The sequence below is a fragment of the Rhizobium zaerense genome, from assembly GCF_051810725.1.
Lineage (GTDB): Bacteria > Pseudomonadota > Alphaproteobacteria > Rhizobiales > Rhizobiaceae > Rhizobium > Rhizobium leguminosarum_I.
This window is the reverse complement of record NZ_CM132690.1, coordinates 1,186,061-1,243,731: the sequence shown is the minus strand read 5'-3', so window position 1 is coordinate 1,243,731 and position 57,671 is coordinate 1,186,061. Positions and strand designations below refer to the sequence as shown.

The 57,671-nt window shown below is 61.9% G+C and carries 40 protein-coding genes and 4 pseudogenes (2 of these 44 running past the window's edge); 23 read left to right on the top strand and 21 right to left on the bottom strand.

Annotated elements, in window-relative coordinates:
* A protein-coding gene (locus tag ACS4RR_RS05925) for a hypothetical protein (protein ID WP_162116967.1) crosses the window boundary here: on the bottom strand, positions 1 to 230 show its 5' portion. 16 nt of this gene lie to the left of the window's left edge; only the first 230 of its 246 coding nucleotides appear in the window; it begins with the start codon at positions 228 to 230; the stop codon falls past the left edge of the window.
* Between the two features lie 354 nt (positions 231 to 584).
* Here ACS4RR_RS05925 and ACS4RR_RS05920 point away from each other — a divergent pair, with 354 nt between their 5' ends.
* Complete coding sequence (locus ACS4RR_RS05920) at positions 585 to 1,676, top strand: DUF475 domain-containing protein (RefSeq protein WP_260109430.1); 1,092 nt, start codon at positions 585 to 587, stop codon at positions 1,674 to 1,676.
* A 104-nt stretch (positions 1,677 to 1,780) separates the two neighbouring features.
* Here the strand turns inward: ACS4RR_RS05920 and ACS4RR_RS05915 are convergent, their stop codons facing one another.
* The 7 genes and pseudogenes from ACS4RR_RS05915 to ACS4RR_RS05885 form a co-directional block, all read right to left on the bottom strand.
* A complete protein-coding gene (locus ACS4RR_RS05915) occupies positions 1,781 to 1,951 on the bottom strand; it encodes a hypothetical protein (RefSeq protein ID WP_017967876.1) in 171 nt (56 codons plus the stop codon).
* A 223-nt stretch (positions 1,952 to 2,174) separates the two neighbouring features.
* Positions 2,175 to 3,692 carry a tripartite tricarboxylate transporter permease gene (locus ACS4RR_RS05910; RefSeq protein ID WP_003552756.1) on the bottom strand — a complete coding sequence of 506 codons (1,518 nt, stop codon included), beginning with the start codon at positions 3,690 to 3,692 and terminating at the stop codon, positions 2,175 to 2,177.
* Positions 3,693 to 3,780: 88 nt separating this feature from the next.
* A complete protein-coding gene (locus ACS4RR_RS05905; protein WP_017967878.1) occupies positions 3,781 to 4,272 on the bottom strand; it encodes a tripartite tricarboxylate transporter TctB family protein in 492 nt (163 codons plus the stop codon).
* A complete protein-coding gene (locus ACS4RR_RS05900; protein ID WP_003552759.1) occupies positions 4,269 to 5,213 on the bottom strand; it encodes a Bug family tripartite tricarboxylate transporter substrate binding protein in 945 nt (314 codons plus the stop codon). The genes ACS4RR_RS05905 and ACS4RR_RS05900 overlap by 4 nt, the downstream gene beginning before the upstream one ends.
* Before the next feature lie 253 nt (positions 5,214 to 5,466).
* Positions 5,467 to 6,512: pseudogene (locus ACS4RR_RS05895) on the bottom strand (ABC transporter substrate-binding protein).
* Between the two features lie 89 nt (positions 6,513 to 6,601).
* On the bottom strand, positions 6,602 to 7,114 hold the full coding sequence (locus tag ACS4RR_RS05890; protein ID WP_003552765.1) for a GNAT family N-acetyltransferase: 513 nt from the start codon (positions 7,112 to 7,114) through the stop codon (positions 6,602 to 6,604).
* 70 nt (positions 7,115 to 7,184) lie between these two features.
* A complete protein-coding gene (locus ACS4RR_RS05885) occupies positions 7,185 to 8,054 on the bottom strand; it encodes an ornithine carbamoyltransferase (RefSeq protein ID WP_003552767.1) in 870 nt (289 codons plus the stop codon).
* A gap of 435 nt (positions 8,055 to 8,489) precedes the next feature.
* Here ACS4RR_RS05885 and ACS4RR_RS05880 point away from each other — a divergent pair, with 435 nt between their 5' ends.
* The 14 genes from ACS4RR_RS05880 (at position 8,490) to ACS4RR_RS05815 (ending at position 32,592) form a co-directional block, all read left to right on the top strand.
* Positions 8,490 to 10,358, top strand: a complete 1,869-nt coding sequence (locus ACS4RR_RS05880) for a TPR end-of-group domain-containing protein (protein ID WP_003552769.1) — start codon at positions 8,490 to 8,492, stop codon at positions 10,356 to 10,358.
* Positions 10,359 to 10,556: 198 nt separating this feature from the next.
* Entirely contained in the window at positions 10,557 to 11,234 is a 678-nt protein-coding gene (locus tag ACS4RR_RS05875; protein WP_003552771.1) for a response regulator, read from the top strand.
* A complete protein-coding gene (locus tag ACS4RR_RS05870) occupies positions 11,231 to 12,613 on the top strand; it encodes a sensor histidine kinase (RefSeq protein WP_162116958.1) in 1,383 nt (460 codons plus the stop codon). The genes ACS4RR_RS05875 and ACS4RR_RS05870 overlap by 4 nt, the downstream gene beginning before the upstream one ends.
* 103 nt (positions 12,614 to 12,716) lie before the next feature.
* Positions 12,717 to 16,043, top strand: a complete 3,327-nt coding sequence (locus ACS4RR_RS05865) for a transglutaminase family protein (protein WP_456189811.1) — start codon at positions 12,717 to 12,719, stop codon at positions 16,041 to 16,043.
* A 27-nt stretch (positions 16,044 to 16,070) separates the two neighbouring features.
* Positions 16,071 to 18,488 (top strand): circularly permuted type 2 ATP-grasp protein, encoded by a 2,418-nt coding sequence (locus tag ACS4RR_RS05860; protein WP_017967886.1) that lies wholly within the window; start codon positions 16,071 to 16,073, stop codon positions 18,486 to 18,488.
* Complete coding sequence (locus ACS4RR_RS05855; protein WP_222294168.1) at positions 18,485 to 19,372, top strand: transglutaminase family protein; 888 nt, start codon at positions 18,485 to 18,487, stop codon at positions 19,370 to 19,372. The genes ACS4RR_RS05860 and ACS4RR_RS05855 overlap by 4 nt, the downstream gene beginning before the upstream one ends.
* A 117-nt stretch (positions 19,373 to 19,489) precedes the next feature.
* Positions 19,490 to 20,713 carry a VWA domain-containing protein gene (locus ACS4RR_RS05850; RefSeq protein ID WP_456190127.1) on the top strand — a complete coding sequence of 408 codons (1,224 nt, stop codon included), beginning with the start codon at positions 19,490 to 19,492 and terminating at the stop codon, positions 20,711 to 20,713.
* 275 nt (positions 20,714 to 20,988) lie between these two features.
* The gene (locus tag ACS4RR_RS05845) at positions 20,989 to 23,451 is read left to right on the top strand and encodes a glycogen/starch/alpha-glucan phosphorylase (RefSeq protein WP_260297128.1); all 2,463 of its coding nucleotides are present in this window, start codon (positions 20,989 to 20,991) and stop codon (positions 23,449 to 23,451) included.
* Entirely contained in the window at positions 23,448 to 25,655 is a 2,208-nt protein-coding gene (gene glgB / locus ACS4RR_RS05840) for a 1,4-alpha-glucan branching protein GlgB (RefSeq protein ID WP_260297129.1), read from the top strand. The genes ACS4RR_RS05845 and glgB overlap by 4 nt, the downstream gene beginning before the upstream one ends.
* Before the next feature lie 19 nt (positions 25,656 to 25,674).
* Positions 25,675 to 26,937, top strand: a complete 1,263-nt coding sequence (gene glgC, locus ACS4RR_RS05835; RefSeq protein WP_017967891.1) for a glucose-1-phosphate adenylyltransferase — start codon at positions 25,675 to 25,677, stop codon at positions 26,935 to 26,937.
* Positions 26,938 to 26,940: 3 nt separating this feature from the next.
* On the top strand, positions 26,941 to 28,383 hold the full coding sequence (gene glgA, locus ACS4RR_RS05830; RefSeq protein WP_260297130.1) for a glycogen synthase GlgA: 1,443 nt from the start codon (positions 26,941 to 26,943) through the stop codon (positions 28,381 to 28,383).
* 6 nt (positions 28,384 to 28,389) lie between these two features.
* Positions 28,390 to 30,021 carry an alpha-D-glucose phosphate-specific phosphoglucomutase gene (locus ACS4RR_RS05825; protein ID WP_260297131.1) on the top strand — a complete coding sequence of 544 codons (1,632 nt, stop codon included), beginning with the start codon at positions 28,390 to 28,392 and terminating at the stop codon, positions 30,019 to 30,021.
* A 12-nt stretch (positions 30,022 to 30,033) separates the two neighbouring features.
* A complete protein-coding gene (glgX, locus tag ACS4RR_RS05820) occupies positions 30,034 to 32,013 on the top strand; it encodes a glycogen debranching protein GlgX (protein WP_260297132.1) in 1,980 nt (659 codons plus the stop codon).
* Positions 32,014 to 32,103: 90 nt separating this feature from the next.
* The gene (locus tag ACS4RR_RS05815) at positions 32,104 to 32,592 is read left to right on the top strand and encodes a MaoC family dehydratase (RefSeq protein ID WP_164564032.1); all 489 of its coding nucleotides are present in this window, start codon (positions 32,104 to 32,106) and stop codon (positions 32,590 to 32,592) included.
* A 15-nt stretch (positions 32,593 to 32,607) separates the two neighbouring features.
* Here ACS4RR_RS05815 and ACS4RR_RS05810 read toward each other — a convergent pair.
* The 5 genes and pseudogenes from ACS4RR_RS05810 to ACS4RR_RS05790 form a co-directional block, all read right to left on the bottom strand.
* A pseudogene (locus ACS4RR_RS05810) lies at positions 32,608 to 32,996 on the bottom strand (VOC family protein).
* 44 nt (positions 32,997 to 33,040) lie between these two features.
* Positions 33,041 to 33,589 carry a sarcosine oxidase subunit gamma gene (locus ACS4RR_RS05805; RefSeq protein WP_170277067.1) on the bottom strand — a complete coding sequence of 183 codons (549 nt, stop codon included), beginning with the start codon at positions 33,587 to 33,589 and terminating at the stop codon, positions 33,041 to 33,043.
* A complete protein-coding gene (locus tag ACS4RR_RS05800) occupies positions 33,582 to 36,575 on the bottom strand; it encodes a sarcosine oxidase subunit alpha (RefSeq protein WP_260297135.1) in 2,994 nt (997 codons plus the stop codon). The genes ACS4RR_RS05805 and ACS4RR_RS05800 overlap by 8 nt, the downstream gene beginning before the upstream one ends.
* Entirely contained in the window at positions 36,572 to 36,913 is a 342-nt protein-coding gene (locus tag ACS4RR_RS05795; protein ID WP_017967899.1) for a sarcosine oxidase subunit delta, read from the bottom strand. Before ACS4RR_RS05795 ends, ACS4RR_RS05800 begins: the two co-directional genes overlap by 4 nt.
* 109 nt (positions 36,914 to 37,022) lie before the next feature.
* Complete coding sequence (locus tag ACS4RR_RS05790) at positions 37,023 to 38,276, bottom strand: sarcosine oxidase subunit beta family protein (RefSeq protein WP_018072777.1); 1,254 nt, start codon at positions 38,274 to 38,276, stop codon at positions 37,023 to 37,025.
* 253 nt (positions 38,277 to 38,529) lie between these two features.
* Between ACS4RR_RS05790 and ACS4RR_RS05785 the strand changes: the two are divergent.
* A pseudogene (locus ACS4RR_RS05785) lies at positions 38,530 to 39,517 on the top strand (FecR family protein).
* Between the two features lie 5 nt (positions 39,518 to 39,522).
* Here the strand turns inward: ACS4RR_RS05785 and ACS4RR_RS05780 are convergent.
* The gene (locus tag ACS4RR_RS05780) at positions 39,523 to 41,694 is read right to left on the bottom strand and encodes a CHASE2 domain-containing protein (RefSeq protein WP_260109441.1); all 2,172 of its coding nucleotides are present in this window, start codon (positions 41,692 to 41,694) and stop codon (positions 39,523 to 39,525) included.
* A 286-nt stretch (positions 41,695 to 41,980) separates the two neighbouring features.
* Here ACS4RR_RS05780 and ACS4RR_RS05775 point away from each other — a divergent pair, with 286 nt between their 5' ends.
* From ACS4RR_RS05775 to ACS4RR_RS05755, 5 genes are all read left to right on the top strand, one after another.
* Positions 41,981 to 43,582 carry an adenylate/guanylate cyclase domain-containing protein gene (locus ACS4RR_RS05775; protein ID WP_260297137.1) on the top strand — a complete coding sequence of 534 codons (1,602 nt, stop codon included), beginning with the start codon at positions 41,981 to 41,983 and terminating at the stop codon, positions 43,580 to 43,582.
* Between the two features lie 177 nt (positions 43,583 to 43,759).
* Positions 43,760 to 43,975, top strand: a complete 216-nt coding sequence (gene rpsU, locus ACS4RR_RS05770) for a 30S ribosomal protein S21 (RefSeq protein ID WP_003542939.1) — start codon at positions 43,760 to 43,762, stop codon at positions 43,973 to 43,975.
* A 135-nt stretch (positions 43,976 to 44,110) separates the two neighbouring features.
* Positions 44,111 to 44,980: a tetratricopeptide repeat protein gene (locus ACS4RR_RS05765; protein ID WP_260056750.1), complete on the top strand. Its 870-nt coding sequence runs from the start codon at positions 44,111 to 44,113 to the stop codon at positions 44,978 to 44,980.
* Positions 44,981 to 45,428: 448 nt separating this feature from the next.
* Positions 45,429 to 47,084: a sensor histidine kinase gene (locus tag ACS4RR_RS05760; RefSeq protein ID WP_170259843.1), complete on the top strand. Its 1,656-nt coding sequence runs from the start codon at positions 45,429 to 45,431 to the stop codon at positions 47,082 to 47,084.
* Positions 47,085 to 47,144: 60 nt separating this feature from the next.
* A complete protein-coding gene (locus ACS4RR_RS05755) occupies positions 47,145 to 47,627 on the top strand; it encodes a DUF992 domain-containing protein (protein WP_170257557.1) in 483 nt (160 codons plus the stop codon).
* Positions 47,628 to 47,693: 66 nt separating this feature from the next.
* On the opposite strand, the gene ACS4RR_RS05750 is transcribed toward ACS4RR_RS05755, so the two are convergent.
* The 6 genes and pseudogenes from ACS4RR_RS05750 to ACS4RR_RS05725 form a co-directional block, all read right to left on the bottom strand.
* Positions 47,694 to 49,088: an NAD(P)(+) transhydrogenase (Re/Si-specific) subunit beta gene (locus tag ACS4RR_RS05750; protein WP_017967907.1), complete on the bottom strand. Its 1,395-nt coding sequence runs from the start codon at positions 49,086 to 49,088 to the stop codon at positions 47,694 to 47,696.
* 7 nt (positions 49,089 to 49,095) lie between these two features.
* Positions 49,096 to 49,494, bottom strand: coding sequence for a proton-translocating transhydrogenase family protein (locus ACS4RR_RS05745; protein WP_017967908.1), 399 nt, complete (start codon positions 49,492 to 49,494; stop codon positions 49,096 to 49,098).
* Positions 49,494 to 50,642: a Re/Si-specific NAD(P)(+) transhydrogenase subunit alpha gene (locus tag ACS4RR_RS05740; RefSeq protein ID WP_162116943.1), complete on the bottom strand. Its 1,149-nt coding sequence runs from the start codon at positions 50,640 to 50,642 to the stop codon at positions 49,494 to 49,496. The genes ACS4RR_RS05745 and ACS4RR_RS05740 overlap by 1 nt, the downstream gene beginning before the upstream one ends.
* Positions 50,643 to 50,797: 155 nt before the next feature.
* Positions 50,798 to 51,022 carry an aa3-type cytochrome c oxidase subunit IV gene (locus tag ACS4RR_RS05735; RefSeq protein WP_003552834.1) on the bottom strand — a complete coding sequence of 75 codons (225 nt, stop codon included), beginning with the start codon at positions 51,020 to 51,022 and terminating at the stop codon, positions 50,798 to 50,800.
* A gap of 223 nt (positions 51,023 to 51,245) precedes the next feature.
* A pseudogene (locus ACS4RR_RS05730) lies at positions 51,246 to 51,998 on the bottom strand (N-acyl amino acid synthase FeeM domain-containing protein).
* 145 nt (positions 51,999 to 52,143) lie between these two features.
* Positions 52,144 to 54,447 (bottom strand): putative bifunctional diguanylate cyclase/phosphodiesterase, encoded by a 2,304-nt coding sequence (locus ACS4RR_RS05725; RefSeq protein ID WP_456189810.1) that lies wholly within the window; start codon positions 54,445 to 54,447, stop codon positions 52,144 to 52,146.
* A 329-nt stretch (positions 54,448 to 54,776) separates the two neighbouring features.
* Here ACS4RR_RS05725 and ACS4RR_RS05720 point away from each other — a divergent pair, with 329 nt between their 5' ends.
* A complete protein-coding gene (locus tag ACS4RR_RS05720) occupies positions 54,777 to 55,316 on the top strand; it encodes a TRAP transporter small permease subunit (RefSeq protein ID WP_026154543.1) in 540 nt (179 codons plus the stop codon).
* 21 nt (positions 55,317 to 55,337) lie between these two features.
* Positions 55,338 to 56,831: a TRAP transporter large permease gene (locus tag ACS4RR_RS05715; RefSeq protein WP_017967914.1), complete on the top strand. Its 1,494-nt coding sequence runs from the start codon at positions 55,338 to 55,340 to the stop codon at positions 56,829 to 56,831.
* Positions 56,832 to 56,910: 79 nt separating this feature from the next.
* Here the strand turns inward: ACS4RR_RS05715 and ACS4RR_RS05710 are convergent, their stop codons facing one another.
* Positions 56,911 to 57,671, bottom strand: the 3' portion of a protein-coding gene (locus ACS4RR_RS05710) for a TRAP transporter substrate-binding protein (RefSeq protein WP_017967915.1). It continues 346 nt past the right edge of the window; only the last 761 of its 1,107 coding nucleotides appear in the window; its start codon lies beyond the right edge, outside the window; its stop codon occupies positions 56,911 to 56,913.

Below are 57,671 nucleotides of genomic sequence, written 5' to 3'. Positions count from 1 at the left end.
GCATTGGCTTTCACGCCGGGGGCCTTAATGTCGGGTCCACCCTTGGAAAGATCGGCACCGCTAACATGGGCCGGCACGTGAATGTCGTGATAGACGCCGGGCGTCAGCGTCAGATCGACCTGATGCGGCGGCAGCACCTGCGCCTTCTGCATGCGGTTTGGCTTCGCCCGCTTCATGCGGTCGGACGCCTCCGTGCGTTTATCTGGAATATGGGTCGAAGTGTGCATCATCGGCCTCCTTTTTTAAGCTCAACAGTGCCTAACGGGTGGGCATCAGGATGGTTCCAAAAAAAATTACCCAATCCCGGTGTGGCGACCAGCCTTGACTGGCCGGGGAAGCTCATTACCTAGAGCCTATCCCGCAGCCTTCCAGACATCGGCTGACGGGGGAACTTTGGTGCCGGGCCCCTCTGGCGAGAGTTTTTACGGCGCTCTCGTGATGTCGGTACCGCCTGCAGCTTAGCCGGCGGATTTTTCATCAATGAACAGACTCACCATGCCTGACCCGCATGCCCGTTGTGGCATGTCGCGTTTTTCCAATATTTCAGCCCGCTTCGATGCAATTTGCGGCCGCGAGGTGCGGCCATGAACCAGTCCGTGACCCATAAATCTTCGCTCAGCTATTTCCGCTGGGCTTTCATCGTTACTGCCCTCGGCCTCGTTCTCGGCGCCATGCTCGGCTGGCAGACGACCGGCACGATCGGCGGCATGGCGACCGTCTTCTTCATCTGCACAGTGCTTGCAGTGCTGGAGATATCGCTCTCCTTCGACAATGCCATCGTCAACGCCAACAAGCTGAAGGAGATGACGCCGGTCTGGCAGAAGCGCTTCCTCACCTGGGGCATCATCATAGCCGTCTTCGGCATGCGCATCGTCTTCCCGCTGGCAATCGTCGCGATCGCGGCCCAGATCGGTCCCTGGGATGCTCTGGTGCTTGCCGCACGCGAGCCGGCCGAATATGCCCGCATCATGAACGACGCACATCTGCCGATCGCAGCCTTCGGCGGCACCTTCCTGATGATGGTCGGCCTCAACTACTTCTTCAATCACGAGAAGCAGGTGCACTGGATCGGCGGTCTTGAAAAGATGATGGCGCGTTCGGCCACCATCAAGGGCATCGAGATCGCCTTCGTGCTGGCGCTGATGCTGGTTTTTTCCTGGCTGATCGGTGGCGAGGAAGCCACTGTCTTCGTCCATTGCGCCATCTATGGCCTGCTCACCTTCCTCGCGGTCGAGGTGGTCGGCGGGCTGCTCGATGCCTCGCAGCAGACGATGAGTGCTGCCGCCAAGGGCGGCCTCGGCGCCTTCATCTATCTGGAGGTGCTGGATGCCAGCTTCTCCTTCGACGGCGTCATCGGCGCCTTTGCGCTGACGCAGAACCTCTTCGTCATCGCAATCGGCCTCGGCATCGGCGCCATGTATGTGCGCTCGATGACGATCATGCTGGTGGAGAAGGGAACGCTTGCCGAATATCGCTATCTCGAACATGGCGCCTTCTACGCCATCCTGATCCTCTCGGTGATCATGTATGCGCAGACCCTGGTACACATCCCCGAGGTTATCACCGGGCTCGGCGGCGCGGCCTTGATCGGCCTGTCCCTTTGGTCGTCCATCCGCCACAACAGGCGCGAAAAGGTGGAGGATCACGACACCCAGCGGAAAGAGCTTCAAGCCTGACGTCGGGTGTCACAGGGCGTCGCGCTGTTGCACCCGGTGGGATAAAAATGAAGCCCGCGACCATCCGGTTGCGGGCTAATTCATTCATGCATGACTTCAAGGTCTTAGCGGGTGACGTGCTCGAAGGAGGTCGGGTCGATGCCGAGTTTCGTGAGGTCGTTGGGGCGCGGGCGGCGACCTGCTTCGACAGCAGCGCTGACGGCGTTTGCAGCGCCAAGGACGGCGAATGCACGGCCAAAGAAGCCAGTACGGACTGAATTGCGGAGTGCGGACATTGTCCTTTTCCTCTTGCTCGTTGATTGCCTACTCGCAGATGGCATCGCGCATACACATCAACAATGCTCGGAAAATCACCGCAGCCATGCAAAAACAGGAGGCCGGCGCATGTCTCCATGGCCGGCCTCAAGGCGGGGGTGGGTGGTCTTTTTCTTGCTCTAACACTTTGAAATCTGCGCCTCGCGCTTTCCGAAAATCGATTCCGATTTTCGGGCCGATGCGCTAGTCTTCGTTTGCCGCCAGTTGCGAGAGCACCTGTCCCCTGCCGCGCAGCCGCAGGATCAACGGGATGAGGAAGGCGGCGGCTGCAACAATGAGCAGGCCCGCCGCGATCGGCGACATCACCAGCGTCGTGACGTCGCCCTGACTGATCGCCAGCGCCCGGCGCAGCTGCTGCTCGGCAAGCGGGCCGAGGATCAGGCCGACGACGGCTGGCGCGATTGGATAGCCGAAGAGCCGCATCACATAACCGAGCAGACCGAAGGCGAGCAGCATGCCGAGCTCGAACACCGACGGATTGGCGCCGATCGTCCCGAGCGTCGCAAACAGCAGGATGCCCGCATAGAGCCATGGCTTCGGAATGGTCAGCAGCTTTACCCAGAGCCCGATCATCGGCAGGTTCAACACCAAGAGCATCGCATTGGCGATGAGCAGGCTGGCGATCAGCCCCCAGACGAGCTGCGGATTGGTGGCAAACAGCAGCGGTCCCGGCTGCAAGCCGTATTGCTGAAAGCCGGCAAGCATGATCGCCGCCGTTGCCGTCGTCGGCAGGCCGAGCGTCAGAAGCGGCACTAACGTGCCGGCGGCCGATGCGTTGTTTGCGGCCTCGGGGCCGGCCACACCTTCGATCGCGCCATGGCCGAACTCTTCCGGGTTTTTCGCCAGCCGCTTTTCGGTCGCATAGGAGAGGAAAGTGCCGATTTCGGCGCCGCCCGCCGGCATCGCGCCGATCGGGAAACCGATCAGCGTGCCGCGTAGCCAGGGCTTCCACGAACGCGCCCAGTCCTCAGCGGTCATCCAGAGCGAACCCTTGACCGCCTCGACCTTCTCCGCGATCCGGTCGCCCTGCGCGGCGATATAAAGCGTCTCGCCGATCGCAAACATCGCCACAGCAAGCGTCGTCACCTCGACACCATCGAGCAGGTCGGGGATGCCGAAGGAAAGCCTGGCCTGCCCTGTCTGCTGGTCGATGCCGACCATGGCGAGCGCGAAACCGATGAACAGCGAGGTCAGGCCCCGCAAGGCGGAGTCGCCGAACGCCGAGGAGACGGTGACGAAGGCAAGCACCATCAGCGCGAAATATTCGCGCGGCCCGAAGACCAGCGCCAGCTTGACGATGTAAGGCGCGATGAAGGCGAGCCCGAGCGTGGCGATCAGCCCGGCGACGAAGGAGCCGATTGCCGCTGTCGCCAGCGCCGGTCCGCCGCGCCCGGCGCGCGCCATCTTGTTACCCTCGAGCGCGGTGACGATCGAGGCGCTTTCGCCCGGCGTATTGAGCAGGATCGAGGTCGTCGAGCCGCCATACATGCCGCCGTAATAGATGCCAGCGAACATGATCAGCGAGCCGCCGGGATCGAGCTTGTAGGTGACGGGCAGCAGCAGCGCCACGGTAAGTGCCGGGCCGATGCCGGGAAGCACGCCGACGGCGGTGCCGAGCGTCACGCCGACCAGCGCATAAACCAGGTTCATCGGCTGCATCGCAACCAGGATACCCTGCCATAGGAATTCGAATGTGTTCATCTTGGTGTCCCAAGCGGCGTTCCCGACCATCCGATTTCGGGGTCAGGCGCCGCGCAAAATCAAAACAGCTGACAGCGCGTCGGCGCGGTCAGAAGAACAGATGTTCGAGCGGGCCGGCCGGCAGCGTCAGTTGCAGCAGCTGCGAGAAGATCGCCCAGACGACGAAGCTGATGACGATGCCAAGCGGCAGCGAGATCCAGAGCTTACGCTTGCCGAAGCCGCGTGCCGTCAGCGCGAAGAGAATGCCGGTCGCGATCGAGAAACCGGCGACGCGCAAAAGCAGCATCTGGCCGGCAAGACCGGCGACGATCCAGATGACGGGTGCGACTTCCTGCCGGTCACGTTCGGGAAAATCGCCGCGCCAGGCTTCGAAGGCGGTCCAGATCCCGAGACAGAAGAGGCCGAACGCCACCACTTGAGGCACTGTCGCAGGACCGATGCGGTCGTACTGCGCGATCGTTTTCAGATGCAAGGCATCCCAGGCCATCACGCCGGCGACGACGAAGAGGAAAACGGCAATGATGAACGCCGCCCAATCAGGGCGGCGTATTGTTGCCGAGGAGGTGTTATCCTCGCTCATTGAACAAGTCCGATGTCTTTGAGTATGCTTTCAGTGGCCGAGACATCCTTCTCGAGCTGCGCCTTGAAGGCATCGCCGGACAGATAGGTGTCGGCCCAGCCCTTGGTCTTCAGGGTTTCCTGCCAGGTGGCGGAGGTATGCAGCTTCTCGAAATCGGCGGTGATGGCTGCGACCTGCTCTGCCGTGAGGCCTGCGGCAGCGGCGACCATTCGCCAGTTCTGGATGGTGACGTCGGTGCCGGCTTCCTTCAGTGTTGGGGCATCGACGCCGTCGATGCGCTTATCGCTGGAGACTGCGAGAAGACGAAGCGTGCCTGACTTCACCTGCGATTCGAACTCGCTATAGCTCGAGACGCCGGCCGTGACCTGGCCGCCGAGAATGGCGGCGAGCGCTTCACCGCCGCCGGAGAAGGCGACATAGTTGATCTTGGTCGGATCGACGCCGGAAGCCTTGGCGATCAGGCCGACGGTGATATGGTCGGTGCCGCCGGCCGAACCGCCACCCCAGGAAACCGAACCCGGATCCTTCTTCAGCGCCGCAACGAGATCAGCCATGGTCTTGATCTCGGATGCAGCAGGAACGACGACGGCCTCATATTCGCCGGTCAGACGGGCGATCGGCGTGACATCCTTGAGCGTCACCGGCGACTTGTTGGTGAGGATCGCGCCGACCATGACATAGCCGCCGACGATCAGCGAGTTCGGGTTGCCGGCAGCCTGGCTGCTGAACTGCGCAAGGCCGATGGTGCCGCCGGCGCCGGGGACGTTCTGGACCTGCACGTTGCCGGAGATCTTCTCCTGCTGCAGCGCGGTCTGCAGCGAACGGGCCGTCTGGTCCCAGCCGCCGCCTGGCGCGGCCGGCGCGATGATGGTGTAGTCGGCCGCATAGGCCGGCAGCGCGATGGTCGCTGCAAAAAGGGTTGCGATGAACGTATGCTTCACGATGTGTCCTCCGTCGGCGGCTGAGCAGACCGCCTGTTATTCTCAGGGAATCGGGAGGAATGGCCGGCCAGCGGACGCAAGAGTCCTGAATGACGAGCGGAATACCTCCCAAGGCTTCAGCTCTCCGCCTCCACGGAGAAGAAGTAGCCAAAGCGACCATAACAACCTGTCATCTAGCTGACATCGGCGAGATATCCAGAAGCAGCGGACACTTTTTTGCCGTAATTGGCAGGTGCCGGTCCAAATCCCGCCTTCACTGCATCCGCAGAACCTCGTTCCAGTGCGCGATCAGCCGCGCCCGCTTCACCTGGTCGAGATAGAGCATCAACCCGGGGCTGACAGGCACCGGCCGCAGTTGGGCACCGAGCAGTTCTTGCAGCGTATTGGCGGTATTTTCCCCTGCCACCTCGGGGCTCACGGCCGGGATCTGCAGCTCGCGCGCCATGATCGTCTGCCCTTCCTCGACATGAAGAAGGTCAGGTAACGCCGCCCGAGCTCCGGCTCGGCGGCGGCCTGCGGCACCAGGCCGATCCGCGACATCACCACCGTATAATCTTTCGGCAGCACGATGCCGACATCGGGATAGCGCGAGGCCCAGTCGGCAGCATAGGAGCCGAGAATATTGTAGCCGAGCACGAAGCGCCCGTCGGCAACACGTTCGAGGATCGCCGAACTCGTCGAATAAAGCTTGACGCCGGCAGCCCCCATCGCCCCGATCACCGACCAGATGTCGCCGAACTGCTCCTGGTCGCGCGCCATGAAAAGAAAGCCGACGCCGGAGCGCTCGATATCGTAGGTACCGATCCGCCCATGGACGTCGTTGCCCTTGCGCTTCAGATAATCGACGAATTCAGCCCGAGAGCTCGGCACCGGCTCATGCGCGAAGCTCGGCTTGTGATAGACGAACACCGCCGGCTCGAAGGTGAGCGCATAGGCGGTGTTACGCCAGTTCGCCCATTTCGGCCATGGCGCACTCATCGGCAGGTTGCTGACCTGCGCATAGCCGTCGTTGGAAAGCTTCACCTGCAGGTCCATCGCCGAGGAAAAGGCGAAGTCCGCCGTCTTCTTGCCGGCATCCGTCTCCCGGACGATCCGGTCGTAGATGTCGCCCGTCAGCATGTCCTCGTATTTGACCGCGACGTCGGGATTGGCCGCCTGAAAACCCCGGATCATCGGCCGCGCCAACGGTTCGTCGAGCGAGGAATAAACCGTCAGCACCGGCGCATCGGCATTGCCCGATTTTGCCGGATAGAAGGCCTGATCCGCCAGGGCAAAACCCGGCCAGAACGCCAGCAGCAAGATGAAAACTCTCCTCATGCAGCAACAATGCCTGAGCGCGCCGGGAGGAGCAAGGCCGCGGCCGAGGCGGCACGCGGTGCGTGACGGGATCACAGTTCCCGCTCGAAGAAGAGCAGGATCTGCTGGAGCTCCGGCGGAACCGGATAATAAGCATCCCGCTCCCGGAAGCCGAGGCGGCGATAGAGCCCCTGCGCTGCCGTCTGAAAAATGCCGGTATCAAGCCGCATCGAGTGATAGCCGTCAGCTCTCGCCTGGGCGATCGATGCCTCGCAGAGCGCGACGGCAACACCACGACCGCGAGCGGCGGCCGAGACGAAAAGCCTTTTCATCTCGGCAATGTCAGGCGCCTGCGCGTGATGCATGACGCAGCCGACAGGCTCTCCATCGATCCGCGCCAGGAAGATCGCGCCCTTCGGCCTTGCGTGAATCTGCGGCAGGTCGACGAGCAGCGCCTCGAATTTTTGCGGGTTGTAATAGAGATCGATCACTGGCCGATGCTGGGGGTAATTGTCATAGAGCCATTGCCGGAATGATCGGCAGAGGCCCCGTACGGCGATCATCTCCGTCTCGCTGTCAGCGAGTTCGATCGTTAGTCCCGCCATCTGTCAAACCTCCCGATCCCTCGCCGCTTCTATCATGAACATTCTGCGCAGTGGAGATCGAAGGCCGGAACTAGGCGAGGATCCACTCCATCAACGCATTCTGCGCGTGCAGCAGAAAGGCCTTGGCGGCGCGACTTTGGCAAAGCGGATGCTCCATCGCCCCAGCCGTCACCTCCTGGCCGCGCGTAACCGGCGGGCACGGCAGGAAGATTGCATCCTCTCGCAAACGATCGAGCACGACGGTCCCAATCCGGTAGCCGGCGAGCGCCTCCCCCGCAACGTCACTCGGCCATGAATCGGTGATGACGACCTCGGCATCCGATAGCTCGCCCATGTCGGTGCTCGCGCGGAAGCGCCCATTGAGCCACGCGCTGTCTCGGACGTGCCAGCGTTCGGGATAGACTTGGACCACCTCGATCGGCAGCGCAATCGACGCTTCGACCCAGGAGCGGAAGATATTGGCGTCCGCCGCCACGCCGGCGACCTTCAACCCATCGATCGAGCCGCGCCGGCTCTTGATATAGGCAAGGTCGCCGAGCGTCTCGCAGGGGTGGTTGGAGCGTGTGCGCGCATTGATGACAGGCACCGGCGAGGCTGCAGCCACCGCCTTCAATGTCGCAAATTCCTTCGTGCGGATCACCACCATGTCGAACCAGTTGCCAAGATAACCCGAGAGATCGCCGGTGTCCTCCCTGGCATTGAAGCCGATCGGCACGTGCACGCAGATACCGCCCATCGCCTGGATGCCGAGATCGAAGGCGGTCGTATTGCGCCAGCCGCCATCATCGACAATCAGCGCGACGCGTTTGCCCGCAAGGCTCTGCGGCATCGTGCGCTCGTCCCAGGCTTTGGCAAGCTCACCGGCGCGACCCATGATCGACCGAAGCCCAGCCTCCGGAATATCACGAAACTCCAGAAAATTCCGGACCGGACCTGTCATTCCTACCCTCGTTGCGCTTGAAACCGTCGCCACAATAACCAGCCCCCACCTCACGGCAACAGTTGAGGCAAGCGCAAATCACCATTTCATCCGGTTTTTGATTCCCTCCCGATTCGTCTTTCAGGCTATGCCTCCAGCTCCGGTTCAAGCCTTAAATCGCTCGGCGATTGGTTTTATGATGCCGATTCAGAAACTGTCGACCAAAGCAGAACATTCCGTTTTTCTCCGATGTGAATTGTCCTTTCATCATAAAGGATTAGGGATCGGTTCCATCCTTCACCCTTTTAGAGTATTGATGAAGATCAACGGGGTTTATACGGTCCGCTGCCGCGTAAAGACGTCGAAACCGCCCGAATTTCTTTTTCGGGGGACGACTCTATGCGACAAAAACTCTATAAATAGCTAGGTTAATCTGGGAAGATCCATGGAGGGGTCATGGAACGACGACTGAGCGCTATTCTCGCTGCGGATGTCGTCGGCTACAGCCGACTGATGGGCATCGATGAATCCGGCACCCTGCAGGCGCTGAACCGCCATCGCTGCGAGCTGGTCGACATTCGCATTTCCGATTACAAGGGCCGGATCGTCAAACTCACCGGCGATGGCATCCTTGCCGAATTCCAGAGCGTGGTGAATGCGGTCGCCTGTGCCGCCGAAATCCAGCGCAGCATGGCGGCCCGCAACGAGAACGTGCCCAAGGACGAACGCGTTGAATTCCGCATCGGCATCAATCTCGGCGACGTCGTTGTCGAGAACGGCGACATATTCGGAGATGGGGTCAATCTCGCCGCCAGGCTCGAGCGCATCGCAACGCCGGGCGGCATCGCCGTGTCGGCCTCGGTGCGCGATCAGGTCGGCTCGCGCCTCAATCTCGGCTTCGAATTCATCGGCGAACATATGCTGAAGAACATCCGGCAGCCCGTTCAGGTCTATACCGTCAGCTTGGCACCGCCTTCCTCCGCCAGATTGGTCGCGCAGAACCGCAACACCTGCTTCATCGCGGTGCTTCCCTTCACCAATATGAGCGGTGATGCCGACCAGGATTATTTCTCCGACGGCATCACCGAAGACATCATCACCGATCTCTCCAAGATCTCCAGCCTGCACGTCGTGCCGCGCAATACCATCTTCACCTACAAGGGCATATCGGTGAAGGTGAAGCGGCTGGCTCAGGAGCTTGGCGTGCGCTACGTGCTCGAGGGAAGTGTGCGCATCGTCGGCAATCGGGTGCGCATTTCCGGTCAGTTGATCGACACCGCCAATGGCGACCATCTCTGGGCCGAGCGTTACGACCGCGACATGACCGACATCTTCGCCATCCAGGACGAGATCACCCATGCGATCGTCGGCCAGCTGAAGGTGCGCCTGCTGCCGGAAGAGAAGAAGGCGATCGCCAATGAGCCAACCGCCAATGTCGAGGCCTATACCTACTATCTCAGGGGCCGCCAGCTCTCCCACACCTGGACCAAATCTTATCTGCAGCTCGCAAGGCGCATGTTCTGCAAGGCGGTCGAGCTCGATCCGGATTATGCGCGCGCCTATGCCGGCATCGCCGATTGCGACGCGGCGATCCGCGATTGGGCGCCTGATGACGTGCCGCTGAGGCGGATCCTCGACATGAGCGCCCGCGCCCTGGAGCTCGATCCTGACCTTCCCGAAGCCCACGCCTCCCATGGTCTCGCCCTGCACCAGAGCGGCTACGACGACAGGGCGGCGGCGGCCTTCGAGCGTGCCCTGGCGCTCGACCCGAATCTCTTCGAGGCGAATTTCCACTATGCCCGGTTCTTCTTCATGCGCGGCAACTTCGCCGAATCCGTGCAATATTTCACCCGCGCCGCCGCAATCCGCCCGGATGATTACGTCTCGCCGATCCATCTGATGTCCGCCTACCGCTCGCTCGGCCGGGTGCTGGATACGGAAAACTGGGCGCGCCTCGGCCTGCTCCGCGCCGAACGCGCCCTCAACCTCAATCCGGAAAATTCCGGCCCGGCCCATCGCGGCGCGCTGGCGCTTGCCCATCTCGGCGATGCGGCAAGGGCACGCGACTGGGCGGCTCGTGCGATCGCCATCGATCCCGACGACATCGTCGCGCAGTACAATCTCGCCTGCGTCTACTCCGTCCTCGGCGACCTCGACCAAGCGATTGATCTGCTGCAGAAGCTGCTGCCGAACAGCTCCGTCTACCATATCAAATGGTTCGATAATGATTCCGACCTCGACAACATCCGCGACGATCCCCGCTTCCAGAAACTCCTCGCCGCCGCGATGACGCAGCGCGAGCGGATCGAAAGAACCGGGAGCTGAGGTCGAGCCTTTCCCGGCCGTTCACTGGCGCATCGGCCAGAAAATCGCAATCGATTTTCGGAAAGCACGTTGCGTAGATTCAAAGTGTTACAGCGCCCTTTGCGCGGCTGAAAGGCGCGCGGCGCTGTAAGCTTCAAAATCGCTGTGACATCCCTCCTTCACCTCTGTAATCTCCTTTGAAAAACAGGGGAAACATCCGTGCGCATCCTGCTCACCGAAGACAATATCGCGCTGGCCGATGGCCTGTCGGCGATCTTGCGCGGCACGGGCCATGCTGTCGATGTCGTCCATGACGGCGCGTCTGCCGATGCGGTCATCGCCGCGGAAAGTTTCGATCTGGTGATCCTCGACCTCAACCTGCCCGAGATGGACGGGCTCGACGTGCTGCGCGCCATGCGCGCCCGGCAGAACCAGGCGGCCGTTCTCATCCTGACCGCGCGCGGCACGCCGGAAGAACGGGTGAAGGGCCTCGATCTCGGCGCCGACGACTATCTGATCAAGCCCTTCGACATCGCCGAATTCGAAGCCCGCGTGCGCGTATTGCTGCGCCGCCAGGCCGGGCTGCGCTCGGCGACCGTCAGCTTCGGCGGCATCTCCTTCGATCTCAATTCCCGCACCTTTTCATCGGGCGCCACGCCCCTCGATATTCCCGCCCGCGAGCTCGGCCTGCTCGAAATCCTCTTCATGCGGGCCGGCAAGGTCGTCGCCAAGGAGGCGATCATTCAATCGCTGACGGCCTTCGACGACGACATTTCCGCAAACGCCATCGAGCAATATGTCAGCCGCCTACGAAAGCGCCTGTCGCCGCACGGACTGACCGTGAAGACTGCGCGCGGGATCGGCTATTATCTCGACAAGCTGCCCGAGGCCTCATGAAAGCCGCCTATTCCCTCAGACGCCGGCTGCTCTTCTGGCTGCTGGTCTCGACAGCCGTCATCGGCACGCTGGCACTCGCCGATACCTACCGCGAGGCGGTCCAGACTTCCAATATCGTCTCCGACCGCGTCCTCGCCGGTTCCGCGTTGGCAATCGCCGAGCGCGTCGTCGTCGCCGAGGATGGCACGCTGCAGGTCGATATCCCCTATGTCGCACTCGAGATGCTGACCTCGGCCGCGCAGGATCGCGTCTTCTACCGCGTCGACGGCCCGCCGGGCCGATTCATCACCGGCTACCAGTCCTTGCCGGTCCTGAAGAAGACGCCGGGCGATGCCGCCTCCTTCGCCGACAACACCTTCCGCGGCGAACCGATCCGCGTCGCCACACTTGAACGTTCGGCATCGACAGGAATCCGCTCCGTGCCCTTCGTCGTGACGGTGGCTGAAACCGCCATCGCCCGCCGGCAGTTGGCGCGGGCAATCCTTGTCCGCTCCGCACTCCGCCTCGCCTTCATGATCGCGGGCGCGGCCGTCATCGTCTGGATCTCGGTCACGGTGGCGCTCCGCCCGCTCTACAAGCTCGGCGACGCCATCGGCGAACGCAGCCCCGATGATCTGCATCCGATCAAGCAGACCGTGCCAAGCGAGGTCGAGCCGCTGGTCGATACGGTGAATTCCTTCATGGTCCGCCTGCAATCGGCGCTCGATGCGCTCCGCCATTTCACCGGCAATGCCAGCCATCAGCTGCGCACGCCGCTGGCGATCATCCGCACTCAGCTTGCCCTTTCCGCCCGCGCCGGCTCGCTCGATGAGGCCCAGGCGGCAGCACTGAAGGGCGACCAGGCGGTCGCACATGCCGAACGCATCCTCGCCCAGCTTCTCCTGATGGCCAAGATCGACGCCGCCACCGCCAAGGAGGCACTAACCGCCTCCGCCATCGATCTCGCCGCCATTGCCCAGGAGATCACCGGCGAACAGATCCCGACGGCCGCCGTCGCCGGCATCGATCTCGGCTTCGAGGGCGAGAGCCCGGCGATGGTCCGCGCCGAACCGCTGCTGATCGGCGAAATGCTGCGCAACCTTGCCGGCAATGCCATCGCCTATGCCGGCAAGGGAGCTGAGGTCACCGTCCGGATCATCGCCGCCTCGGAGACAATCCGCCTCGAAGTCGAGGACAATGGCCCCGGCATTCCGCGCGAGAAGCTGGAAGCAGTGCGCCGGCGTTTTTCGCGCGGCAATGATTCCGGTGCGCCCGGTGCCGGCCTCGGCCTGCCGATCGTCGAAGAAATCGCCAATCTTTTCAATGCCGCGCTGACGCTGGAGCCGGGCACCGGCGGCAAGGGCCTGAAGGCGGCTGTCACCTTTGCCAAGGCGGCATAAAAGCTGCCTGCCTTTCCGCCTTGCTTTCTTTCGCTGCATTGCACACACTGATTTTCGGGAACAGCAAGCCGCACGACGATGCGAGCCGGATAAAAAGAGAAATATGTCGATCAAAGCCAGCATCTATCATCTGACGCATTACACCTATGACAAGCCGGTCCGCCTCGGCCCACAGATCATCCGGCTGAAACCTGCCTCGCATTCGAAGACACGGGTGCTCAGCCACTCGCTGAAGGTCACGCCCGCCAACCATTTCGTCAATCTGCAGCAGGACCCTTACGGCAACTACCTTGCCCGCTATGTCTTTCCGGACCCTGTGACCGAATTCAAGATCGAGGTCGATCTCGTCGCCGACATGACGGTCTACAATCCTTTCGACTTCTTCGTCGAGGAAGAGGCGACCAAGTGGCCCTTCGGATACCCTGAAACGATCCAGGAGGATCTGTCGATCTACATGACGCCGGAGCCGGCCGGTCCGCGCCTGAAGGCGCTGCTGCCGACGCTCGACTGGTCGCCCGACCAGCCGACGGTCGATATGATCGTCGGCCTGAATGCCCGCTTGCAGCGGCAGATCGGCTATGTCATCCGCATGGAAACCGGCGTGCAGACGCCGGAAGAAACGCTGGAAAGCGCCAAGGGCTCCTGCCGCGACACCAGCTGGCTGCTCGTCCAGATCCTTCGCCATCTCGGCCTCGCCGCCCGCTTCGTCTCCGGCTACCTCATCCAGCTGACGCCGGACCTGAAGGCGCTTGACGGCCCCTCCGGCACCGAAGTCGATTTCACCGACTTGCATGCCTGGGCGGAGGTCTATCTGCCCGGCGCCGGCTGGGTTGGCCTCGATCCGACGTCCGGCCTGCTGACCGGCGAAAGCCACATCCCGCTTGCCGCCACGCCGCATTATCGCAACGCCGCTCCGATCTCCGGCGGTTATTTTGGCGAGGCCGAAACCGAATTCGCCTTCGACATGAAGGTCTCGCGCGTCGCCGAGCACCCGCGCATCACCAAGCCCTTTTCCGATGAAAGCTGGGAGGAGCTCAACGAACTCGGCGAGAAGGTCGACAGCGTCCTCGAAGCCGAGGACGTGCATCTGACGATGGGCGGCGAGCCGACCTTCGTTTCGATCGACGACTTCCAGTCCGAGGAGTGGAACACCGCCGCGGTCGGCCCGACCAAGCGCGAAAAGGCCGACATCCTGATCCGCAAGCTGCATGAACGCTTCGCCCCCGGCGGTTTCCTGCATTATGGCCAGGGCAAATGGTATCCGGGCGAAAGCCTGCCGCGCTGGACCTTCTCGCTTTACTGGCGCCGCGACGGCAAGCCGGTCTGGCAGAACCTCGATCTGGTCGCCGCCGAAGGCAAGGATACCGGCGTCAAAGCCGAGGATGCCGAAAAGCTCCTGACGGCGATCGCAAAGGAACTGGCGATCAAGCCCGACATGGTGCAGCCGGCCTATGAGGATCCGGCCGACTGGATCATCAAGGAAGGCAGCCTTCCCGAAAATGTCGATCCGTCGAATTCGAAGCTGAAGGATCCCGAGGAGCGCAGCCGTATCGCTCGCGTCTTCGCCCGCGGCCTCACGACCCCGACCGGTTACGTCCTTCCGGTTCAGGCATGGAACGCCAAGGCAGCCGAAACACGGGTCTGGGTCAGCGAGAAATGGCGCACCCGCCGCGGCAAGATCTTCCTCGTCCCGGGCGACAGTCCGATCGGATACCGCCTGCCGCTCGGCACGCTGCCCTATGTCCCCCCGGCGCGTTACCCCTATATCCACCCCGCCGATCCGACGATCCCGCGGGGACCGCTGCCTGACGTCTTCGTACCGGCCGGTCGGGCCATGCCGGAAGCCTCCTTCCATGCCGACGAGAGCAATCGCGGCCGGATCGAACAGACGCTCGGCGAGCTTCGCGGCGCCGTACGCACCGCCATGTCGGTCGAGCCGCGCGACGGCAGGCTCTGCATCTTCATGCCGCCGGTGGAGCGCATCGAGGATTATCTCGAGCTGATCGCCGCCGCCGAAAACGCCGCCGCCGAGCTCAAGCTTCCCGTCCATATCGAAGGCTATCCGCCGCCGCAGGACGAGCGCATCAACGTCATCCGCGTCGCCCCGGATCCCGGCGTCATCGAGGTCAACATCCATCCGGCCTCCAACTGGAAGGACTGCGTCGACATCACCACGGCGATCTACGAGGAGGCGCGCGCGACCCGGCTCGGCGCCGACAAGTTCATGATCGATGGTCGCCATACCGGCACCGGCGGCGGCAACCATGTCGTCGTCGGCAGCGCCAATCCGAACAACAGCCCCTTCCTGCGCCGTCCCGATCTCTTAAAGAGCGTCGTCCTCCACTGGCAGCGTCACCCCGCGCTCTCCTATCTCTTCTCCGGCATGTTCATCGGCCCGACCAGCCAGGCGCCGCGTATCGACGAGGCTCGTCACGACAGCCTCTACGAGCTGGAGATCGCCATGGCGCAGATCGGAGCCCCCGGCCGTGGCCAGCAACCGCTGCCCTGGCTCGTCGACCGCCTGTTCCGCAATCTTCTGACCGACGTCACCGGCAACACCCACCGCGCCGAGATCTGCATCGACAAGCTGTTCTCGCCCGACGGCCCGACAGGACGGCTTGGCCTCATCGAGTTCCGCGGTTTCGAGATGCCGCCGAACGCGCGCATGTCGCTTGCCCAGCAATTGCTGGTGCGCGCGCTGATCGCCCGTTTCTGGGTCAATCCGGTCGACGGCAAGTTCGTCCGCTGGGGCACGACCCTGCACGATCGTTTCATGCTGCCGCATTTCGTCTGGGCCGACTTCCTCGACGTGCTCGCCGATCTTCGCGAAAACGGCTTCGACGTCAGCCCGGAATGGTTCAAGGCCCAGCTCGAATTTCGCTTCCCCTTCTGCGGCGAGGTCGAATACGAGGGCTCGAAGCTGGAACTGCGCCAGGCGCTGGAGCCCTGGCATGTCATGGGCGAGGAAGGCGCGCCGGGCGGCACCGCCCGCTACGTCGACAGCTCCGTCGAACGCCTGCAGGTGCGGCTCGAAACCAACAACGCCTCGCGTTATACCGTCACCTGCAATGGCCGCACCCTGCCGCTGACGCCGACCGGCACATCGGGCGTGTCGGTCGCCGGCGTCCGCTACAAGGCGTGGCAGCCGGCCTCGGGCCTGCATCCCGTCCTGCCGATCAACACACCTTTGACTTTTGACATTTATGATACATGGTCGAAACGTTCGATCGGCGGCTGCATCTATCATGTTGCCCATCCGGGCGGCCGGACCTATGACACCTTCCCGGTCAACGGTAACGAGGCGGAAGCAAGACGGCTCACCCGGTTCGAACCGTGGGGGCATACGGCGGGCGGATACATTCCGCGCGTCGAGACGGGTTCGCCGGAATTTCCGCTGACGCTGGATCTGAGGCGGCCCGCCGGGGTTTGAGGCCGAGGGTTTGAGGCTTAGGTTTTGATGGGCAAGAAGCCGGCAGTGGAGCGCAGGGAAGAGGCAGAGGACCGCATCGCCAAGAATGCGGCCTTCGACTATGCGCCGCATCCCGATACGGCCGATGAGATGGTCGACAACGACGGCGCCGTCCGCCCCGTCTGGCAAAATTTCCTCTCGCATCTGAGCGCAATGCCGGAAAAGGATCTCGCCGAGCGTTTCGCCCGCGCCGATCGCTACCTCCGTGATGCCGGCGTCTTCTATCGCGCCTATGGCAGCAAGGGCACTGGAGAGCGAGCCTGGCCGATCTCGCATATCCCCGTGCTGATCGACGAGCGCGAATGGCAGACGCTTTCGGCAGGCCTCGTCCAGCGCGCCGACCTGCTGGAAGCGATCATCGCCGATATCTACGGCGACAACCGGCTGGTGGAGGAAGGTTTCCTGCCGCCGGCACTGATCGCCGCCAATCCCGAATTCCAGCGCCCGCTCGCCGGCATCAAGCCGGCATCCGGTCATTATCTGCATTTCTGCGCCTTCGAGATCGGCCGCGGTCCTGACGGCAACTGGTGGGTGCTCGCCGACAGGACGCAGGCTCCCTCAGGCGCTGGTTTCGCGCTGGAAAGCCGCGTCGCGACGACTCGCGCCTTCTCGGATATCTATGCCGAAACCCCGGTCCATCGCCTCGCCTCCTTCTTCGGCGCCTTCCGCGACGCGCTACAGGGTATGAAACATTCGGGCGACGACCGCATCGCCGTGCTGACACCCGGCCCCGCCAACGAGACCTACTACGAACACGCCTACATCGCCCGCTATCTCGGCTTCATGCTGCTCGAGGGCGAGGATCTGACCGTCGTCAAGGGCCGTGTCATGGTGCGCACCGTCGCCGGCTTGAAGCCGATCGGCGTGCTCTGGCGCCGTCTCGATTCGGCGTTTGCCGACCCGCTGGAGTTGAACCAAAATTCGCATATCGGCACGCCCGGCCTCGTGGAAGCGCTGCGCGCCGAAAGCCTCACCATCGTCAATGCGCTCGGCACCGGTATTCTTGAAACCCGGGCGCTTCTCGCCTTCATGCCGACCATCTGTCACCATCTGCTTGGCGAGGATCTGCATTTGCCCTCGATCGCTACCTGGTGGTGCGGTCAGGAGGAAGAGCGCGAGCACGTGGCAAAAAACATCGAAAAGATGGTCATCGGCCCTGCCTATTCCCGTGCCCCCTTCTTCGACGATAACGGCGAATCCGTGCTCGGCTCATCGCTGCGCGCGGCTGCCAAGGATTCGATCACCGACTGGCTGAGTTCGGACGGCCCGAAGCTCGTCGGCCAGGAGGTCGTCACGCTGTCGACCACACCCGCCTGGGTGGACGGCAAGCTCGTGCCGCGGCCGATGTCGCTGCGCGTCTTCGCCGCGCGCACCGCAAACGGCTGGCAGATCATGCCCGGCGGTTTTGCCCGCATCGGCTCCGGCGCCGATGTCGCGGCGATCGCCATGCAGTCCGGCGGTGCGGCCGCCGATGTCTGGATCGTCAGTGACAAGCCAGTCGAGCGCCACACGCTGCTGCCTGCCGAAGGCAGCTTCACCCGCAACATGCCGGGCAGCCTGCCGAGTCGGGCGGCCGACAACCTGTTCTGGCTCGGCCGCTACATCGAGCGCGCCGAAGGGGCGCTGCGCATCCTGCGCGCCTGGCATGCGCGTTACGCCGAAGCTGCCGATCCGAGCCAGCCGCTGCTCGCCGATGTCTCCGACTATCTCACGGCCGTCGATATCGATACTGCCGACGCCGTGCCGGAAACGCTGCTGCGCAACATCGACAGCGCCGTTTATTCGGCCAGCAACATCCGCGACCGTTTCTCCCCGGACGGCTGGCTGGCGCTCAACGATCTCGCCAAGACCGCCCGCCGCTTCCACGTCACCGTCGCTGCCGGCGACGATGCCAGCCACGCAATGACAATCCTCTTGCGGAAGCTTGCAGGCTTCGCCGGTCTCATGCATGAAAACATGTACCGCTTCACCGGTTGGCGGTTCCTTTCGCTCGGCCGTTATATCGAACGCGGCCTGCACATGACGCGCCTGCTCGGCCACATGTCAGGCCCGGAAGCGCCTGACGGCGCGCTCGACATGCTGCTGGAGATCGGCGACAGCGTCATGACCCATCGCCGCCGCTATAACGTCAACACCGCGCGGCTGACCGTCACCGACCTCTTGGCGCTCGACCCGCTCAACCCGCGTTCGGTCCTCTTCCAGGTGAACGAGATCCATCACGAGGTCGAACAATTGCCGAATGCCATGATCAACGGCCAGATGTCGCCCTTCTACCGCGAGGCGATGCGGCTCCACTCCGGCCTGGCGGTGATGACGCCTGAGGGCATGGGCGTCGAAGTCTATCAGCGACTCGAACGCGAATTGGAGCAGCTCTCCGATCTGCTCGCCCAAACCTATCTCGGGTGACGGCCGTGCTCTACGATCTCTCCCTCCACATGGGTTACAGCTACGACGCGCCGGCCTCCGGCGCCCGCCACATCATGCGCCTGATGCCGCTGTCGCTGGCCAATCGGCAGCGGCTGATCGCCGGCTCGATCACCATTTCGCCCTCGCCGGACGAGCAGTCGCATTTCGTCGATTTCTTCCATCACCCCACCACCTCCTTCCTGCTGCGCGCGCCGCACGAGACGCTCGACATTCGCATGCAGGCCCGCGTGCAGGTGGAAAGCCAGCCGATCGCCGCCGATTTCTCGCCGCTGCTTGCCGACCTGCCGGAGGAGATATCAGGCATGTGGTCGCTGGCGCCGGATTCGCCGCACCATTTCCTCGGTGACAGCCCGCGCCTCACCGAAGCGCGCGAGATCGCCGACTATGCGCGAGGCTGCGCCACGCCTGATCTGACGGCCATGCAGATCGCTCATGCGCTCTGCGCCCGCATCAACAAGGATTTCACCTACGACCCGGAGGCGACGACGGTGGACACCACGCCGCTCGAGGCGTTCAAGTTGAAGCGCGGCGTCTGCCAGGATTTCACCCATGTGATGATCCAGGCTCTCAGAAGCCTCGGCATTCCGGCCGGCTACGTCTCCGGCTTCCTGCGCACCATCCCGCCACCCGGCAAGGAACGGCTGGAAGGGGCGGACGCCATGCATGCCTGGGTGCGCATCTGGTGCGGCGAGACGATCGGCTGGATCGAACTGGACCCGACCAACAACATTCCCGCCGGCATGGACCACATCGTCGTCGCCTACGGCCGGGACTACTCCGATGTCGTCCCCGTCATCGGCGTCTTGAAGAGCTATGGCGGCCACCGCGCCGTCCAGGCGGTCGACGTCATTCCGCTGAAATAATCCCAAAACTGGAAAAATCCGACGATTCGTTAAAATTGCATTGACGCCGTAAGGACGGCGGAAAGGAGGAGCGTGCCCAATATCACCTCACAGGGCCTCCATACACGGGTGAACATGATGAGCACCTCCTTTTTGCAGACTCCCTGCCTGCGTCGCATGCTTGGCGACCGTGGCGGTAATTTCGGTATAATGACGGCGATCGTACTGCCCGTCCTTTTTGGGGCTGCCGGCATGGCGATCCAGGTGGGCGATATATTGCTCTCGAAACAGCAGTTGCGGGAAGCCGCCGATTCGGCCGCGCTGGCAACCGCGACCGCCCTGGCAAACGGCACGATCCAAACCTCACAGGCCGAAGCCTTTGCGCGGGATTTCGTGGCGGGGCAGATGGCGAATTACCTGCAAAGCAGCGTCGATATCAAGAGCGCGACAGGCGTCGACGTCCGGACAACGACATCGGGAAAGTCGATATCGTACCAGGTGACGGTTTCACCAAGTTACGACCTAGCGGTCAACCCACTCATGCAGGCGGTCGGCTTCAGCACGCAGCATCTTTCGACATCAAGCACGACGATCGGCGGCCAATCGCAAACCCAGGGTTCCATCTCGATGTATCTCGCCCTCGATAAGTCGGGGTCGATGGGAGATCCTACCGCCACCGTCATGACGGAATCATTCACCTATAAATGCAACGAGCACCTCAACAAAAACGGTAAGACAATCTACGACACCTGCACCGGCACGCGTACGCGTTATTACACAAAAATAGAAGCGCTGAAGCTCGCCGCCGGCAATCTTTTTGGTCAACTCAATAGCGCCGATCCCAATGCCGAATATGTACGCACAGGCGCGGTATCCTACGATATCATTGAATATCCAGCCAGCAGTCTCGCCTGGGGAACTGCCGGTGTCTCCAGCTATGTCAACGCCCTTCAGTCCGGCGGCGGCACGAACTCCAGCGGCGCAATGAACACGGCCTATTCGTCCCTGACGGCTAAGAACGCTGCGGGGAATGACGCCGAAGACGCCGCCCACCAGCAGAAAACCGGGCAGCTACCGAAGAAGTACATCGTCTTCATGACCGACGGCGACAATAACAATGATAGCAGCGGCGGCCGTTCCTACGACACCGCGACGAAGAAGACATGCGACGACGCGAAATCGAAAGGCATCGAAATCTATACGATTGCCTTCATGGCACCCTCGGGCGGGCAGGCGCTGCTGCATTATTGCGCCTCCGATGACGCGCATTATTTCCAGGCGGAAAAGATGGAAGACCTGCTTGCCGCCTTCAAGGCGATCGGAGCGAAGGCTTCCGCGCAGTTGACGCGTCTGACGAACTGACGATCGGTCCCCGCGAAAAGCCGAACAAAAAGCCGCTCCGGAACAAACGGAGCGGCTTTTCGTTATCGCTATCCCACCCATCTGATCGGGAAAAGCGATTGAAATCAACCCCCTCGACCCCTGTGAATGTGAAGGTTTCGCAAATTTTTCGTTTGTCCAAATCCTTTGTTGCAAGTGCTTAGTAACGATGCATAAACTGTCGGCTGCACAAGCGACGAATTGATTGAATCAGGCATAACATCCTGAAACAAAATTAAAATTGGCGAGACCTGACGATGAACACTGTTTCTAAGCCGATCATCCCTTCCCCCGCCCCTCGCAGTTCAAGGCCGGAAATTCTCGCTGAAGAAATCATTGAACGTCTGACCTACCGCATCGGCAAGGATGCCAAGGTGGCAAAGCCGCATGACTGGCTGACGGCGACGATCCTGGTGGTGCGCGACCGCATCATCGACAGGTGGATGGCGTCCACCCGCGAGGTCTATGCGACCGGCGCCAAGCGCGTCTATTATCTTTCTCTTGAATTCCTGATCGGCCGCCTGATGCGCGACGCCGTCTCCAACCTCGGCCTGATGGAGGAGGTGCGCGATGCGCTCGCTTCGCTCGGCGTCGATGTCAACGTCATCGCCGGCCTGGAGCCGGATGCCGCACTCGGCAACGGCGGCCTCGGCCGCCTGGCTGCCTGTTTCATGGAGAGCATGGCGACGGTCGACGTTCCAGCCTACGGCTACGGCATCCGCTATGTCCACGGGCTCTTTCGCCAGCAGCTGGCCGACGGCTGGCAGGTCGAACTGCCGGAAAACTGGCTCGCCCATGGCAATCCCTGGGAATTCGAGCGCCGCGAAAGCTCCTATGAAATCGGCTTCGGCGGCGCCGTCGAATTCATCACCACCCATGACGACCAGCCACGCTACGTCTGGAAACCAGCCGAGCGCGTCATTGCCGCCGCCTTCGATACGCCGGCCGTCGGCTGGCGCGGCAAGCGCGTCAACACGCTGCGCCTCTGGTCGGCGCAACCGATCGATCCGATCCTGCTCGATGCCTTCAATGCCGGCGACCACATCGGCGCGCTCCGCGAAAGCAACAAAGCCGAAAGCCTGACCCGGGTTCTCTATCCTGCCGACGCCACCCCGGCCGGCCAAGAGTTGCGCCTGCGCCAGGAATTCTTCTTCTCGTCGGCCTCGCTGCAGGACATACTGCGCCGCCATCTGCAGCAATATGACGACTTCACCTCGCTGCCGGACAAGGTGGCGATCCAGCTGAACGACACTCACCCCGCCGTCTCGGTGGCCGAACTCGTGCGCCTGCTCTGTGACGTACACGGGATGGATTTCGACCAGGCCTGGGAAATCACCCGCCATACCTTTTCCTACACCAACCACACGCTTCTGCCCGAAGCACTGGAAAGCTGGGCGGTGCCGCTGTTCGAGCGCCTGCTACCGCGTCACATGCAGATCATCTATGCGATCAATGCCAAGATCCTGATCGACGCTCGCAAGGGCAAGAACTTCTCCGATGCGGAAATCCGCTCGATCTCGCTGATCGATGAAAGTGGCGATCGCCGCGTGCGCATGGGCAACCTCGCTTTCGTCGGCTCGCATTCGATCAACGGCGTCTCGGCCCTGCACACCGACCTGATGAAGGTCACGGTCTTCGCCGACCTGCACAAGCTCTATCCCAACCGCATCAACAACAAGACCAACGGCATCACGCCGCGCCGCTGGCTGCAGCAGTGCAATCCCGGTCTCACCGGTCTGATCCGCGAAGCGATCGGCGACGAATTCCTCGATGATGCCGAGAAGCTGCGTGCGCTCGATGGGCATTCCTCCGATCCGGCTTTCCAGCAGAAATTCGCGGCGGTAAAGCGCGCCAACAAGGTGGCGCTCTCCAACCTCGTCGCCAGCCGCATGGGCGTGAAGCTCGATCCGTCGGCAATGTTCGACATCCAGATCAAGCGCATCCACGAATACAAGCGTCAGCTGCTGAACATCATCGAGGCCGTCGCGCTCTACGATCAGATCCGCTCGCATCCCGAGCTCGACTGGGTGCCGCGCGTGAAACTCTTCGCCGGCAAGGCGGCGCCGAGTTACTACAATGCCAAGCTCATCATCAAGCTGATCAACGACGTCTCCCGCACGATCAACAACGACCCGTCGGTGCGCGGCCTGCTGAAGATCGTCTTCGTCCCGAACTACAATGTCTCCCTCGCCGAAGTCATGGTTCCGGCCGCCGACCTTTCCGAGCAGATCTCGACCGCCGGCATGGAAGCATCCGGCACCGGCAACATGAAGTTCGGCCTGAACGGCGCGCTGACGATCGGCACGCTCGATGGCGCCAATGTCGAGATGCGCGACAATGTCGGCGAGGACAACATCGTCATCTTCGGCCTCAAGGCCGACGAAGTGTCGAAGGTCCGCAGCGATGGCCACAATCCCCGCGCCATCATCGAAGGATCGCGCGAACTCGCTCAGGCGCTCGCCGCCATCAGCTCCGGCGTCTTCTCGCCCGATGACCGCAACCGTTACACGGCGCTGATCGACGGCATCTATTCGCACGATTGGTTCATGGTCGCCGCCGATTTCGACGCCTATGCCCAGGCCCAGCGCGAGGTCGACCAGATCTGGACCAACCAGTCCGCCTGGTACACCAAGACGATCAACAATACGGCGCGGATGGGCTGGTTCTCTTCCGACCGTACGATCAGGCAATATGCAGACGAAATCTGGAGAGCCGGATGAAAACGCCGAAAACCATCCCTGAAGTAAAGCTTTCCTGGGAAATTTCGGCAGATGAAATCACGGCGATCCTTGCCGGCTCGCATTCCAATCCCTTTGCCGTCCTAGGTGTGCACCAGGCCGGCGACGTTTTCGTCGCCCGGTGCTTCATCCCGGGCGCGGAGGAGGTGACCGCCATGACGCTCGACGGCGGCGTCATCGGCGAACTGAAACGGCTCCATGCCGACGGCGTCTTCGCCGGTCCGGTTTCCCTTACCAAACTCCAGCCGGTGCGTTACCGCGCCCGGCGCGGCGATGCCGAATGGGCTGTCACCGATCCCTACAGTTTCGGTCCGGTGCTCGGACCGATGGATGATTATTTCGCCCGCGAAGGCTCGCATCTGCGGCTGTTCGACAAGATGGGCGCCCACCTTATCAAGCATGACGGCGCCCAAGGCATCCATTTCGCCGTCTGGGCGCCGAATGCGCAGCGCGTCTCCGTCGTCGGTGATTTCAACAATTGGGACGGCCGCCGCCACGTAATGCGCTTCCGCGCCGACAGCGGCATCTGGGAAATCTTTGCCCCTGATGTACCGATCGGCGTTGCCTACAAGTTCGAGATCCGCGGCAAGGACGGCGTATTGCTGCCGCTAAAGGCCGATCCCTTCGCGCGCCGCAGCGAGCTCCGGCCGAAGACAGCCTCTATCACCGCCGCCGAGCTGGAGCAGGAGTGGGAAGACGAAGCCCATCTGAAACACTGGCGCGAGACCGACAAGCGCCGGCAGCCGATCTCGATCTACGAGGTGCATGCCGCCTCCTGGCAGCGCCGGCAGGACGGCACGATGCTGTCCTGGGACGAGCTCGCCTCCAGCCTCATCCCCTATTGCGCCGACATGGGCTTCACCCATATCGAATTCCTGCCGATCACCGAGCATCCCTACGATCCCTCCTGGGGTTACCAGACGACCGGCCTTTACGCGCCGACCGCACGTTTCGGCGAGCCCGAGGGTTTTGCCCGTTTTGTCAACGGCTGCCACAAGGTCGGCATCGGCGTCATCCTCGACTGGGTGCCGGCGCATTTCCCGACCGACGAGCACGGCCTCGGCTGGTTCGACGGCACGGCTCTCTACGAGCACGAGGACCCGCGCAAGGGCTTCCATCCCGACTGGAGCACGGCGATCTACAATTTCGGCCGCACCGAGGTCGTTTCCTATCTCGTCAACAACGCGCTCTACTGGGCCGAAAAATTCCATCTCGACGGTCTGCGTGTCGATGCCGTCGCCTCGATGCTCTACCTTGATTATTCCCGCAAGCACGGCGAGTGGATCCCGAACGAATACGGCGGCAACGAGAACCTCGAAGCGGTCCGTTTTCTGCAGGATCTCAACATCCGCATCTATGGCAAAAATTCCAACGTGATGACCATCGCCGAGGAATCGACCTCCTGGCCGAAAGTCTCGCAGCCCGTTCATGAAGGCGGCCTCGGCTTTGGCTTCAAGTGGAACATGGGCTTCATGCACGACACGCTGAGCTACATGAGCCGCGATCCTATCTATCGCGGGCACCATCACAACGAGCTCACCTTCGGCCTGCTCTACGCCTATTCGGAAAATTTCGTCCTGCCGCTCTCGCATGACGAGGTTGTCCATGGAAAAGGCTCTTTGATCGCCAAGATGCCGGGCGACGACTGGCAGAAGTTCGCCAATCTGCGCGCCTACTACGCTTATATGTGGGGCTATCCGGGCAAGAAGCTGCTGTTTATGGGCCAGGAATTCGCCCAATGGAGCGAGTGGAGCGAAGATAAGGCACTAGACTGGAACCTGCTTCAGTATCGCATGCACGAGGGCATGCGGCGCCTGGTCCGCGATCTTAATTTCACCTATCGCAGCAAGCCGGCGCTGCATGCGCGTGACTGCGAGGGCGAAGGTTTCGAATGGCTGGTCGCCGACGACCACCAGAATTCCGTCTTTGCCTGGCTGCGCAAGGCGCCAGGCCAGAAGCCGGTCGCCGTCATTACCAATTTCACCCCTGTCTACCGCGAGAACTACTCGATCCGCCTGCCGTCCGCAGGGCGCTGGCGGGAAATCCTGAACACCGATGCCGACATCTACGGCGGCAGCGGCAAGGGCAATGGCGGGCGCGTGCAGGCCGTCGATGCCGGCGGCAACATCACCTGCTCGATTACCTTGCCGCCCTTGGCGACAATCATGCTTGAACCTGAAAATTAGTGACTGGTGGGAGGAGAAAATGGTAGAAAAGCGCGTTCAGCCACTTGCCCGCGATGCAATGGCTTATGTTCTGGCGGGCGGCAGGGGAAGCCGTCTCAAGGAACTCACCGACCGGCGTGCCAAGCCGGCCGTTTATTTCGGCGGCAAAGCCCGCATCATCGATTTCGCCCTGTCGAACGCCCTGAATTCCGGCATCCGCCGCATCGGCGTCGCCACGCAATACAAGGCGCATTCGCTGATCCGCCACATGCAGCGCGGCTGGAACTTCTTCCGCCCCGAGCGCAACGAGAGCTTCGATATTCTGCCCGCCAGCCAGCGCGTCTCTGAGACGCAATGGTATGAAGGCACGGCCGACGCCGTCTATCAGAACATCGACATCATCCAGGATTACGGCGTCGAATACATGGTCATTCTTGCCGGCGACCACGTCTACAAGATGGACTATGAATGGATGCTGCAGCAGCACGTCGATTCCGGCGCCGACGTCACGATCGGCTGCCTGGAAGTGCCGCGCATGGAAGCGGTGGGCTTCGGCGTCATGCATGTCAACGACAAGGACGAGATCATCGCCTTCGTCGAGAAACCGGCCGATCCGCCGCCCATTCCCGACAAGCCGGATTTCGCCCTCGCCTCGATGGGCATCTACGTCTTCCACACCAAGTTCCTGCTCGATGCGTTGCGCCGCGACGCCGCCGACCCGACGTCGAGCCGCGACTTCGGCAAGGACATCATCCCCTATATCGTCAACAACGGTAAGGCGGTCGCCCACCGCTTCGCCAAGTCCTGCGTCCGTTCCGATTTCGAGCACGAGCCCTACTGGCGCGACGTCGGCACGATCGATGCCTATTGGCAGGCCAATATCGACCTGACGGCGATCGTTCCAGAGCTCGACATCTACGACAAGTCCTGGCCGATCTGGACCTATGCCGAAATCACCCCACCGGCGAAATTCGTCCATGACGACGAAGATCGCCGCGGCTCGGCCACCTCCTCCGTTGTGTCAGGCGACTGCATCATCTCGGGCGCCATGCTCAACAACAGCCTGCTTTTCACCGGGGTCAGGGCGAACTCCTTCTCCAAGATGGAAGGGGCGGTCATTCTGCCAAACGTGAAGATCGGACGGCGCGCGCAGCTCAAGAATGTGGTGATAGACCATGGTGTCATCATTCCGGAGGGCCTGGTTGTCGGCGAGGACGCCGAGCTCGATGCCAAGCGCTTCCGGCGGACGGAAAGCGGCATCTGCCTGATCACGCAACCGATGATCGACAAGCTGGATATCTGACTTATGAAAGTTCTTTCGGTTTCGTCCGAAGTCTTCCCTTTGATCAAGACAGGGGGTCTGGCCGATGTGTCCGGCGCCCTGCCGATTACTCTGAAAGCCTTCGGGGTCGAGACCAAGACCCTTCTGCCCGGCTATCCCGCCGTCATGAAGGTCATTCGCGACCCCGTCGTCAGGCTCGAATTCCCCGACCTGCTCGGTGAGCGGGCGACCGTGATCGAGGTTGAGCACGAGGGCCTCGATCTGCTCATCCTCGATGCGCCGGCCTATTACGACAGGCCGGGCGGCCCCTATCTCGATCCGCTCGGCAAGGACTATCCCGATAACTGGCGCCGTTTCGCCGCCCTGTCGCTTGCCGCCTCCGAGATCGCGGCCGGTCTGCTGCCCGGCTGGCGGCCGGATCTCGTCCACACCCACGACTGGCAGGCGGCGCTGACCTCGGTCTATATGCGTTACTACCCGACGCCGGAATTGCCGAGCGTTCTGACCATCCACAACATCGCCTTCCAGGGCCAGTTCGGTTCAGAGATCTTTCCCGGCCTGCGCCTGCCCGCCCATGCCTTCGCCACCGAAAGCATCGAATATTACGGCACTGTCGGCTTCCTCAAAGGCGGGCTGAAGACCGCCCATGCGATCACGACAGTCAGCCCCACCTATGCCGACGAGATCCTGACGTCGGAATTCGGCATGGGGCTCGAAGGCGTCATCGCCAGCCGCATCGACGATCTGCACGGCATCGTCAACGGCATCGACACCGATATCTGGAACCCGGCGACCGACCCTGTCGTCCACACCCATTACGGCCCGACGACGCTGAGGAACCGCGAGGAGAACCGTCGGTCGATCGCCGAATTCTTCGGTCTCGACAATGACGACGCCCCGATCTTCTGCGTCATCAGCCGTCTCACCTGGCAGAAGGGCATGGATGTCGTCGCCAACGTCGCCGACGAGATCGTCGCCATGGGCGGCAAGCTCGTTGTGCTCGGCTCCGGCGAAGCCGCGCTGGAAGGCGCGCTGCTCGCTTCCGCCAACCGTCACCCCGGTCGCATCGGCGTCTCGATTGGCTATAACGAGCCGATGTCGCACCTGATGCAGGCCGGCTGCGATGCGATCATCATCCCCTCGCGTTTTGAGCCCTGCGGCCTGACCCAGCTTTACGGCCTGCGCTACGGCTGCGTGCCGATCGTCGCCCGCACCGGCGGTTTGAACGACACGGTGATCGACGCCAATCATGCCGCACTTGCGGCGAAAGTGGCAACCGGCATACAATTTGCCCCCGTGACAGAAACGGGCATGCTACAGGCAATCCGCCGTGCGATGCATTTTTACCAGGACCGAAAACTCTGGACCCAATTGCAAAAGCAGGGCATGAAATCGGATGTCTCCTGGGAGAAGAGCGCCGAACGCTACGCTGCCCTCTATTCAAGCCTCGTCTCGAAAGGCATGTGACCTAAAATGATCAAGTCCGTCCCCACCACGCCCTATCTGGACCAGAAACCCGGCACGTCGGGCCTGCGCAAGAAGGTTCCGGTCTTCCAGCAGCCGAACTATGCGGAGAACTTCATCCAGTCGATCTTCGATTCGCTGGAAGGCTATCAGGGCAAGTGCCTGGTCATCGGCGGCGACGGACGCTACTACAATCGCGAGGTCATCCAGAAGGCGGTCAAGATGGCCGCCGCCAATGGCTTCGGCAAGGTCATGGTCGGCAAGGGCGGCATCCTGTCGACGCCGGCCGCCTCCCACATCATTCGCAAATACAAGGCTTTCGGCGGCATCATCCTCTCCGCCAGCCACAATCCCGGCGGCCCGACCGAAGACTTCGGCATCAAATACAACATCAACAATGGCGGCCCGGCGCCGGAAAAGATCACCGACGCGATCTATGCGCGCTCCAAGACGATCGACAGCTACAAGATCGCCGATTTCGCCGACGTCAATCTCGACCGCATCGGCAAAGACGAGCTTCCCGGCGGCACGATCCTCTCGGTGATCGACCCGGTCGAGGACTATGCCGCGCTGATGGAAGAACTGTTCGATTTCGGCGCCATCCGCAACCTGATCAGCCTCGGCTTCCGCATTGCTTTCGATGGGATGAGCGCCGTCACCGGGCCCTATGCCAAGGAAATCTTCGAAAATCGTCTTGGCGCTCCCTCGGGCTCGGTGCGAAACTTCATGCCGCTTCCGGATTTCGGCGGCCATCATCCGGACCCTAACCCGGTTCACTGCAAGGAACTCTTCGATGAGATGATGGGCGATGACGCGCCCGATTTCGGCGCCGCCTCCGACGGCGACGGCGACCGCAACCTGATCATCGGCCGGGGCATCTTCGTCACACCTTCCGATAGCTTGGCGATCCTTGCCGCAAACGCCAATCTCGCTCCCGGCTATTCCGGCGGCCTCGCCGGCATCGCCCGCTCGATGCCGACATCCGGTGCGGCCGACCGCGTCGCCGAAAAGCGCGGCATCGGCATGTATGAAACGCCGACCGGCTGGAAGTTCTTCGGCAACCTGCTCGACGCCGGCATGGCGACGATCTGCGGCGAGGAAAGCTCCGGCACGGGTTCCAATCACGTCCGCGAAAAGGATGGCCTCTGGGCCGTGCTTCTATGGCTGAACATTCTTGCCGTGCGCGGCGAGAGCGTCGCCGATATCGTCACCCAGCACTGGCAGACTTATGGCCGCAATTACTATTCGCGACATGATTACGAAGGCCTCGACACCGATGCGGCGAACGGCCTGGTGGACAATCTTCGCAGCCAACTGTCCACCCTGCCCAGCAAGAGCTTCGGCAACCTGAAGGTCGAGAAGGCCGACGACTTCGCCTATCACGATCCGATCGACAAGTCGGTGAGCGAACATCAAGGTATCCGTGTGCTCTTCGAGGGCGGCTCCCGCGTCGTCTTCCGCTTGTCCGGCACCGGCACGTCTGGCGCAACCTTGCGTGTCTATATCGAGCGTTACGAGCCGGATTCGACTCGCCATAACATCGAAACGCAGGAAGCGCTCGCCGATTTGATCGCGGCCGCCGAAAGCATTGCCAGCATTCGGGAACGCACGGGACGCGATGCGCCAACCGTGATCACCTGATCCGGGGGAAACATGCGGGGAAGCAGTTCGGCGCGAGCCGGCGCGATCGTCTTCGAGACCGGCGTCGAATTTGCCGTGTGGTCGCATCATGCCGCACAGATCGAACTCTGCCTCTTCGAGGGTGACGGCAACAGGGAATTCGCGCGCCTGCCAATGGCGCGCGACAGTAACTACTTCCATCATCTGTTTGTCGACGGACTGAAGCAGGGCGCGCGCTACGGCTATCGCGCCGATGGTATCTATGCACCTGATAACGGCCTCTGGTACGATCCTTCCAAACTGCTGATCGATCCCTACGCCAAGGAGATCGATAGGCCGTTCCGCTACGATCCACGCCTCGGCATCTATGGCGAGGACAGCCAGGATCTGATGCCGAAGGCGATCGTCACCACCGATACCCCAGCCGCGATCAGCAAGCCGCTCTTCAAGCCGGGCGGTTTTATCTATGAGGTGGCGGTGCGGCCCTTCACCATTCTTCATCCCGACGTGCCGGAGGCTCAGCGCGGCACGGTCGCAGCGCTTGCCCATCCCTCCGTCATCGCGCACCTGAAGCGGATCGGCGTCGATGCCGTCGAACTGATGCCGATCACTGCCTGGATCGACGAACGCCACCTGCCGCCACTCGGCCTCACCAACGGCTGGGGCTACAATCCCGTCGCCTTCATGGCGCTCGATCCGCGGCTCGTCCCCGGCGGCATGACGGAATTGCGCGAGACGGTCGCGACCCTCCATGCCGAAGGTATCGCCGTCATCCTCGACCTCGTCTTCAACCATACCGGCGAGAGCGACCGGTACGGCGCGACGCTGTCGCTTCGCGGCCTCGACAACCTGCATTATTATCGCCACGCCCAGAATTGGCCGAGCGAACTCGTCAACGACACAGGCACCGGCAACACGATCGCCTGCGATCATCCCGAGGTCCGCCGTCTCGTCATCGACAGCCTGCGCCATTTTGTGCTCAATGCCGGGGTCGACGGTTTTCGCTTCGATCTGGCCCCAGTGCTCGGCCGCACCGCGACAGGCTTCGAGCGCGACGGGGGAACACTGGCCGCGATCCTCTCCGACGATGTGCTTGCCGACCGCATCATGATCGCCGAGCCCTGGGATATCGGCCCGGGCGGTTACCAACTCGGCAATTTCCCAGCGCCATTCGTTGAATGGAACGACCGGGTTCGCGACGATCTGCGCTGCTACTGGCGCGGCGACGATTGGAAGACCGGCGCGCTGGCAACCGCACTCGCCGGCTCCTCCGACATCTTCTCCCGCAACGACGGCAAGGAAACGCGCAGTGTCAATTTCCTCGCCGCCCATGACGGCTTCACGCTGATCGATCTCGTCTCCTACGCCGGAAAGCATAACGACGCCAACGGCGAACACAATCGCGACGGTCATAACGAGAACCACTCCTGGAACAATGGCGTCGAGGGGGAAACCGTCTATCCGACGATCCGCAAGCGTCGCCGCGACGATGTGATGGCGCTGATATCAACCCTCTTTGCCACCCGCGGCAGCCTCATGCTGACAGCGGGCGACGAGGGCGGCCGCAGCCAGCGCGGCAACAACAACGCCTATTGCCAGGACAACGAGATCACTTGGCTGGACTGGGAGGCGTTGGACGGGGATCTCATCGGCCACACCGCCTTCGTTGCAGAGCTGCGCCGCCGCTTCACCGTCTTCTCCGAAACGGGTTTCCTGTCAGGAAACGGCGATATCGAATGGATTTCGCTCTCCGGCGAACCGATGACCGTCGCCGAATGGGAGACGCCGTCGCTGTCCATCCTCGGCATGCTGCTGACGACCGGGGACCGCTCCGCACGCGGCAGGCAGACCCGGCTTGGCGTGCTTTTCAACCGCTCGCAGAGCCGCCAATTTTTCACGCTGCCTTCCCGGGGCGAACCGGGCTGGCGGCAGTTGACGCGGGATGGAACGAAGAAAGCCGGCAATGGTGCAGCCGTCGAGCCACGCTCCGTCGCCTTTTTCGTAGAAAATTGACCGCCTGCCCTCGCTTGCGCAAATCCTTGTCGCAATCGTCACAAATGCACGATAAGGCTTTGCCGCGGCGGCTTGTTTCACGAGGAATTCATGGTCACGGAAATTTCACTCTCCGACGTGCGGGGATTGATCGGCATGGAAACGGGCCTATCGGATTGGATCACCGTCGACCAGTCGATGATCGACGCTTTCGCGGCGGCGACTGACGACCATCAATTCATCCACGTTGATCCCGCGCGCGCCGCCGCCGAGAGCCCCTTCGGCGGCACCATCGCCCACGGCTTCCTGACACTGTCTCTGCTGTCGACGATGAACTACAACTGCCTGCCGAAAGTGCGCGAGCAGACCATGGGCATCAACTACGGCTTCGAGCGCGTCCGCTTCATGACGCCGGTGAAGAGTGGCGCCCGCGTCCGCGGCCGCTTCCTGCTCTCCGACGCCCGCTTCCGCGGCGCCGGCATGCTGATGACCACTTATGATGTCACAATCGAGATCGAAAACGAGAAGAAGCCGGCGTTGACGGCAAAATGGATCACTATCATCCAATTCGACCCGAAGGACCGTCCTGAGGACGTTTGAGCAAAACTGCTTTTGCTACTCGGCCGAATTGAACACGGCTTCGAGAGCATGTCCGTCGGGATCGATGACGAACGCCGCGTAATAGTGCTCGCCGTAATGGGATCGCAGGCCGGGAGGGCCATTATCACTGCCGCCATGCGCGATTGCTGCCGCATAAAACCGATCGACCGCCTGGCGGCTCGGAGCGGCAAACGCCAGATGAAAGCCCGGACCGGGCGGCCGCTGGCCATCCGGCCGATGCTTGATCGCCAATTTGACCCCGCCGCCGGGATTGCCGTAGCCGATTGCCTGCCCTGTTTCCCCCGGCCTGATATCATCCCAGAACCGAGCGCCGCAAGGGCGGCATCGTAAAACGCCGCCGACCGTTCGATGTCGGAAACGCCTAGGGAGGCATGGTGCAGCATTTGCTTACCCCGTGAACGAGCGCACGCACACGATTTGATGAGACTCAGTGCCCCGCGTCTTCAGCCGCCTCGTTCAACAGCCCGAAGACATAATCCGAAAACGACCGCCAGCACTCCACCCGGAACGTGTCTTCTTCCGTACGCAAAAGCACGATCTCCGCCTTGCCGAGGATCGTACGCGATGCGGCTCCGACCGGGAAGGAAGCAAGCGACAGATCCTGCGGGCAACCAGCCGAAAGCGTCGCCTCCGCACCCGGTCCCGAGACGATGATCCCGATATTGCGGTGGGACACGTCGGTCGCCGAATGCAGCGCACCGGCACTGGAAAATGCCGCCATCAGGTCGGTGCCATTCTCGTCGATCACCAGCCATTCGTCCGGCCCGAGCCAGAGCGCCGATCGGGCGCCGGCCCGGCCGGATGTTTTCGGGGCGGCCGGCAGAGACAGGCCGAGAGCAGCGGAAAGTGCTGCGAGCGATTCTGCGGGCGCACGTAGCGCCACCCGGCTGGCAGTGGGTGCGGTCGTCAGCCGCACCGTTGCGGAGCCACCGAAACGGCCGGCAAGCGCCGGCTTGCGAATTGCGACATCAGCCATGGATGCGGCCACCTTCCTTGTCAAAGAATACCAGATCCGTCACTTCGACGGCGATCGTCCGGTCCGGCATCGGCACAAAGAGTGTCTCGCCTATCCGCGCCCGGCCGCCGGCGACCAGCGCGAAGGCAATCGACCTGTCGCAATTGTCCGACCAATAGGCTGATGTGACGTGGCCGAGCATGGTCATCGGCTTCGGCTCGTTCGGGCTCGCGACGATCTGCGCACCTTCTTCCAGCACCAGCTTCGGGTCCTTGGTGACGAGGCCGACGAGCTGCTTGCGCCCGTCCTTGACGAGATCCGGCCGTTTCAACCCGCGAATGCCGACGAAATCCGTCTTTTTCTTCGAAACCGCCCAGGAAAGTCCGGCGTCATCCGGGGTCACGGTCCCATCCGTATCCTGCCCGACGATGATGTAGCCCTTCTCGGCGCGAAGAACGTGCATCGTCTCCGTGCCGTAGACGCAGGCGCCGAGCGGTTCGGCGTTGGCCCAAACCGCTTCGAGCACCGACTGGCCGTAATCGGCCGGCACGTTGATTTCGAAGCCGGTTTCGCCAGTGAAAGAGACGCGGAAGAGCCGTGCGGGCACCCCGCAGACCGTACACTCGGCAACGCTCATATGCGGGAAGGCCTCGTTCGAAAGATCGAGCCCTTCGACCAGCGGCGCGACGATCTCGCGCGCCTTCGGGCCCTGCACGGCGATGACAGCCCATTGTTCGGTTACCGAGGTCAACCAGACCTTCAGATGCGGGAATTCCGTCTGCAGGTAATCTTCCATGTGGTGGAGAACGCGCGGCGCGCCGCCGGTCGTCGTCGTCACATGGAAACGGTCGTCCGCCAGGCGTCCGACAACGCCGTCGTCATAAACGAAACCGTCTTCGCGGGTCATGATGCCGTAGCGGGCCTTGCCGGGCTTCAGCGTGTCCCAGGCATTGGTGTAGATGAGATTGAGGAATTCCGCTGCATCCGGCCCCACCACCTCGATCTTGCCGAGCGTCGAGGCATCGAAGATACCGGCCGCCTCGCGTGCCGTCCGGCATTCGCGAGAGACCGCCTGGTGCATGGTCTCGCCGGCCTGCGGATAGAACCAGGCACGCTTCCAGTTGCCGACATCCTCGAAGACCGCTCCATGAGCTTCCTCCCAGTCGTGCAGCGGCGTCTTGCGTGTTGGATCGAACAGCTCTCCGCGCGAATGGCCGACCAGCGTACCATAGGTGACCGGCGTATAGGGCGCACGGAAAGTGGTGAGCCCGACCTGCGGGATTTCCTTGCCGAGCATCTCGGCGGCAATCGCCAGGCCATGCATGTTGGAGAGCTTGCCCTGGTCCGAGGCCATGCCGTTGGTCGTGAAACGCTTGATATGCTCGATCGAATGCATGCCCTCGCGCACGGCAAGGCGGATATCCTTGGCACAGACGTCGTGCTGGAAATCGATGAAGGCCTTGGCGTTGGTTTTCGGTCCCGCGCCTTCGGCAGCGCCGATCATGCCGCCCGTCCAGTCATAGGCTTGCTCGGCCGAAATTGCGATCTTCTCGCCGCTGCTTTTGCCGGTGGCCTGCGCCATCAGTTCGCCGGCGGCAAGCGATTCCTCGATCGTCCGCTGCAGGTCGTCGGTGCCGTTGCAGGCGCCGACCGAGAGGCAGTCCTGGGCATAGGAGCCGGGGAGGAAACGCTGGCTTTCGGTATCGAAGGCCACTTTGCCGCGCGACTGCGAGAACAAATGCACGGACGGCGTCCAGCCGGCCGAAACCAAGAGCGCATCGACCGCGATCTTGCGCGGCGAACCGCCGCCGTTGCGCGCTACCGTCATCGATGAGATCCGTAGCCGCCCCGAGGTATTGACGACCGATTGGCCGGCCAGAACATCGATGCCGAGCGCACGCGCCTCTTCCAGCACCGCTGCTCCCGGCGCCTGCCTGCTGTCGACGATGGCGGCGATCGAAACACCTGATCGTTTCAGATCGAAGGCCGCCTCGTAGGCCGAGTCATGCGCCGTGTAGATGCCGACCTTGGTCCCGACGGCGACGCCGTAATGATTGAGATACATCCGTCCTGCCGAGGCCAGCATGATGCCCGGCCGGTCGTTGTTTGGAAATACCATGTGCCGTTCGATCGCGCCGGTGGCGAGGATCACCCGCTTGGCCCGAACCTGCCACAACCGCTCGCGCGGCAGATCGCGGGAAGGTTTGGCGATATGATCGGTGACGCGCTCGGCAAGACCGACGAAATTGTGGTTGTAGTAACCGAAGGCGGTCGTGCGGACCAGCACTTCGACATTGTCCATCGCCTTCAGCCGCGCCACTGCCGTCTGGGCCCAGCGATGCCCGTCCTGTCCGTCGATCGTCACGCCGGTATCGTAGCGCAACGCCCCGCCGGCTTCCGCCTGCTCGTCGCAAAGGATCACCCGGGCACCGGTCTCGGCCGCGGCCAGCGCTGCCGAAAGCCCGGCGACGCCGGAGCCGACCACCAGCACATCGCAATGGGCATAGCGGCTGGCATAATGGTCTGGATCCTCCTCCGTCGGTGCGACGCCGAGGCCGGCGGCGCGGCGGATGAGCGGTTCGTAGACGTGTTTCCAGGCGGCGCGTGGCCACATGAAGGTCTTGTAGTAGAAACCGGCGGCGAAGAACGGCGACATCAGATTGTTGACCGCGCCGACATCGAAGGCAAGCGAGGGCCAGCGGTTCTGCGAGCTGACGATCATGCCGTCGAAGACTTCCTGCACGGTGGCGCGTACGTTCGGCTGCTTGCGCGCCGTGTCGCGGGAAACGTCGATCAGCGCATTCGGCTCCTCGGCCCCCGCCGACAGAATACCGCGGGCCCGATGATATTTGAACGAACGGCCGATCAGATGCACGCCATTGGCAATCAGCGCCGAGGCGACGGTATCCCCTTCGAGCGCCGTATAGCTCTTGCCGTCGAAGGTGAAGCGCGCAGTTTTGGCCGGCGTCAGGCGCCCCTTGCCGGCGATACGGTTCACGCCGCTCATTGCGCCTCTCCTTCCAGGGCTTCATAAGTCTCGACAGGCGCGTGCTTCTCGGCAGCAGCGCCGACCACCGGCTTCGGCTCACCGGCCTTATAGGTCATGAGGAACTTGTCGCTTACCGTGTCGCGGACTGCATTGAAGAAACGTCCGCAGCCATGGATGTGCCGCCAGCGTTCGAATATCAGCCCCTTCGGATTGTCGCGCAGAAAGAAATAGGCTTCGAATTCCGCGTCCGAGATCGAGGCAATATCTGCGGGCCGCGCAATATGCGCGTCACCCGCGCCGCGGAATTCGAGCTCGGAGCGCTCTTCCTGGCAGTAAGGGCAATGGATCAGCAGCATGTAGGATTTCCTTCTCCTCCACTTCTCCCCAGCGGGGAGAAGGTGCCTGAAAGACAGATGAGGGGGTGAGCGACGAATGGAGCGAGCGTTAGCACGAAAACGCCCATCGTCAGTGCGCCACCGCCGCCGCAGCAGCCTCGTCGATCAGCCGGCCGCTGCGGAAACGTTCCAGCGTCAGGCCGGCGTTGAACTTATGCGGTTCGTCGCGGGCGATCAGATGGGCGAAGAGATTGGCCGAACCCGGCGTCGCCTTGAAGCCGCCGGTGCCCCAGCCGCAATTGACGTAGAGTCCGGGAACCGGTGTCTTCGACTGGATCGCCGAACGATCCGGCGTATTGTCGACGATGCCGCCCCATTGCCGCATCATCTTGACGCGCCGGAACATCGGGAAGAGTTCGCAGATGGCGTCGAGCGTGTGCGTGATGATCTGCAGCCCGCCGGTCTGGGAATAGGAATTGTACTGGTCGGTTCCGGCGCCGATGACGAGCTCTCCCTTGTCGGACTGGGAGATATAGGCATGCACCGTGTTCGACATGACGACGCAGGGAAAGATCGGCTTCAGCGGTTCGGAAACCAGCGCCTGTAGCGGGCTCGATTGCAGCGGCACGCGCACGCCAGCCATCTGCATGACAGTGGTCGTATGGCCGGCCGCCGACACCGCCACTTTCCTGGCGCCGATGAAGCCACGCGAGGTCTCGACCCCGGTCACCCGTCCATCTGCGCCGCGCCGGATGCCGGTCACTTCGCAATTCTGAATGATGTGCACACCGCGGTCTGAGGCGGCCCGCGCATAACCCCACGCAACCGCGTCGTGCCGCGCCGTACCGCCGCGCCGCTGCAGTGCCGCCCCGTTGATCGGGTAGCGCGCGCTGGCCGAGATATCGAGCGGCGGACAATAGGCCTTCGCCTGCTCCGGCGTCAGCCATTCATTGTCGATGCCGTAGAGCCGGTTGGCATGAATATGCCGCTTGAAGGACTGCTGGTCGTGAATATTGTGCGAGAGCATCATCACGCCACGCGGCGAATACATCACATTGTAGTTGAGCTCCTGGGAAAGCCCCTCCCAGAGCTTCATCGAATGCTCGTAGATGTGCATGCTCTCTTCGTAGAGATAGTTCGAGCGGATGATGGTGGTGTTGCGCCCGGTATTGCCGCCGCCGAGCCAGCCCTTCTCGATCACCGCCACATTGGTGATGCCGTGCTCCTTGGCGAGATAGTACGCAGCACCCAGCCCGTGGCCGCCGGCGCCGATGATGACGACGTCGTATTCGGCGCGCGGCTCCGGTGACGTCCACTGCTTCTCCCAGCCCTTGTGGCCGCGAAGGGCCTCCCGTGCCACGGCAAAAACCGAATATTTCCGCATCCGCCTTCTTCTCCTTCGGGAAAGGGCTTGTTCTCCGCGCTCATACAAATCGCAAATCCAAATGCGGCACAACGGTTCTTTTGCGACGCGCGAGAGCTTTGGTTTCGACACGCTGAAGAGAATGCCGCTTCAGGCGAATGACGCAAGCGGCAGCATTTCTGCTTGTCCATCGACCGGTGGCCTAACCCAAGAGGGTTAGAAGACAAGCAATTACTAAAATGTTAACCATCACATGTTGTGGGGTATGTGTATCATGTGGGGTTGGCGCTCAGTATCAGTCGCGACGCTTTGCATCGCGTTAAGCAGCGCATGGCCGGCACCCGCCGCCGAGCCGGTCGGCCAGGCTGTCGTCATCAAGACAGAGGTGACGGGACAGAGCGGTCCTATCGAGGTCGACACCAGCGTTCATCGCAACGAGCGCATCAAGACATCGCAATCGGGGCTTGGCCAGTTCCTGTTTCGTGACGGCACAAAGCTCGCCGTCGGCTGGGGTTCGTCGGTCGTCATCGACAAATATGTCTTCGATGATTCCCAATCGGTCAAGAAACTGACCATCAGGGCGGCAAAGGGCACATTTCGCTGGGTCAGCGGCAGTTCCAACTCCTCGGCCTACCAGATCCTGACGCCGGCCGGCACGATTGGCGTACGCGGCACCGCTTTCGATTTCTACGTCGGCCCTGACGGCACGACCGCCGTCGTGCTGCTGAACGGTGCTGCCCGTTTCTGCGGTCCGGGCGGCTGCCGGCAGCTGCAGCAGCGCTGCGATTGCGTGGTGGCCAAGCCGAACGGCAATATGTCGGCGGCGCGCCGGGTCGATCCGAGCATCTTCGCGACGCTCGGAAATGAGCGCGCCTTGCCCTTCCTCTCAGGCAATCAGCGGCTTGCGGGCGGCATCGGCATGCTCGGCGGCTGCAATATGGCCTCCGTCGCGCCGGAAAGAAAGGACAGAAAACGGCCCCCGCCTCCGGCTTCGCCCGCGCCCCAGAGGCAGGATCCGCCGCAGAAACAGGCCGAGCCGCAGAAGGAACGGCCGACCAAGCCTGACACGCCGCATCACGACGAACCGGATAAACCCGACAAGCATGATGGCCACGGTCGGCATGAACATCACGATCAGCACGATGATCACGACTATAACGATCAAGGGCATCATCGCGATCGTGAGCGATCACGATAGAGATCGCGATCGTGATGGGGACACAAACCACGACAGGGCCCGGAATTTCAATCGCAACCGATGATGCCGTCAATCGGCGACGCTCTTCTCGAAACCATCCGCCACCTCGCGGAAGTGATCGCTTCTGCTGGATATCCGCCGGTAGAATTCCGCCAGCCCGCCGATCACTTTCGCCGCCCTGAGCTTTGCCGTGCCGATAAGCTTGCGCGTGTTTTTCGAATGCGAATGCAGCGCCTGCGTCAGCTGCTCGTGAACGACCGCAAGCGCGGCGAACTCCGCAGAGGCTGCAACGCGTTCGTCGCCGACGACGGCGAGAATCTGCGTTCGGCTGCTCTTCCCCTTGAGCGGAATGGCGCCGGCCTCGATCAGCGCCATTCCCGGCACCGATCTCGCCGTGCTGTCTGATATCAGAATATCGAAACCGACCTCTTTGCAGGATGATTCCAGCCGCGCCGCAATGTTGACGGCATCGCCGACCGCCGAATAGTTGAAGCGCGTCTTGGCGCCCATATTGCCGACGCAGGCAAGGCCGGTATGGATGCCGATACCGATCCCGACTTCTTGTCCGGATCCGAAGCCGAAAGCGTCGCCGGCGTTCAGTTCGGCCAGCGTTTCGCGCATGGCAAGCGCTGCGCGAACGGCCTTGGTTTCATGATCCGCCACATCGACGGGTGCATTCCAGAACGCCATGATCGAATCACCGATAAACTTGTCGAGCGTGCCTTCATTGGCCACTACATGGCGGCTCAGGGCATCGAGCAACGTATTCAGGAATGCGACCACGGCAGTCGGCGCCAGCCGCTCGCTGATCTCGGTGAAGCTCCTGACATCGACGAACATGACCGTCAGCTCGCGATCGTCTCCGCCGAGGCGCAACGCGTCGCGGGAATGCTCGATGCGATGGAGCAGCGACGGGGAAAGATAATGCCCGAAGGCACGCCGCACCTCGCGCCGCTCTCTATCGATCACCAGGATCCGGAACGAGGTCGATGCGAAATGGGTGATCGACCCGCTGATGATCGGAGCCAGCGGATCGAGGAGAAGCCCCGCATAAAGAAACGAAAGCCAAGACGCCACCAGCGCCATGGCCGTGATCAGCAGGCCGCAGGCCAGCGCGACGGCGGGACTGACGAAGGTCGTCACCCCGACGAGCAGGCATCCAAGCACGGCGATCATCAGGATTTCCAGACCGTCCGCCCAGTCGGGCCGCGAGAGAAAGCGGCCGGAGAGGATCTGCTCGACGGCCTGTGCATGCAGCGAAACGCCTGGAACGTTCTCGCCGAGCGCGGTGACGCGGATGTCCTGCAGGCCGGCCGCCGATGTCCCGACGAAGACGATGCTGCCGTCGATGGCGGCGGCGACATCTGGAGAGACCCCTTCGGCCGCAAGCACCTGCCTGGCGGATATATAACGCTCCGCCCGGTCGGGGGTGACATAGAGCCAGAGCTCGCCCGCCGCGGTTAGCGGCACTACGAAATCCCCGATCTTTACCGATGTCATGATGCCGGCGCGATCGGGCGCGCCTGATAGCACATAAGTCGATGCCCCTTGTGCGACACGCAGCGCCTCGATCGCGAGATTCGGATAGAGCTGCTCGCCGTCGGTCAGGAACAGAGGGACCGCCCGTACCACCGGCGAGGGATTGCCGGGATTGAGGCTGATGTGGCCCAGTCCCGCCGCGTTGGTCTCCAATTGCGGCCGCAGCGGCGTCGAGGCACCAAGATGGGGCGGAGCCGAAACCGGGCTTTCGCCTGTAAAGGCAAAGCCCGCCTTCACCGGCGGCCGGTAATTGCCTTCATTGGAAAGGCCGAAGCCGAGCACGACGGGTTTTTCGGCAATCGATCGAGCGAATATCTCGTCATTGTCGGGCAGTTTCTCGGCAAGCGCAGGGTCTATCCCCGCGACCTCGCGGACAACGTTGCGCGGTGACAGCCGGTCCGGCTCGGCGAAAAGAATATCGAAGGCGATGGCCGAGGCGCCCATCTCCGAAAGCCGGTTCACCAGCAAGGCCATCCGGTCGCGCGGCCAGGGCCATTGGCCGAATTCGTGCAACGAGGCCTCGTCGATGTCGATCACGCGGACCGGCATTGGCTCGAAGGTTCTGGGAACCAGCCGCTGATACTCGTCGAAGGTCACGCCGCGGATCAACTTGAAGATCCCGGGATCACTTGCTCGAAGGATCGTCAGCGCAGTCACGATTGCTAGGCCGAGAACGACACCGATTTGCTGCGCGCGCGTCATGATCTCACCGGGTGTCCCCTCCCACGGCCGGCAGGGAGACCCACACCTGCCGGCAGACAAGCTACGCCGCTTTCCTCCGAAACGCCATTCGCAGATGCATCCCGGGCGCTCTCTTTTCAGCCTCCCGCATTTCGCTTTCCGCCGAACGGCAGGCAACCGTCTTTAATACGGCCACGCCTCCAGTTTTCGCCGGGCTTTTGCCTGGATGAAAAAGCTTCAACCTTGCCCGGCGCGCGGTGAAATGCTCTTGTAACGATCGAAAATCGGATGCTCTTTCGAGAGAAGGATGAAGGTCGCCGTGATTTCCGAATCCGCCGCACGCCGAAGCGGCTACTGGCTGATTGTCGTCGTGCTGGCAATGCTCGCCGGGCTGCCGCTTGCCGTCTGGCTTGATATCAGCGATCTCTCGGGCAATACCCTGCGGCGCCAGGCCCGCGACATGAGCTCGCTGATATCGAGCATCCGCTCCTATTATTCCACGAATGTTGTGGGGCGCGTTCTCGCCGCCCATGCCAGCGGCGCGGCCGAGGGCACGGTGGTCTCCCACACTTACGCGAATATACCAGGCGCCATCCCGCTGCCGGCCACGCTTTCCCTGGAGCTCGGCGACGTCATCAAGGAGCAGCAGGCCAATATCACCTATCGTTTCGTCTCCGACCTGCCGTTCAAAAGCCGCGCATCCCACGAGCTCGACGACTTCGAAAAGAATGCGCTCGCCGCGTTGCGCGCCAATCCGCAGCAGACGCTGAACGATCTCACCCGCGTCGGATTGACCGATACCTTGCGCTTCATCACCCCCGTCGTCATGGGCCAGGCCTGCGTCGCCTGCCACAACACCCATCCGGAAAGCCCGAAGACCGATTGGAAGGTGGGCGATGTGCGCGGCATTCAGGAAGTCATCATCCGGCAGCCCTACGCGAGCAACGTCTTCGCATTCAAATACCTGCTCTGCTATTTTCTTTTCGTCGCCGTCATCGGCATCAGCTTCATTGTGCTCCAGCGGCAGCAGGCGCGCGCAATCCATAGCGCCAACCAGGATCTGGAAGCAGCGAACGAATTCCTCGCCAGCGTTTCCATGAAGATTTCGCGCTATCTCTCGCCACAGATCTACAAGAGCATCTTCTCCGGGCAGAAGGACGTGGTGGTCCATACAGAGCGCAAGCGCCTGACGATCTTCTTCTCCGACATCAAGGACTTCACGGCGACGACCGAGCGCCTGCAACCGGAAGCCCTGACGGAGATGCTCAACGAATATCTGACCGAGATGTCGAACATTGCCCTGGAGCATGGCGGCACGGTGGACAAGTTCATCGGCGACGCGATGCTGGTCTTCTTCGGCGATCCCGAAACCAGGGGCCCGGAAGAGGATGCGAAAGCATGTCTGCGCATGGCCGTCGACATGCAGCGCCGTCTCGGCGAACTCAAGGACAGATGGCGCAGAAACGGCACCGAAGAGCCTTTCGTCGTCCGCATGGGGGCAAACAGCGGCTATTGCAACGTCGGCAATTTCGGCAGCAACGACCGCATGGACTATACGATCATCGGGGCGGAGGCCAATCTCGCAGCCCGGCTGCAATCGATCGCCCAGGGAGGAGAGATCGTCATCAGCTACGAAACCTACGCGCTGGTGAACGAAATCGTCGACGCCCATCCCCTGCCGCCGATCACCATGAAGGGCATACAGCGCGAGATCGTGCCCTATGCGGTGGATGGGTTGACGCTCGGTGCGGACCACAAAAGCCGAGTTCTCAGCGAGCACCTCTCGGGCCTTGACCTGCATTTGGATATGAGCCGGCTGGAGCCTGCCGATCGCCTCCGAGTCAGGACGGCTCTGAAAGAGGCGATCGCCGCGCTGGACGAAACCCTGCCCGAAACCGCCGGATCGTGACCGGATATCGGGCAAGCATGATTTTTCCGTGCGCCTCCCATATCCATCTGGACTTGCCGTGCCCAATCTGCTATCCCGCATCACCAATCGCAAGGCTGCGGCCGCGCGAACGTTATTGTTTTGCCTCTGGCCGCTGCGCCGCCTCCGGCATCAACCAACCAAAGGAACGTGATTCTCGTGCAGGTACTTGTCCGCGATAACAATGTTGATCAGGCTCTCCGCGCTCTCAAGAAGAAGATGCAGCGCGAAGGCATTTTCCGCGAAATGAAGATGCGCGACTACTACGAGAAGCCGTCGCAGAAGCGTGCTCGCGAAAAGGCCGAGGCTGTTCGCCGTGTTCGCAAGCTGGCCCGTAAGCGCGCTCAGCGCGAGGGTCTGGTTGCAGCGCGCTGAGCATTTCCGTCGTTTTTTCGACGTTTTCAGATGCATTGTGGCGGGGGCGATGGGTTCGCCGCCGCCTTTTTTAGTTTGCCGCTGAGGATCGCATATCCGCGCACCGGATATGCCGCATGGGGAAAGCGAGCCCGAATGGCTGTCAACATCTTCAAACCGTCCCGCGCTTTGCGCTTGCAGAAAATGGCATTCCTGCCCGCTTTGGCGCTGGCAGCAATGTTCGGGCTCGCCGGCTGCGAGACGACCAATACCTCGGATGCGGTGATCAGCATCGATAAGGCGCAGGGTTCGGAAGAGAATATCGCTTCCCTGACGGCTGTCATCAACGCCAACCCGCGGGATCCGGAAGGTTACAACGTCCGTGGTTCCGCCTATGGCCGCGCTGGCCAGTTCCGCCCGGCGCTGAACGATTTCAACACGGCGCTGCAGATCAATCCGCGGTTTTTCCAGGCTTACGCCAACCGCGCCCTCGTCTATCGCAATATGGGCCAACAGGCCCAGGCGATTGCCGACTACAATGCCGCCCTGCAGATCAATCCGAGCTACGACGTCGCCTATATCGGCCGCGGCAATGTCTACCGCATGGCCGGCCAAGACGACCAGGCCTTCAACGATTTCGACAAGGCGATCCAGCTCGGCACCACCGATGGCCGCGCCTATCACAATCGTGGCCTGATCTATCAGAAGCGCAATCAGCAGGATAAGGCGATCGACGATTTCTCGAAAGCGATCTCGCTCGCGCCGAATTCGCCAGAGCCCTATAATGGCCGCGGCATTTCCTATATCGCGCTGAACGACGATGACAACGCCTTTGCCGATTTCAACCATGCGATCGAGCTCAACGGCAACATCGCCGAATCCTGGGCCAACCAGGCGCTCGTCTACGAACGCCGCGGCGACAAGGCGAAAGCGGCCCGCTCCTATCGCCATGCGGTCGGCCTCGATGCCAAATACCAGCCGGCTCGCGACGGGCTTGCCCGCGTCGGCGTGGCCCCAGCCGGCTAAAGACATAATTGAACGGCCCGAAGCATCGCGCGGACCGCAACCGCCATTTACCGGTCGCACCACCCATCGGACACCGGCAAAGGCCCTGATGATTCAAGCAGATCTTCCGGCTTTGGATATCATCGAGGTGATATTGTGCCACGCCAGGCGGTGGAAGCGACGTGGCGCAAAGTCAGTCGCACCGCCTTGCCAAGAGAAGCCGAAAAAGCGTCTGTCGTCGTCGATGGCCGGTCATAGTATGTTGCAACCTGCTCTTGCTCCCCCTAACATGGACCTGCTTCGATAGCCCGCTATCGGACGTTTGAACACGTGTTGGGGGCGGTTTGCGAGAGATGTGGATCTTTGCTGTCCTGGCCGCAAGCGAAAAACGTTGCGGGCCACGCGCATTACAGCGCTGCGTGTCTTTTCAGACGCGCAAAGGACATTGCGACATTTTGAATTGCGGCAGATGAAGATCGTCGCGCTGTTCTTTCCGAAAGCCTCGATCGGAACCTACCTCGTCGCCATGGCGGTGGCGATCGCAGTGCCGATCTTCGCCTTCGTGGCGCTGCTTCTGCTGCAGCTGGAGGATAACCAGCGTTCGACGCTGAAGCGCGAGACGGCCCAGGATGCGCTTGCCCTTTCGCGCATCATCGACCGGCAGCTTCAGGACATGGCAACGACCCTGCGGCTGCTTTCGAGTTCGCCGGAGCTTGAAAACGGCAATCTCGCCTCCTTCCACGAGCGCACCGAAACAGCCCTTAGAGACAACACGCTTTTCGTCATCGCCGTCGACCGCACCGGCCAGCAACTACTGAACACGCGCCAGGCGTTCGGCACGCCGCTCGGCAAGACGGCGAATATGACAGCCCTCGAAGCGGCCATGGCTTCCGGTCGCATCGAGGCATCAGACGTCTTTCGCGGCCGGACCAGCGGCGAATGGGTCTACAACGTCACCCTGCCACGTAAGAATGATCCGGTTGCGGCCCTCATCATCACGCAGGACGCCAAAGATCTGGGCAAACTCGTGACCACCGAAGGCCTTGCGCCCGGCTGGTCGGCGGCCGTCATCGATGAGAGCGGCCACGTCGTTGCAGCCACCGGCCCTGCCAATCTCGAATCCGGCACGCCCTTCGATCCACGCATTCTGCCGGCGCTCACCGCGCCCCGCGGCGTCTTCCAAGACGAGAAGATCCTGCCGCACATGCTGCTCGGTTATGCCCAAATTCCCGGTTGGTCGTGGAAGACGGTGATCTGGGGACCGATCGCCCAGGCGTCGATCCTCAGCACCTGGCGTTTCCTCATCATCGGTGGCGTGGCACTGGTGCTTGTCGCCGTCCTGGCTGCCTATGCCGTCGCACGGCAGGTGCGCACTACCATCCGCGATATCGCCGACATGGCGAACCGCATGGGTGAAGGCCATATCGTCTCGCCTGTCGAGACCAGCGTCATCGAGGCGAACCAAGTGGCGATTGCCCTTTCGAATGCCTCTTTCGACCGTAGCCAGACTGAAGACCGGCTGCGTTTCGTCATGCACGAGCTCGTCCACCGCACCAAGAATCTTCTGACACTTGCCCAGGCAATGATGCGCCAGCTCGCCAAGCAGTCCGACAGCGTCGAGACCTTCCGCGCCGCCGTCGCCGACCGCCTCGAAGGGTTGGTTCGGTCGATCGAGCTGCTGACCAGCGAACAATGGGGAGGCGTCTCACTGCGGCGGGTCGTCGACATCCATTTGCACGCCTTCCCGCAATCGCGCGAGCAGATCGACATCAGCGGCGAAGACTTCGTGCTGAAACCGGATGCCGTGCAGAATCTCGGTCTCGCCTTGCATGAACTCGCCACCAATTCGGTGAAGTACGGTGCGCTCTCCGTACCGCAAGGCCGTGTCCGTTTCGAATGGCGCGATGTCAAGGAGGAAGACAAGCCGGAGGCCCTGCTCCGCTTCACCTGGGAAGAGCGCGGCGGCCCACCGGTCACCGAGCAGCCATCGCGCTCGGGCTTCGGCACCACCGTTATCAAAGCCCATGCCGCCTCCGCCTTTCGCGGCACGGTTGAGATCGACTTCCGGCCCGAGGGCCTATTATGGGTGCTGACGGCGCAGCGCGCCACGCTGGAGCGGGAATAAGTCCCGGAACAATCGCTACCTCCACCCGTTTCGGACAGGTCGTTCCAAAGGAGAAAGACCATGTTCAAGCAAACGATGATCGCCGCCGCGGCATTGACGGCCGCTGCCTGGGCGAGCCCGGCGGGCGCGGAAAACTATGTCACGCTTGGCCGTCTTGTCTGCGGATCCGATGGCGGCCAGGGTCTGATCGTCACCTCGCAGAAGAACCTCATCTGCACCTATACGCCGGCGGCCGGCGGCGCCAAGGCGGTCTATGCCGGCAAAATCGAGAAATTCGGCCTCGATATCGGCCAGACCGGCAAGAGCGTCATGATCTGGCAGGTGCTGGCAAAGACCGGCACGGATATTCCGCAATTCGCCCTTGCCGGCGAATATTACGGGATCGGCGCCGACGCAAGCATCGGTGCAGGCGCCGGCGCCAAGGTCATCGCCGGCGGCACCGACAGGGCCTTCATGCTGCAGCCGTTGAACGTCCAGGCTCAGGAAGGTCTGAACCTGGCGATCGGCGTCGAGAAGATGACACTCGTGCCCGGCGAGACCTGATGAAAGCGGCCGGCCAGCCAAGCATGAATCAAACAGCCACCCAAAGGGCGGCTGTTTCTGCGTCGATCAATGCGCGAGCGCCTTGTTGATATCCTCGGTCATCTTCTTCGCATCACCGAGCAGCATCATCGTACCATCCTTGTAGAACAGCGTATTGTCGATGCCGGCATAACCGGAACCGAGCGAGCGCTTGACGAAGAGGCAGGTCTTTGCCCGGTCGACGTCGAGGATCGGCATGCCGTAGATCGGCGAGGTCTTGTCGTCGCGCGCCGCCGGATTGGTGACGTCATTGGCGCCGATGACATAGGCAACGTCGGCCTGGGCGAATTCCGAGTTGATATCCTCGAGCTCGAAAACCTCGTCATAGGGAACATTCGCTTCGGCGAGCAACACGTTCATGTGGCCGGGCATCCGGCCTGCGACCGGATGGATCGCATATTTCACCTCGACGCCGTTCTTCTTCAGATTGTCGGCAAGTTCGCGCAGCGCATGCTGGGCCTGGGCGACCGCCATGCCGTATCCCGGCACGATGATGACCTTCGATGCGTTGGCCATCAGATAAGCCGCATCCTCGGCCGAGCCGAGCTTGACCGTCCTGTCCGATGTGTCGGGTCCGCCGGACGCCGTCTCACCGCCGAAACCGCCGAGGATGACGGAGACGAAGGAACGGTTCATGCCCTTGCACATGATGTAGGAAAGGATCGCGCCGGAGGAGCCGACGAGCGCGCCGGTGATGATCAGCGCCAGATTGCCGAGCGTGAAGCCGATGCCGGCCGCGGCCCAGCCTGAATAGGAGTTCAGCATCGAGACGACGACGGGCATATCGGCCCCGCCGATCGGCACGATCAGCAGAACGCCGAGCGCCAGCGACAAGGCCACAACGGCCCAGAAGTCGAAATGGCTTTCGGTGGCGGCAAGCCCGATGATGAAGAGCACGATCAGCACCAGCAGGCTCGCATTGATCATATGCCGGTAAGGCAGCAGGATCGGCTTGCCGGACATGCGTCCGTCGAGCTTTAGGAAGGCGATGATCGAACCGGTGAAGGTCAGCGCTCCGATCGCCACGCCGAGCGCCATCTCGATGCGCGCCTCGGTGTGAATATGGCCGATCTCGCCAATGCCGAAGGAGGCAGGCGTATAGAGCGCGGAAGCCGCGACCAACACGGCGGCAAGGCCGACCAGCGAATGGAAACCGGCGACGAGCTGCGGCATCGAGGTCATGGGGATGGTGCGGGCGACATAGGCGCCGACGCTGCCGCCGATGGCAAGGCCAAGGACGATCAGCACGAAGCCGCCGAAATTCGGGGTCGCCAGCACCAGCGTCGTCAGGATCGCGATCCCCATGCCGATCATGCCGTAGAGATTGCCCTTGCGGCTGGTGGCTGGATGCGACAGGCCGCGCAGCGCCAGGATGAAGAGCACGCCGGAGACGAGGTAGAGGAAGGCTGCGATATTGGTCATCAGTCCTTCACCGGTCCTTCTTGCGGTACATCGAAAGCATCCGCTGCGTGACGAGGAAACCGCCGAAGATGTTCACCGACACGAGTACGAGGGCGACGAAACCGAAGCCGGTCGCAAGCCCGCTGGTCGAAATGCCGACCGCCAGAAGCGCGCCGACGACGATGACGGAGGAGATCGCATTGGTGACGGCCATCAGCGGCGTATGCAGCGCCGGCGTCACCGACCACACGACGTAATAGCCGACGAAGATCGACAATACGAAGATGGCAAGCTGGAAAACGAAGGGATCGATCGCCCCGCCGGTCGCAGCGCTTGCCGCTTCCGGCGCCTGGGCCGCCGCCGTGATCACGGCGGTCACCGCCTGATCGAGCTGCTCCAGCGCTTTGTCCATTGCTTCACTGGCCATCAGAGGTCTCCCTTCTTCGCGCCGCCGAAGGCGGGATGAACGACGTCGCCGGCATAGGTCAGCATCGTCGCCTTGACGAGCTCGTCGTCGAGATTGACGACGACGCTCCGGGTTTCCTTGTTGACCATGGTTTCGAGGAAGGTGACGAGGTTCTTGGCGTAGAGCGCCGAGGCGCTGGCCGCAACCCGGCCCGGCATGTTGGCGAAACCGATGACCCTGACGCCTTCGACATCGGCGATCTCGCCGGGGACGACGCCCTCGATATTGCCGCCGCGTTCGACTGCGAGATCGACGGCGACCGCCCCTGATTTCATCGAGGCGAGCATGGCCTGCGAAACGAGCCGCGGCGCCGCACGACCGGGGATCAGCGCGGTGGTGATGACGATATCCTGCTTGGCTATGTGTTCGGCAACTAGAGCCGCCTGTTTCGCCTGATAGTCGGCGGACATTTCCTTGGCATAACCGCCGGTCGTTTCCGCCGCCTTGAACTCCTCGTCCTCGATGGCGATGAACTTGGCGCCGAGCGAGGCGATCTGCTCCTTGGCCGCGGGGCGAACATCGGTGGCCGAGACCGCCGCGCCGAGACGCCGTGCGGTCGCAATCGCCTGAAGACCTGCGACGCCGGCGCCCATGACGAAGACCTTGGCGGCCGGCACGGTACCAGCCGCCGTCATCATCATCGGCATGGCGCGGTCATAGACCGCTGCAGCCTCGATGACGGCCTGGTAACCGGCGAGATTGGCCTGGGACGACAGCACGTCCATGGACTGGGCGCGGGTAATGCGCGGCATCAGTTCCATCGCGAAGGCCGAAAGCCCGGCACTTGCCAGTGCCGCGATCGCTTCGTCATTGCCGTAGGGATCCATGATGGCGATGATCACAGCGCCGCTTTTATAGCCGGAGATTTCCGATCCGTTGGGCCGGCGCACCTTCAACACCACATCGGCGGAGGCTGCATCCGCAAAACTGCCGATCCTGGCGCCCGCGGCCTCGAACTCCCCGTCTGGAATGCGCGAAGCCGCACCGGCACCGGCTTCGACGACGACGTCGAAGCCGAAGTTCTTCATCTTCTTCACGGTCTCGGCGGAGGCGGCGACACGCGTCTCCTCGCCCGTGATTTCCCTTGCAACGAAAACGATATTGCCCAACTGCCCCCTCCTCCGGGTCAGCCAGACCGCCACAGGCTCACCTGCGCGGGCCAAGCACCTCATTCACAAAGCTTCGGAGAAGCTCTCCTCCCCTCAGAGCGCCGTGCGTCCTTTCGGACGCACAAAGAACGCTCTGACCCTCTGATTCTACGCGATCAGCGGAACAGGAAGATGCCGGCGGCGAGAAGAATGATGAAGACGAAGAGGCCACCGAGAAGGCCGGCGCCGCCGAAGAAACCGGCGGTCATCGCAAGCAGGAGGACGATGAGGAGCATCGAGCCGTATTTCGCGCTGGCGATGAACATGTCGTAGGTCTTTTCATGTTCTTTGTAATCCATTGGCGCGCCGGTCTCGACCGGTCCGGTATGATGTTCGGCCATAAATATCGTCTCCCTGATATGCCTCTGCGCTGCCTAATTTCCCTCTAGGCGAGGGAAATCCCTGCCTGCAGGGATTACACAATGACAGGCGAAAGCGCAATGCATGAGAATGCCGCAGGCGCACGTGGCAACCGTCACCTCAAAGCCCCGGAACGGGCCCTGAAGGACGGCTGATTTTGCCTGCTTCCGTCGCTACGTCGTCTCCCCCTCGGGGCAAGGCAGATCACAGCGGCAGATCGGTGCCGAGTTCGCCTGGCGGCACGAAACGCGCCGTCGGAATGATGGTGAGCGGCGGCAGCGTATCGTTGGGATTGCGTGAAAACATCATGCGCTGCTCGCTGGCGCTGGAGATGAAAAAGGGATAGCGCGTCAACAGCTTGCGCCCGACCTCGATCACATTCGTCGCCATCAGCGTCACGTCGACCCCGTAACTCTCCGCCAGTCGGCCGGGCACGATGGTATCGGCATAGAAGACCCGCTTGTAGAAGGCGGCATGCGGGGGCCGGACGGACTGAATAACGCGGTCCGCCCGGAAATGCGCTGCCGCAACGATGGCGGGTCTCAACGTCAGATAGGGAACCCATGGCATCTCGGCGGTGAACTCCGGATCGGCCGCGAACCGCGCCGGGTCGATCAAGGTTAGCCCGGCGTCCAAAAGCTCATCCATCGCCTCGGGAAAGGCTTCTCCGGACCGGCTGATACGATGCTCCGGCGTCACATAGTGAATTCAGATCGTACTGACCAGTTCGCCATAATAGTAGAGGCCGAAGATATAGGCATGGCTGTCGAAATCGACATCGTCCAATAGGCCTTCCGGGGCAAGCGACAGCGCGTCACGGGCCTTGTAGGCCTTGTAGCGCAGCCGCTCCACTTCCTCCATGTCTTCACCGCTTTCGACACGGCGATATTCGACGTGATCCAGAATTTCCAGTATTTTCCTGCTGAAATCGCCACGCGTAAAAAGTGTGTCTGACATTCTCTCGATCCGCTCGTTAACGGATCATTAATCATATGCCAGCGACACATAGGCAAGAAAATCTACGAGTTTCCGTTGAATTTAAACTATTAAGGTTAACAGGGCGCAAGATTTTCGGTTGGATAACCAGTCACTTGCAGGCGGCTCAAGCGACCTTGTTGCGGCGGCGCTGGACGGTGCGGCGGCCGATGCCCTCTTGCAGCAGCCTGATATTCTGGGAAGGGACCGGCTGCGAGAAAACGTAACCCTGCACCAGATCGGCACTACGGTGCTTGTTGAGCAGCGTCAGCTGTTCCTCGGTCTCCACACCCTCGATGACGATCTTCAGGCCCAGTTCGCGGGCGAGATTGACCGTGCCGCGCAAGAGCTTGAGGCGGCGCCCATCCTCGACGATGTTGCGCACGAAGGAGCGGTCGATCTTGACGATATCGAGCGGCAGCGTGTCGAGATAGCTGAGGCTGGAGAAGCCGGTGCCGAAATCGTCGATGGCGATGGTGATGCCCCGGGATCTGAGCTCCGCCAGGATGGCGCGCACGGCCGCCGGCTCGTCGATCAGGCAGCTCTCGGTGACTTCAAGATGCAGCCGCGCCGCGTCGAGGCCGGAATGGGCAAGCGCTTCGGCGACCACAAAGAGAATATCGGCATCGCGCAGGTCCCGCGCCGAGAGGTTGACCGAGACGGCGATATGCTCCGGCCAGTTCATGCATTCGCTGCACGCCTTGAACAGGACGAAACGGGTAATGTCGGAGATGATGCCCATATCCTCGGCGAGCCGGATGAAGACGTCGGGCGGGATCGAGCCCCTCTCCGGATGCACCCAGCGCGCCAAGGCCTCGGCGCACTCGATCCGCGAGCCGTCGGCCCGGAACATCGGCTGGAAGGCGAGATGCAGCGCTTGCGCCGAAACCGCCTCGCGCAGATCCGCCTTCAGCCTCTGCTGCTCGATATAGCGGCCATCCATCTCCCGCTCGAAGCCTGATATGCCGCCCTTGAAGCGCGACTTGCTTTCGAACAGCGCCAGATCCGCTTTGACGCTCCATTCATCCATCGCAAACGCGGTACTTTCGAGAATCGCGTAACCGGCGCTGAGCGAAACGAGGAACGTCAGTTCGTCGACCGCGTAATTGCCCTGGATTGCAGCGTGCACGCGGCGGATTTCGACGTCGAGCGAACCCTGCTCCTTCGCATGTGGGAAGAACAGGATGAACTGGTCTCCCATCAACCGGCCGAGGATGGCGTTGCCGGAGGCCTGCTTGATGCGGGCGGCGATGGCGCAGAGCAGGTGGTCGCCCGTAACGTGGCCGCGCATGTCGTTGACATGTTTGAATTCGTCGATATCGAGAACCATGAAGCCGAGCGGCCCGGACTTCCTTTGATGTTTGGCGAGATACTCATGCACCAGCTGCCCGAAATATTGGCGGTTCGGCAGGCCGGTCAGCGCATCGAAGCGGACCATGTGCATGATCTTCTGCTCTGCCTTCACCCGGCTCGACACGTCCTCGAAGATCAGCACAGCGCCGCCGTCGGCCCTTCGGCTGGCGGAGAATTCGAGCGACAGGCCCTCGGGAAAATGAATGAGCGTGCGCGACAGATTACCCTCTGCCACTTGGGTGAGCTGGCGCAGAATGAGCTCCGGCTGCGAGGCGTCCATGAAGCTGTAGCGCGCGCCATAGCGCAGCACGGCGCCGAGGTCCCGATCCTTCAGCCGCTCTGGCGCGCCGATCTTCAGAAGTTCGCAGGCCTTGCGGTTGACCACCTGGATGCGGTTCTCGGCATCGACCATGACCAGGCCGTGCGGCATGTTGTTGAGCGCCGTATCGAAGCGGTCGGCGATGATGGTGATTTCCCGGCGTGCGATGACGTTCTCATAGAGGAACTCGCGCACGCCATTGGCCATGGCCCGCGTCGTCAGCCAGAAAGGAATGAGGAAGATCGACAGCACGCCGCGATAGAAGTCCATCGCCAGCAGGCTGCAGACGATCATCGGCAGGCAGCAGAAGAAGGTCTGGAGGTCGACTGCGAAGCGCGAGCCGTAGTTGCGGCCAACGACGGAAACCATGGTCGCCATGGTGACGGAAATGCAGGCAAGCTCCGCAAAGGAATCGTGGACGACGAAGATGGCGTAGCCGCTGGCGATGCCGAGGAGCGCGGTGGTGCATGCTCCACTGGCAACGAGAATCCGCTCCCAACGCTCAATTCCGGCGTGCGACAGGCTCTGCTTGTCGACGCGATCGAACTGCCGGAAGATGACCATGCGAGCGCCGAAGACCAGAAGGAAGGCGACCGACAGCAGGATGTAGATGGAGTACTGCGTCTTGGCAGCCACTGCAATGCACGTCGCGACATGGACGATCACGCCAACAAGCAGCGTCATGCGGTTCCCGGAAAGGGAACTCACAAACGACAGATACACATCAATAGGGACCCTGTTCGGGTTATCTGGCTTCATCCACACTTTCCCTGTGCGCGGGAATTCTAAGCCCAACCCTTTAAAAATTGATTTCAATGGAATCAAACATTTGGTCAAATTTTCTAAAACCACAGCGTGAACCGCACAGCCTATGCGCGTTAATGCAGCCTACCGGCGAGATTATTGAAATAATTTATCCACGCTTCGGTTGTTGAAACAGTTGACGGCTCTACGGACCGGCCGATGCGTCTAAGACTATACTCCAACACGAGGCATTTATCCTTCCAATTTCAAAGGCCGTGGTCTACATCGATTGCAAGAGGGAAAAACTGCCGAAAAACCGGCAGGACAAGAACAAGGGGAGGCGAATGTCGGTACTTCTGGCCGCCAGTCGGCTGATCGACTCGATCAGTCAGTTCATGGGCAAACTTGCCGAATATATGGTGCTGTTCTGCTGTCTGATCAGCGCCGGAAACGCCATCGTCCGCTATGCCTTCAACTACAGTTCGAACGGCTGGCTGGAGATCCAGTGGTATCTCTTCGCCTTCGTCGTCATGCTCGGCGCCTCGCATGCGCTGCGCAACAACGAGCATGTCCGCGTCGACCTGATCTATGGTTCGGTTTCCGATAAGGCGAAGATCTGGATCGACATCGTCGGCCTCATCCTCTTCCTGCTTCCCGCATGCGTCTATCTCACCTGGCTGTGCTGGCCCTTCTTCGCGCTCTCCTTCCACCAGGGGGAAATATCGGGCAATGCTGGTGGGCTGATCCGCTGGCCCGTCAAGCTCATCCTCGTCGCCGGCTTCGCGTTGCTCTCCCTTCAAGGCCTCTCGGAACTGGTCAAGCGGATCGCAGCGCTTGCCGGCCATATCAGCATCGACACGAAATACGAAAAGCCGCTGCAGTAAGGCGGGCTGGGAGACACGGATTTGTTTGATTTCGGCATCATCCCGCCGGCCATGTTCCTCGGCATGGTCATCTTCATGCTCTACGGCTTTCCGGTCGCCTTTTCGCTCGCCGCCGTCGGCCTGTTTTTCGCCATCATCGGCATCGCCACCGGCCATTTCGGCGAGGTCTTCCTGCAGGCTCTGCCGCTGCGCTTCTTCGGCATTCTTTCCAACGACCTCCTGCTCGCCATTCCCTTCTTCACCTTCATGGGTGCGGTGCTGGAGCGCTGCGGGCTGGCCGAAGACCTGCTCGAAGGCACCGGTAAGCTTTTCGGCGGCATACCCGGCGGCCTTGCCTATGCCGTCATCCTCGTCGGCGCCGTGCTCGGCGCGATCACCGGCACGGTGGCCGCCTCCGTCATCACCATGGGGGTGATCTCGCTGCCGATCATGCTGCGCTATGGCTATAATCCGCGCCTTGCCACCGGCGTCATCGCCGCGTCGGGCACGATCACCCAAGTCATCCCGCCCTCGCTCGTGCTCGTCGTTCTTGCCGATCAGCTCGGCAGGTCGGTCGGTGACATGTATCTCGGCGCGATCGGCCCTTCGATCCTGCAGGTGGCGATCTTCGTGCTCTTCATCCTGGTGATGTCGATCGTCCGGCCGAAATCGATGCCGCCGCTGCCGAAGGAGGTGCGCGGCGATTTCAATTGGGCGCTGCTCGTCAAGGTGCTGATGGGCATGGTGCCTTCGATCGTGCTGATCTTCCTCGTGCTCGGCACGATCTTCATGGGCCTTGCGACACCGACGGAGGCAGGAGCGCTCGGCGTCGTCGGCGCCATGCTGCTCGCCGCCATGAACCGTCGCCTCACCTGGCCGCTGATCCGTGAAGCCATGGCATCGACCACGCACATCACATCCATGGTGGTGATGATCCTGATCGGCTCCACCTGTTTCAGCCTGGTCTTCCAGGGCATGGACGGCTCGCGCTGGATCGAGCACATGCTGACGGGCATACCAGGTGGCCCGGTCGGCTTCCTGATCTTCGTCAACATCTTCATCTTCGTGCTCGCCTTCTTCCTCGATTTCTTCGAGATCGCCTTCATCGTCATCCCGATGCTCGCTCCCGTCGCCTCCAGTCTCGGCATCGACCTGATCTGGTTCGGCGTGCTGATCTGCGTCAACATGCAGACGAGCTTCATGCACCCGCCTTTCGGCTTCGCGCTCTTCTACCTGCGTTCGATCGCCAGCAAGGACGTCAAGACCTCGGACATCTACATGGGCGCGCTCCCCTGGGTCGGTATGCAGCTGATCCTGGTGGCGATCGTGATCTTCTGGCCGCAATCGGTAACCTATTGGCTGGATCACGGCCCGAAGGTCGACCCGAACTCGATCAAGATCGAAATCCCGGGCTTCGGCGGCCAGCTCGGCCTGCCGCCGATGGGCGGCGGCGGCAATGGCTCGCCGCAGATCCCCGGCCTGACCCTGCCGCCCCTGAACGGCCTGCCGGGAGCACCGCCGCCACCCGCCAAATAGTCCAGCAAAAAGCAAAACCCCGGACGGAAATCCGGGGTTTTGGTATTACACGCGTCTAAAGCGTCAACGGCGGAAAGCCTTAAAGCTTTCCGGCCCGCTGCTGGATCATCATGAACGTATCGAAGGTGTATTCCGAAAGCTGCATCCAGAGATAGGCGTCCCGTTTGAAGGCGGCCTGGTCGTCGTAGATCTTCTTGAAATACTGGTTCGTGCCCGAGATTTCGCTATAGATGCCCGTCGCCGCCTGGAAGCAGGCTTCCATGATCTCCTGGCTGAACGGGCGCAACGTCGCGCCTTCCGCGACGAGTTGCTTCAGCGCGGTCGGGTTCTTCGTGTCGTACTTCGCCAGCATGTTGGTGTTGGCGAAAGCGCAGGCGTCAGTCAGCGCTGCCTGATAATGCTTGGGCAGGCTGCTCCACTTTTCGAGATTGAAGAACCCATGCACCGTCGGGCCACCTTCCCACCAGCCCGGATAATAGTAGTACTTCGCCACCTTGTGGAAGCCGAGCTTCAGGTCGTCATAGGGACCGACGAATTCCGCCGCATCGATCGTGCCTTTTTCCAGCGCCGGATAGATGTCTCCGCCGGCGATCTGCTGCGGGATGACGCCGACCTTCTCCATGACGCGGCCGGCGAGGCCGGCAATGCGCATCTTGACGCCCTTGAGGTCATCGAGCGTGTTGATTTCCTTGCGGAACCAGCCGCCCATCTGCGCACCGGTGTTGCCGGCCGGCAGCGCATACATGCCCTGTGTGGCATAAAACTCGTTCATCAGCTTATTGCCGTTGCCTTCATAGTACCAGGCATTGGTCAGGCGGCTGTTCAGCCCGAACGGAATGG

Bases quoted from the DNA above. Each gene is read 5' to 3' on its own strand.
- ACS4RR_RS05920 (WP_260109430.1), top strand. From the start codon at position 585: ATGAACCAGTCCGTGACCCATAAATCTTCGCTCAGCTATTTCCGCTGG.
- ACS4RR_RS05915 (WP_017967876.1), bottom strand. From the start codon at position 1,951: ATGTCCGCACTCCGCAATTCAGTCCGTACTGGCTTCTTTGGCCGTGCA.
- ACS4RR_RS05910 (WP_003552756.1), bottom strand. From the start codon at position 3,692: ATGAACACATTCGAATTCCTATGGCAGGGTATCCTGGTTGCGATGCAG.
- ACS4RR_RS05905 (WP_017967878.1), bottom strand. From the start codon at position 4,272: ATGAGCGAGGATAACACCTCCTCGGCAACAATACGCCGCCCTGATTGG.
- ACS4RR_RS05890 (WP_003552765.1), bottom strand. From the start codon at position 7,114: ATGGCGGGACTAACGATCGAACTCGCTGACAGCGAGACGGAGATGATC.
- ACS4RR_RS05885 (WP_003552767.1), bottom strand. From the start codon at position 8,054: ATGACAGGTCCGGTCCGGAATTTTCTGGAGTTTCGTGATATTCCGGAG.
- ACS4RR_RS05880 (WP_003552769.1), top strand. From the start codon at position 8,490: ATGGAACGACGACTGAGCGCTATTCTCGCTGCGGATGTCGTCGGCTAC.
- ACS4RR_RS05870 (WP_162116958.1), top strand. From the start codon at position 11,231: ATGAAAGCCGCCTATTCCCTCAGACGCCGGCTGCTCTTCTGGCTGCTG.
- ACS4RR_RS05865 (WP_456189811.1), top strand. From the start codon at position 12,717: ATGTCGATCAAAGCCAGCATCTATCATCTGACGCATTACACCTATGAC.
- ACS4RR_RS05860 (WP_017967886.1), top strand. From the start codon at position 16,071: ATGGGCAAGAAGCCGGCAGTGGAGCGCAGGGAAGAGGCAGAGGACCGC.
- ACS4RR_RS05850 (WP_456190127.1), top strand. From the start codon at position 19,490: ATGAGCACCTCCTTTTTGCAGACTCCCTGCCTGCGTCGCATGCTTGGC.
- ACS4RR_RS05845 (WP_260297128.1), top strand. From the start codon at position 20,989: ATGAACACTGTTTCTAAGCCGATCATCCCTTCCCCCGCCCCTCGCAGT.
- glgB (WP_260297129.1), top strand. From the start codon at position 23,448: ATGAAAACGCCGAAAACCATCCCTGAAGTAAAGCTTTCCTGGGAAATT.
- glgC (WP_017967891.1), top strand. From the start codon at position 25,675: ATGGTAGAAAAGCGCGTTCAGCCACTTGCCCGCGATGCAATGGCTTAT.
- glgA (WP_260297130.1), top strand. From the start codon at position 26,941: ATGAAAGTTCTTTCGGTTTCGTCCGAAGTCTTCCCTTTGATCAAGACA.
- ACS4RR_RS05825 (WP_260297131.1), top strand. From the start codon at position 28,390: ATGATCAAGTCCGTCCCCACCACGCCCTATCTGGACCAGAAACCCGGC.
- glgX (WP_260297132.1), top strand. From the start codon at position 30,034: ATGCGGGGAAGCAGTTCGGCGCGAGCCGGCGCGATCGTCTTCGAGACC.
- ACS4RR_RS05815 (WP_164564032.1), top strand. From the start codon at position 32,104: ATGGTCACGGAAATTTCACTCTCCGACGTGCGGGGATTGATCGGCATG.
- ACS4RR_RS05805 (WP_170277067.1), bottom strand. From the start codon at position 33,589: ATGGCTGATGTCGCAATTCGCAAGCCGGCGCTTGCCGGCCGTTTCGGT.
- ACS4RR_RS05800 (WP_260297135.1), bottom strand. From the start codon at position 36,575: ATGAGCGGCGTGAACCGTATCGCCGGCAAGGGGCGCCTGACGCCGGCC.
- ACS4RR_RS05795 (WP_017967899.1), bottom strand. From the start codon at position 36,913: ATGCTGCTGATCCATTGCCCTTACTGCCAGGAAGAGCGCTCCGAGCTC.
- ACS4RR_RS05790 (WP_018072777.1), bottom strand. From the start codon at position 38,276: ATGCGGAAATATTCGGTTTTTGCCGTGGCACGGGAGGCCCTTCGCGGC.
- ACS4RR_RS05780 (WP_260109441.1), bottom strand. From the start codon at position 41,694: ATGACGCGCGCGCAGCAAATCGGTGTCGTTCTCGGCCTAGCAATCGTG.
- ACS4RR_RS05775 (WP_260297137.1), top strand. From the start codon at position 41,981: ATGAAGGTCGCCGTGATTTCCGAATCCGCCGCACGCCGAAGCGGCTAC.
- ACS4RR_RS05765 (WP_260056750.1), top strand. From the start codon at position 44,111: ATGGCTGTCAACATCTTCAAACCGTCCCGCGCTTTGCGCTTGCAGAAA.
- ACS4RR_RS05760 (WP_170259843.1), top strand. From the start codon at position 45,429: ATGAAGATCGTCGCGCTGTTCTTTCCGAAAGCCTCGATCGGAACCTAC.
- ACS4RR_RS05755 (WP_170257557.1), top strand. From the start codon at position 47,145: ATGTTCAAGCAAACGATGATCGCCGCCGCGGCATTGACGGCCGCTGCC.
- ACS4RR_RS05750 (WP_017967907.1), bottom strand. From the start codon at position 49,088: ATGACCAATATCGCAGCCTTCCTCTACCTCGTCTCCGGCGTGCTCTTC.
- ACS4RR_RS05745 (WP_017967908.1), bottom strand. From the start codon at position 49,494: ATGGCCAGTGAAGCAATGGACAAAGCGCTGGAGCAGCTCGATCAGGCG.
- ACS4RR_RS05735 (WP_003552834.1), bottom strand. From the start codon at position 51,022: ATGGCCGAACATCATACCGGACCGGTCGAGACCGGCGCGCCAATGGAT.
- ACS4RR_RS05725 (WP_456189810.1), bottom strand. From the start codon at position 54,447: ATGAAGCCAGATAACCCGAACAGGGTCCCTATTGATGTGTATCTGTCG.
- ACS4RR_RS05720 (WP_026154543.1), top strand. From the start codon at position 54,777: ATGTCGGTACTTCTGGCCGCCAGTCGGCTGATCGACTCGATCAGTCAG.